Raw genomic sequence first — 54,873 nt, forward strand, 5'->3', positions numbered from 1 at the left:
CCGACGACGTCCCGGGCCGCGAGACCGGCGATCTTCTCCACGACACCGTCGGCGATGGTGGTGCGCCCACGGGACGCGGGGTCGCCACCGCCCCTCTTGACGGGCGCCCTGGCCCCCTCTGCGTGCTGCTGGCTCTCGCTCATCGCCGTGTGTCCCTTTCCGCGGGGAGAAGCGGGCCGCCCGCTCCGATCCCCACAGTAGGCCGGGTCCCCCGGGTCCGCTCCGGGGATGCGGCAGCGGAGTGCCCCCACGGCGCCGCCGGGGCACACCGGCCTGCCGTACGCCCCGGTCTGCGGCAGGCTGGGGACGTCGTCCGGGACGGGCCGGGAACGGAACGGGGTCTCCTGCCCAGAAAGGGGTGCGCGGTGACCGCGAACCAGTTGGCGCAGTCGGTGCGGCAGCAGCTCGGGATCGGGCGGGTGCTGCCGCTGGGCGGACCCGCGGACGGGTCCTGGATCACCGAGCGGGCGGCCGCCGGCGCGCTGCGCGCGGGCGCCGCGTTCCCGGCCGGGGTGCGCCCGGGCACGCTGCGGCTGTCGGTCGCCGACCCCGAGCACGCGCCCGAACCCGCGGTGCCGGCGCCGATGAGCGCGCTGCCGCCGGGGCCGCTGCGGATCGAGGCGGACTTCGCCGCGGTCGCCGACCGGCCGCTGCCCGCCGTCGCCGACCAGGTCCGCACGGCGCTGCTGGAGGCGGCCTTCCAGGACCTGGGGCTGGTGGTGGGCGTGGTGGATCTGCGGGTGAGCGGGCTGCTGGAGGCGGGCGAGGAGGCGGCGCCCCCGTCACGCGCGCCCCGCACGGAGCCCCCGGTGGCCTCCCCCGTCGGCGAGCGGACCGGCGCGACCCAGGAGGGAGCGGCGGGGATCGCCGCCGTCGCGCTGGGCGTCGCGGGCGTGGCCCGGCTGGCGCCGGCGCTGGGCGGGCCGTCGCGGCCGGTGCGGCTGACCGACGGCCATGCGCTGGTCCAGCTGGCGGTCGCGGCCGGTCATCGCGCGCTGGATGTCGCGCATGCCGTACGGGAGGCGGTGGCGGCCGCGCCGGCCGCACCGTCGACGGTCGCCGTGCTGGTCACGGCAGTGGAGCGGGACTGACCCGGTCACGGCCGTGGAGCGGGGCTGAAGGGGTGTACTGGCGAAACGGGGCCGGCGTGCGCGGCCGGGCGGGGGCCGTCGGTCCGCCCGGCCGGCCGCGGTGCCGGCACTCGCGCGGTGCTACTCCCCCACGCCCGCGAGATCCCGCAGCCGACGCGCCTGGGCGGCCCGCTCGGCGATGCGCTGCTCCTCGTACGTACGGCCGGCGGCGCCGGCCAGCAGGGCCTTGGTCTCGATGACGGCGTCCCGGGGCGGGGCGGTGAGCGCGGCCGCCAGGTCGGCCACCGCGGCGTCGAGCTCGTCCCCGGCCACGACTAGGTTGGCGAGGCCGATCCGCTCGGCCTCCTCGGCGTGCACAAAGCGCCCCGTCGCGCAGATCTCCAGCGCCCGGGCGTAGCCCACCAGCCCGACCAGCGGGTGCGTGCCGGTCAGGTCCGGTACGATCCCCAGGCTGGTCTCGCGCATGGCGAACTGCACGTCCTGCGCGACCACGCGCAGATCGCAGGCGAGGGCGAGCTGGAAGCCCGCCCCGATGGCGTGCCCCTGCACGGCGGCGATGGACACCAGGTCGTTCCGCCGCCACCAGGTGAACGCTTCCTGGTACTCGGCGATCGTGGCGTCCAGTGCGCTGTCCGTGCCGCGCGCCAGATCGATGAACGACGGCTCGCCGTCGAAGCCTTCGGGCGTGAACGCCTGCCGGTCGAGGCCGGCGGAGAAGGACCTGCCCTCACCGCGCAGCACCGCGACCCGGACGTTTCCCGGCAGCAGCGAACCCGCCTCGGCCAGCGCCCGCCACATGGCGGGCGACTGCGCATTGCGCTTGGCCGCGTTGGCGAGGGTCACCGTGGCGATAGCACCGTCCACGTCGAGCCGCACGCCGTCCTTGTCGAGCAGAGTCATGAGCGCCTCCGAGTCAGCCAGCCGCACCTGCGTGCGTAAGTGACTGAACGGTAACCTCCCGGTCGACGGCTCGGTCGACCGGGGGGACACCGCGGTACCCAAAGGCGCGGCCGTCAGGCCGAGGCGGCCTTCTTGCCCCTTGTGGCTCCACCGCGACCGCGCAGGATCACACCGGATTCGCTGAGCATCCGATGCACGAATCCATAGGAGCGGCCGGTTTCCTCGGCCAGCGCCCGGATGCTCGCACCGGAGTCGTACTTCTTCTTCAGGTCTGCCGCGAGCTTCTCGCGCGCGGCGCCGGTCACCCGGCTGCCCTTCTTCAGAGTCTCGGCCACCCGTGCCTCCTCGTGGGAAGTGCGCTCTGGACTCTCATGATCACCCCTCCCCGGCTTCCTGGCCACCCATTCCACAAGGTTCGGTGCGACATCCTTTGCCGGCGGACACCCGGCCCACGGGGTCGGAACCTCATATTCCGGTCTTTCCGAGAGTCACTCGGGCGCCGCGCACCGTGAGACATCGCAGGTCAGACGGTATGTGGCCGAAAAAGCGCCGGCCGGGCCCCATGGACCCGGCCGGATGCCGCAGGCTCGCCGATGTACGAGCCGTTCTCACTCAGATGATGGATCACACGTCGGCCGAATGATCCATACGGGCTTGATCCCACCGCCCCGACCGCTCCGCGCGACTCCTACGCAGTGCCGCCGCGCCGGTCACGCCAGGGCGACCAGGTCCGCGTAGTCCTGGCCCCAGAGGTCCTCGACGCCGTCGGGCAGCAGGATGATGCGCTCCGGCTGCAGCGCGTCCACCGCTCCCTCGTCGTGCGTCACCAGGACCACCGCACCGGTGAAGGTGTGCAGCGCGCCGAGGATCTCCTCGCGGCTGGCCGGGTCGAGGTTGTTGGTGGGCTCGTCGAGCAGCAGGACATTGGCGGAGGAGACGACCAGGGTCGCCAGGGCGAGCCGGGTCTTCTCGCCGCCGGAGAGCACCCCGGCGGGTTTGTCGACGTCGTCGCCGGAGAACAGGAACGAGCCGAGCGTCTTGCGGATGGCGACCAGGTCCATGTCCGGGGCGGCCGAGCGCATGTTCTCCAGGACCGTGCGGTCCGGGTCCAGGGTCTCGTGCTCCTGGGCGTAGTAGCCGAGCTTGAGGCCGTGGCCGGGGCGGACCTCGCCGGTGTCCGGCTGCTCGACGCCGGCCAGCAGCCGCAGCAGGGTGGTCTTGCCCGCGCCGTTCAGGCCCAGGATGACGACCCGGGAGCCCTTGTCGATGGCCAGGTCGACGTCGGTGAAGATCTCCAGGGAGCCGTAGGACTTCGACAGGCCCTCGGCGGTCAGCGGGGTCTTGCCGCACGGCGCCGGGTCAGGGAAGCGCAGCTTGGCCACCTTGTCGGCGGCGCGCACCGCCTCCAGGCCGGCGAGCAGCTTGTCGGCACGCTTGGCCATGTTCTGCGCGGCGACGGTCTTGGTGGCCTTGGCCCGCATCTTGTCGGCCTGGGAGTTGAGCGCCGCGGCCTTCTTCTCGGCGTTCGCCCGCTCGCGCTTGCGGCGCTTCTCGTCGGCCTCGCGCTGCTGCTGGTAGAGCTTCCAGCCCATGTTGTAGACGTCGATCTGCGACCGGTTGGCGTCGAGGTAGAAGACCTTGTTGACGACCGTCTCGACCAGGTCGACGTCGTGCGAGATGACGATGAAGCCGCCGCGGTAGGTCTTGAGGTAGTCGCGCAGCCAGACGATGGAGTCGGCGTCGAGGTGGTTGGTCGGCTCGTCGAGCAGCAGGGTGTCGGAGTCCGAGAAGAGGATCCGGGCCAGCTCGACGCGGCGGCGCTGGCCTCCGGAGAGGGTGTGCAGCGGCTGGCCGAGGATGCGGTCGGGCAGGCCCAGGCTGGCGGCGATGGTCGCGGCCTCGGCCTCGGCGGCGTACCCGCCCTTGGTCAGGAACTCGGTCTCCAGGCGCTCGTACTTCTTCATCGCCTTTTCGCGGGTGGCGCCCTTGCCGTTCGCCATCCGGTCCTCGTTCTCGCGCATCTTGCGCAGCACGGTGTCCAGATCGCGGGCGGACAGGATGCGGTCGCGGGCGAGCACGTCCATGTCGCCGGTGCGCGGGTCCTGCGGCAGGTAGCCGACCTGGCCGCCGCGGGTGACCGTGCCGGCGGCGGGGATGCCCTCGCCGGCCAGCACCTTGGTGAGGGTGGTCTTGCCGGCGCCGTTGCGGCCGACGAGGCCGATGCGGTCGCCCTTGGCGATGCGGAAGGAGGCGGACTCGATGAGGACGCGGGCGCCGGCGCGCAGCTCAAGGCCGGAGGCGGTGATCACGGGAAAAACTCCAGGGCAGGAAGACGGCGGATTGGACGGGACGGTCCGAGAGCGGTCTGCGCCGTCTAATGAACCCAAAGGAGAACTGCCATAGGGGGCAGTCTAACGGGCCGGTGCAAGTAGTTTTTCCGAGCGGTCACCGGGGGCGCCGCCCGGCGGGGTGCGCCCCGCGGTGACCTGCCCGGAGGCGTCCACGGCGACCGGTCGGCCCTCCTCGGCCACGGGAGCGGGCGGATCCCGGCGGGCCTCGCCGCCAGCGGGCAGGGCGTCCGGCGCGACGGTACGGCGGTCGTCGTGCGGGCCGGGACCGCGGGCGACGGTGGCCGACGGCAGGGCGAAGAGGGCGGCGACGAGGGGGAGGGCCACGGGGCACAGGCCGCGCCCGATGCGCCGGCCGGGCGCGGTGGGAGGTGTGGACACCCGGGTCCCCCTCGTCGGAGATCGACGGATATCTGCCGGTCGAGCGACGAGCGTAGCGACGGACGCAGGGGCCCGGGGAGCGCTCCGGGACGACACGGCGGGCGGCCGGCGGCGCGTCCCCCGTTCGGCCGGGGAGCCGGGCGACGGCCGGGCGGCGCGGCCCCGGCGATGTGGACCGGGCGTTGTCAGACCCCGGTGCGAGACTGTGAGTCGGGTCACTCGGACCTGCTCGATCCGCAACCACCCGACGCTCAGGAAGGGTTCGGTGATCACCATGGCAGGCGCGACGACGGGCGCACCCGCGATGTGTCCGACGGTGCTCTACAGGGACGCCCAGGCCGCCATCAAGCAGCTGACGGAGGCGTTCGGCTTCACCGTCGGCGCCAAGTACGAGGGCGAGGACGGCATGGTGCTGCACGCCGAACTCTCCTATGGCAACGGCGTGGTGATGCTCGGTTCGAAGGGCCGCGGCGGCCTCTTCGACGAGGCGATGGGCGACGCCGGGCCGGCCGGTGTCTATGTCGTGGTCGAGGACACCGACGCGCACTTCAAGCGGGCCGAGCGGGCCGGTGCGGAGATCCTGATGCCGCCCACCGACCAGGACTACGGATCCCGGGACTACATGGCCCGGGACGCCGAGGGCAATATCTGGAGCTTCGGCACCTACGCTCCGGGCGGCGCCGGGGCCTGAGCCGCGGCCCGGCCCCGCCGCCGCGGCCGGTCACGCACCGCCGGTGTGGACCTGGAACGCCGCCCGGCGGACGGCCTTGGCCAGTGCCGGATCGGGGTGCGCCGCGGCCAGCGCGACCAGCACCTGGACGGTGCGGGGGTGCCCGACGGCGCGTACCTCCTCCAGGAGGCGCGGCACGGAGCCCTGGACCGCCGAGTCGAGGTGGCGCACCAGCAGTTGGGTCTCGCCGTGGTCGGCGACCGCGGCCGCGGTGTCCACCCACAGCCAGGTCGACTCCTCGCGGGTGAGCACATCGGGCGCGGTCTCCGGGTCGCCGCCCTCGTGCTCGACCAGCCACAGCAGGGCGTAGGGGCGCAGGCCGGGCTCGTCGACGACGGCGCGTACGGCGGGCTCGGCCGGTGCGCCGACCGCGCGCAGCGCCTCGAAGGCCAGGCCGCGCAGCAGCGCGTCCTCACCGCGGGCGACGGCCAGCAGCTCCTCGACGGCCGAGCCGACGGAGCGGGCGGCGAGCCAGGCGCGGTATTCGGCGCGGGCCGGTCCCGGGGTCAGCCGGGCGCAGCCGCGCAGCATCGCCTCCGCGGACTGCTCGATATTTCCGGCCGGGCTCTGCGCGGCGACGCAGATCTGCTCCAGCTTGACCCATACCGACCAGTTGCCGAGCGGCGTCAGCTGCGCCTCGGACGCGTCGTGCGCTCCCTGGTAGGCGTCGCCGTATCCGCCTTCGAAGGATGCGCTCTCGCGGGAGCGGGCCCGCGCGCCGTGCGGCGCCACCAGCGCGCCGACGGTCAGCAGTGCGTCCAGCGCCCAGCCCAGCAGTTCGGCCAGCGACGCCCCCGCGGCGTCGTCGGCCGGGCCCGCCGCCCCGGCGGCGCCGGTGCCCTCGCAGGTGGCGGGGTCCTGCCCGTAGGGGACCTCGCAGCGCTCCGTGCGCAGTTCGCTGACGCGCTGGTCGAGCATGTCGAGCAGCACCGGCAGCCGGACGGGCCCGGCCGACAGATGCAGCAGGGACAGCAGCTGCGGCAGCGCCTCGACGACTTCGGCGACGATGGCGGGACCGGCGCCGGCCGGAGTGGGGCGGGCCAGCGACCAGGCGTCGAAGAGCGCGACCCAGCCGCGCAGCACGGCCGTGTCGTCGCGGTCCCAGGCGCGCAGCCGCCAGCCGGGCCGGGCGAGGCCGTCGTGGAGTTCGACGAGTCCGGCGAGCCGGGCCCGGTCCCAGTCGACGCGGACCTGCTGCGGCGTCAGGCCGAGAGCTTCGGCTGCGCGTTCCACGGCGGCCGCCGGCAGCGCCCCGTCCGGGCCGGCCCGCAGGCTGCCGTCGGCACCGCCGGCGCTGTCGGCCCAGCGGGCGAGCCGGGCCGCGCCGGCCAGCACGGCGCGGGCCTGCCGGGCCAGCTCCGCGGGCGGCGGGGTGCCCTCGGGCGGGCGGGGCGCCGGGCGCTTGGCCCGGGTTGTCACCGCCCGGCGGGCGGCCGCAACCGGTTGACGGGGGACGAGTCGGAGCCGGGAGTCGCGCGGGGTACGGGACGTCACAGGAGCAGTCTTGCCGCTGACGGCCCGAAAGCCCAATCGGAACCCGACTTGCGATCTAGCGGGCCGGCGCCGTCGCGCCGACCCATCCTGGATGTGGGGAGTTGTCCCCCCGTATGCCCGGCCGTCACCGAGGCGCGACGCCCGGGACGGGCCGGGCGGCCCCCCGTCAGGGGCGGGCGGCGTCACATCAGGGGCGTGAGGAAGCGGCGCAGCGCCTCCTCGTAGCCGGCGGGGTCGGCGTTCCACATCGCGGCGTGCGGGGCGTGCGGCACGGCCTGAAGGGTGATCAGCTCCGGGCGGCGGGCGGCGAAGGCGCGGGAGGCCGCCCAGGGGGCGATCAGGTCGTCGGGGCCGTGGAAGAGCAGCGTGGGAACGTTCAGCTCGGCCGGGTCGGCGGCGTCCGCCGGCCGGTCCACGGGCATCCCGGTGGCGCCCTCGGCGGCCCGTACGACCAGCGGCAGCAGGGCCCGCGGGGCTCCCCGGGCGGCGGCCAGCGCGCGGACCGTGGCGTGCCGGTCGAGGACCGGTGAGTCCAGGATCAGTCCGCTGATCCGGTCGCGCAGCGCGGAGTGGGCGGCGGCGCGCAGCGCCATGGTCGCGCCGACCGACCAGCCGTAGAGCACGATGTCCCGGGCGCCGTAGCGGACGGCATAGCGGATCGCGGCGTCCAGATCGCGCCATTCGGTGTGGCCGAGGTGGTTGATGCCGTCGGCGGTGCGCGGGGCGCCGGGGTCGTTGCGGTAGGCCAGGTCCAGTACGGGCAGCCGGTGGCGGTGCAGGAACGGCATCACGACCATGGGGTGCTCGCGGGTGGTGCCCAGCCCGTGCGCGGTGATGACCCAGGTGTCGCGTACGGCGGGGACGAACCAGGCCGGGAGGGGGCCCAGTTCGCCGGGGATGTCGACGTCGGCGCAGTCGAGGCCGAGGGCGTCGCGGGGGTTGCCGATGTGCACCTGCGGGGTGAGCCGCATCCGCTTGCCCGGCTTGAGGGTGCCGTGGGTGACCCGCTCCAGGCGGCGTACGACGGCGTCGACGGGGTGCGGGGCGCCGTGGACGACGGAGCCGACCACGGCGTGGCAGCCCGCGCCGGTGAGGCCGTAGGTGCCGGGCCGCAGGGTGACCAGACTGCGGGTGAGGGCGATGCGCTCGTCGGTGGTGGAGTGCACGGTGAGGCGGGAGTCGCCGGGGAGGGGATGGTCGGGCGAGGGTTTCAGGGCGATGTCGCCGGCGTACCGGCCGACCGCCACGGCGGCCGCCCCGGCACCGATCACGGTGGCGGCGGCCACGGCCGCCGCGGTACCCAGACGCACCTCACCAGTGTGCGCAGCGGTCCCGGGTGCGGCCACTCGGCGGGGCGGCGCGGGGCGGTCCCGGCGGGCGCGGTGGGGCCGACCGTGCGCGGCGGCTCTATGGCCTGTGCGAGGGGTCCTGGTCCCGGCGCTGGCCGTAGCCGCGCAGCCGCTCGCCGGCCTGCGCCAGCTCGCCGGGCGACAGCAGGCTGGGGGTGTGCCCCGGGACGGACTGGGCGGTGAGCCAGACCCGGCACATCCACTCCAGTTGGGCGGTGCGGTCCAGCGCCTGGTCGAGGCTGTCGCCGTAGGTGAGGGTGCCGTGGTTCTGCAACAGCGCGGCGGTGCGGTCGCGGAGCGCCGCGAGCAGGTGGGCGGCGAGCTCGTCGCTGCCGTAGAGGGCGTAGGGGGCGACGCGCACGGGACCGCCGAGCTCCGCGGCCATGTAGTGGATCGGCGGGAGCGCGGTGACGAGGGTGGAGACGGCGGTGGCGTGCGGGGCGTGGGTGTGGACGACGGCGGTGGCCGTGGTGCCGCGGTAGACGGCCAGGTGCATGGGGAGTTCGCTGGTCGGCCGGAGCGCGCCGATGATCTGGCGCCCTTCGAGGTCGACGGCGGTGATGTCGCCGGGCCCGAGCCGGTCGTAGGGGACGCCGCTGGGGGTGACCAGGACCAGGTCCTTCAGCCGGCGGGAGACGTTGCCCGAGGTGCCGACGACCAGCCCGTCGGCGACGGTTCTGCGGGCGGTGGCGACCAGTTCGCTCCAGGCGGCGGCGAGCTGGTCGGGGTGGTCCTTCATGGGTCCTCCGGCGCGGTGCGGCGAATGCGGATGCGGTCCGCGTCACCGTACGAGCGGGCCGGGGAAGGGTACGCCGGGGGCCCGCCGGTCCGCTATCCGCCATTTAGGGAAAACTGTGATGCTCGGGGTGATTGGCCGGATTTAAACCGCCTTGCACCGATCATCCGTTAGCGTCGAAACGGATTGCCCTGCACCCGGCTCCTCGGCGGAGCCCGCCGCGCACCTCTGCGACCCGCGGCGACCACCGGTTCGACCAGGGCCCGTGCGATGGGCCCCGCCAGCACACCCCAAGAAGCTTGCCGACGGGTGATGCGGAAGTGACCTCAGATACACCTCCGCGTGAACACTGCGGGTGCGTCATCACAGCGCCCGTCCCAGTTCACCTTCCGTTCACCCACTCTCCGTACGGTCCCGAGCGACACTGACCTTCGAACTGATTGCCTGGGTGAATGGAACACATCACGCTTCTCATCGGGATCGTGATCGTCACGGCCTTGGTGTTCGACTTTACGAACGGCTTCCACGACACGGCCAACGCAATGGCCACCACCATTTCCACCGGCGCCTTGCGACCCAAGACCGCGGTGGCGATGTCAGCGGCGCTGAACCTCGTCGGAGCGTTTCTGTCGGTGGAGGTCGCCAAGACCATCTCCGGCGGCATCATCGACGAGAGTGCGGGCATCAGACCTGAAGTGATCTTCGCCGGCCTGGTCGGCGCCATCATCTGGAACCTGCTGACCTGGCTCGCGGGTCTCCCCTCCAGCTCCTCCCACGCGCTCTTCGGCGGTCTGATCGGCGCGACGCTGGTCTCCGTCGGTACGAACGGTGTGCACGGCGAGGCCGTGGTCATGAAGGTCCTGATCCCGGCGGTGGCCGCCCCGATCGTCGCCGGCCTGGCCTCCATGGCCGCGACCCGGCTCACCTACCGGCTGGCCAAGGGCCGCGCCGAGGCCGACACCGCCAAGGGCTACCGCGCCGGCCAGATCGCCTCGGCCGCCCTGGTCTCGCTCGCCCACGGCACCAACGACGCCCAGAAGACCATGGGCGTGATCACCCTCGCGCTGATCACCGGCGGAGTGGTCGCCCCGCACGCCGACCCGCCGATGTGGGTCATCGCCTCGGCCGGTCTGGCCATCGCGCTCGGCACGTACCTGGGCGGCTGGCGGATCATCCGCACGATGGGCAAGGGCATCACCGACATCCAGCCGCCGCAGGGCTTCGCCGCCCAGACCGGCGCCGCGGCCACCATCCTGGCCTCCTCCCACCTCGGCTTCGCGCTCTCCACCACCCAGGTCTGCTCCGGTTCCGTGATGGGTTCGGGTCTGGGCCGCAAGGGCGGCGTGGTGCGCTGGTCCACGGCCGGCCGGATGGTCGCCGCCTGGGGCCTGACGCTGCCGGCCGCCGGTGCGGTCGCGGCGGGTGCCGCGTTCCTGGCCGAGCAGGGCGACTGGGGCGTGGCCGCGGTGGCGATCCTCGCGCTCGGCATCTGCGGCGCGATCTGGGCGGCCTCCCGGCGCAAGCCGATCGACCACACCAACGTCAACGAAGGTCCGGCCGCGGAGCCGGTGGGCGTGGTGACCGCCGCGCTGCGCACCGTCTCCCCGCCCCCGGCCGGCCAGCCGGCCCCGCAGGCCGACGCCTCCCAGGAGTCCGACGCGCCGGCAGCCGACGCCATCCCTTCTCCCGCCCCGCGTGCCAAGGCCGCGCCGGTCACCCGCTAGCGGCTCTCACCACCTAAGGAACACTGCATGAGCATCGACTGGGCAGCTCTCGGCCAGGTCTTCGGCGTCAGCCTCGTGGTGACGGTCGGGATCGTGGGCCTGTTCACCGTCGGCATCGTCGGCACCTCCGGCAAGTCGGGCCGGGAGGGCGAGGCCGCGGTGGCCACCGCTCCCGGTGTGGGCGCGCGGGCCGGTGCGGTGGCCGCCTTCGCCCTGTGCGCGGCGGCCGTGGCGTACGGCATCTATCTGATCGTCGCCGGCTGACGCGTCCGCCGGCATCGGCGGACGAACGGCGGCACGGACGACCACGAGGCGTCCGGTGGGACGCGGCAGCAGCCGCCTTCCGCCGGGCGCCTCGTGCTGTGCCGGGCCGGGGCCCCGGGCGCAGGGGTCACCCCCGTCCGCTGAGCGCCTCGTCGGCCTCGCGGGCCAGCGCGTCGGCGATCGCGGTACCGCCGCGGCTGTCGAGGTACTCGGACACCCGGATCTGCACCACCTTGCTGAAGGTCTGGTAGTGGGCGCTGCGCGGACGGGGCTGGGCCGCCCGCAGTGCCGCGTACAGCGTCCGGGTGTACGGCGGCTCCTGACCGGGCCACGGGGACCGCCGCCCCGTGCCGTGCTCGCCGCGCTCGGGCGGCAGCGGGCAGGCGGGCGCCTTGGCCGCCTCCCGGTACGCCGAGTCGCGGGTCGCGGCGAACCCCCGCTCCAGCAGACAGCGTTCACTGCCCGGGCTGGTCAGCGCCTCGATCAGGGCCCGTGCCCCGGCCGGCCGCCGGCTGCCCGCGGAGATCGCCAGATTCTGCCCGCCCAGGACGGACATCCGCTTGCCGTCGGTGGGGCGGGCCGGCAGCTCGGCCACCGCGAACTGCTTGCCGGGGGTGAGCTTCTCGGCGACCGAGGCGTACTCCACCGGCCAGTTGCGCATGAACAGGGCGCGGCCGTCGGCGAACCAGCGGCGGCTCTCCGTCTCGTCCATCGCCGTGGCCTCGTGCGGCATGATCGAGTCGAGCCGGTCCTTGACGTCGGCGACGCCCTGCTGGAGCGCGCCGACCTGCTCGCCCTTGGTGAAGCTCGGGGCGTCCGGGTCGCCGCCGTTGGCCCAGGCGGACTCCAGGGTGTTGACGGTCAGCCCCTCGTAGGGCCGCAGCTGGGCGACCATGCCGTACATCCTGCGGGCCTTGGTGCCCTTGCCCTCGCGGGCTAGCCGGCGGTTGTAGGCGTCGGCCACCTGGCCGGCCACGTTCTTCAGCTCGCCCCAGTTGGAGGGCGGTTGGTCATAGCCGTATTCATGGAGGAGGTCCTTGCGGTAGTACAGCAGCCCGGCGTCGCTGTTGAAGGGGACGCCCCAGATCCTGCCGTCGTGGTCGACGGTCTTGACCACGCTGTCGAGGAAGTCGCCGTCCAGGGCCGTGCCCCAGGGGCGGATGACGCCCGCCTCGGCGAACTCCGCGGTCCAGGCCACGTCGAGGTTGAGCACGTCGTAGTCGCTGTTGCCGGACTGCCCGGCGGCCAGCAGCTGGCTGCGCTGGCCGTCGGCGGTGTCGGGGAGCTTGACGATCCGCACCGAGCGGCCGGTGCGCCGCTCGAATGCCTCGATGAGGTCCTGGCGGACGCCCGTACTGCTGAGGTCGCTGCCGGTGGCGAAGACGATCGGCCCCTTCTCGGGGCCGGGCTCGGGGCCCGACGTGCAGCCGCCGAGCGCCGCCGTCAGCGTCAGGCACAGCCAGGCGGCCGGCAGCGCGGCGCGCGGCGTCCTCACCGGCCCTCCCTGCCCGCGGTGCCGATCGAGGCGACCAGTCCGGCCAGCAGGTCGGGGGCCTGCGGACCGCCGGGCACGCACTGCCCCTTCGAGGCGCCGGCCAGTCCCTGGAGGACGAAGGTGTCGCAGCCGGACCGGCCCATCACCAGCGTCAGGACCGGCACCGCGGGCTTCTTCTTCAGCAGCGCGGTCAGGGCGCGCTCCACGCCCGCCGCGCGCCCGGGCCCGCCGTCGTCCTCGTCCATGATCAGCACGATGGCCTGATTGCTGACGGCCGACTCCTTCATCTCCCGCAGGGCGGCGGTCAGCGCCTCCTCCATCGCGGCGCCGTGGTCGACCAGTTCGTCCGCTCCCCCCTTGGCGATCCGGTCCAGTGCGGCCTTTCCGGGCGCCGGGTCGGCGGTGCCGAGCGGGACGGCCCGGCGCACCGCCGCCGGATCGCCCGGGTGCCCGCGGTCCGGGTAGGTCCACAGGCCGTAGGTGTGGCGGGCGCCGACCATCTCCAGCACCCGCCCGGCCGCGCCGAGGGCGACGGGGAGCTTGCCGCCGTCGGCCATCGAGGTGGAGGCGTCCATCAGGATCAGCAGCCGGCTGGATTTCTGCGCCCTGTAGTAGCCGTCCAGCACCCGGGCGACCTGGTCGGCGCCGGCCGTGAAGGGGATGACGGGGGCGGCGAGGTCGGTGTTGGCGCGGCTGCTGCGCAGCGGGGAGTCCGCGGCGGGCGCGGGCACCGTGCCGTCCTTGCCGGGCACCGCGCGGTAGCCGTGCGCGGTGAGGACACGGCGGCCGCCGTCCGGGGCGCGCAGCCAGTCGGCGAAGCGGTCGGCGGCGTCCTGCCGGGGGGCGGCGTCCTTGGCGCCGTGCCAGTCGACCCGGATCAGCGGGTGGTCCAGGGCCGGGACGTTCCTGGGGTAGTAGGCGGCGAAGCGCTCGCCGGGCGGCGGCGGGGAGCCCAGGGCGGGGCAGCTGCCGATGGCGTGGCCGAGGTTGAAGTCGGCGAGGGACTTCTCGGAGACCAGCGGCGCCGAGCGGGCGGCGCGGCCGCTGCCGGGGGTGCCGCCGACGGCGTCGGGGCGCAGCGAGCACAGCAGCTCGGTGCTGCCCGCGTACTGGCTGCCCGGGGCGGAGAGCCGCTGCTCGGCGCTCTCGGCGAGGGCGGGGTCGGGGGCGCCGGACGCGCCGATGTGCGAGCCGTCGTTGGCGAGGTAGAGGCCGATGGTGTGCAGCAGTCCGGTGCCCGAGAGCACCGGACTGGGGCGCAGCAGGCGGAGGTCGCGGTGTGCGCTGTCGGTGCCGGTGAGGAGTTCCTGCCAGGAGGCGCCGACCTGTTCGACGTCGGCGAGCCGTTCGCCGGCCGGGATGCCGACGACCAGCGGGCTGTAGGCCACCGGGCCGGTGTTGTGCAGGGTCGCGGGGGATCCGGTGGGCGGCATACCGCGACGGGCCTCCTCGTAGTCGGCGGTGGATTCGGGGACCCACAGGTCGGGTTGGGGTCCCGGCCGGTGGAGAGGGTCGGTGCCCTTGGCGTCCTGGAGGTCCCGGCCGGTGCCCCGGGCCTGTCCCTGCCAGCGGTCGGCGGCGGCGAAGCCCTGGTCGACCTGGTCCTTGGCGGCGGAGTAGACGGTGATCTGGGCACGCCGGCAGCCCGCGGGCAGATCGTCCTCGCCGTGCAGCGGGCGGGTGTTGAGCTCGGACGTCTCGTAGCCGAAGGCGGCCTGGCGCAGGGTGGGTTCGGCCTCCGGGGCGGTGAGCAGCCGCAGTTCGAGGGCGGGCGGGCAGTCCGGCAGCGGGCGCAGCGCGTGCAGGGTGATCAGCGTGGCGGCGGTGAGCGCGAGGACGGTGCACAGCGCGATCAGGAGCCGCATCCGGGCCCGGATGTGCTGGTTGAACCAGCGGCGTAAACGGACCCGCGGCGGCGTGGGCAGCGGGGCCTCGGGGGTGGCGAAGGACAGGATGACGTCGTCGAGGGTGTTCTGCTTCGCGGAGCGCGGCTCCCAGACGTCCCCCATCGGGGTCCGCTCGTCGGCGAGCCGGGTGCGCAGCTGGCGTACGAGGTCCTCGAAGGCGACGAAGCGCCGGCCGGGGATACCGCGTTCGAGGACCTCCACCATGGCGCGGGTGAAGAGGCTGCCGCCGGCCGGCTCCTCGCCGCTGAAGATCCGGCGGTTGGGCTGGGCGGCCATCAGCAGCGACATGGGTTTGCGCAGGGAGTGGAAGGCGCCGTCGGCGTTGCCGGCGTAGCAGCACTCCAGGACGATCACGATGCGCTCGGCCCGCGCGTTGTCGAGGCAGGAGAGCACCATGTCCTGCCAGGAGACGGTGGTGTGGCTCTGCCGGGGCACCGAGGAGCCGACCATCAGCTGGAGATCGCCGCCGTCGCTGCGGACCCGGCCGTGGCCGGAGAAGTGCACCAGCAGCAGACCGCGGGCCTCGTCGGCGGCGGCCTTGAGGGCCTGCCCCAGCTCCCAGGGCTCCGTGGGGCGGCAGAGCGTGACCTCGTCGGCGGTGAACAGGTCGGTGGCGGTCAGCGCCCGCCGCAGCTCGGGGGCGTTGTCCTCCACCGCCGGCAGGCCGGTCAGCGTGGTGTAGTCGTGGACACAGACCAGCAGCGCCCGGTTGATCTTGCCCCGCGCGTCGTATTCGGACATCCGGTCAGCCCTCGCCGGTGCTGCCGCCCTCGCGTGCCGGTCCGCCCGGATCGGGGCGGTCGGTGTCGCCGATCGCCTGCAGCTCACCGCCCGTGCCGGCGTCGACGGCGGGCGCCTCGCCCTCGGCCCGCTCCTCCCCGCGGCGCCGCAGCCACTCCCGCAGGGCTATGCCCAGCCCCTTGGTGACCTCGGCGGCGACCGCGCCGACGATCACCAGGATCAGGTCGTCCACGCCCACGGCCATGTCGCCGGGGCCGGCCGCCTCCTGGGCGGGGCGCGGCCGCTGCTCCCAGCTGTGGTCCCGGCGGCTCAGCCAGGGTTCGCGCTCCAGCCACACCTGGAGGTCGTCGATGTCCTGCTGCGGATTGTTCGTCCCCGTGATCCTGATGCGGATCTCGTGATGACCGGCGCTCTCCGGCATCCCCCAGCCCCCTTCCGGCGGCCCCTTCGCCCCCGTGCCACAGATAGTGACGTGGGATCAGGGGCGCAGGCAACCGTCTGTGACGCGGCCGCCACCCTGTGGCGTGTGCCACAGCGCCGTCCACGGGGCAGCGTCGCAGGTCAAGGGTGAGTTGACGGGCGTTCGCGGGGCGTGGTGGACTGCCGGAGCCAATCGGCGACAGATGAGGAAGTCCGGTGAGAATCCGGCGCGGTCCCGCCACTGTCACCGGGGAGCGTTCCTCCAGCGAAGGCCACGGTCCGCCTCGCGTACGTCTGACGGCGTACCAGGACTGGAAGGCCGGGGGCCACGCCGATCCGGGAGCCAGGAGACTCTTGTCGCCGTCACGTCGAGCCAGGGCGCGGACCCTGAGTGAGGACATACCGCCATGCCCGGCCGCCCTTCGAAAGCCCCACTGCACGCCCCCGCAGGGCCCCTTCCGGCGGTCTGACCCGATGCGCGGCGAACACGCGGGATACGCGTGCGGCGCGGCCCTGGGCTTTCTCGCCGACCTGATCGCGGCGGATCCGCGGCGCGGCCATCCGGTGGCCGCGTTCGGCCGGGCCGCGGGCGCCGTGGAGCGCCGGCTGTGGCGCGACCACCGCGGGTACGGCACGGCGCATGCCGTGCTGTGCGCGGGCGGTGCGGCCGCCGGGGCCGCCCTGCTCCAGCGCGCCGCGGGACCCTCGCGCGCCGCCCGGGTCGCGCTGACCGCGGCGACGGTCTGGGCCGTGCTGGGCGGCACCTCGCTGGGCCGGGAGGCACGCGCCATAGGCGGGGCGCTCGCGGTGGGCGATCTGGACGTGGCGCGGGAGCGGTTGCCGCATCTGTGCGGGCGCGATCCGCAGGCGCTGGACGGGCCGCAGCTGGCCCGCGCGGTGGTGGAGTCGGTCGCCGAGAACACCTCGGACGCGGTGGTGGGCGCCCTGGTGTGGGGTGCGCTCGGCGGGGTGCCCGGTCTGGTGGCGTTCCGGGCCGTGAACACCCTGGACGCGATGGTGGGTCACAAGTCGCCGCGCCACCGCCGCTTCGGCTGGGCCTCGGCCCGGCTCGACGACCTCGCCGGCTGGCCCGGCTCCCGGCTGACCGCCACCCTGGCCGTGCTCGCCGGCCCCGACCGGCGCGGCGCGCTGCGGGCCTGGCGGGCGGACGGCGGCGCGCACCCGAGCCCCAACGCGGGCCCGGTGGAGGCGTCGTTCGCGGGTGCGCTGGGCGTCCGGCTGGGCGGCACGCTGGCGTACGGCGGGCGGGTCGAGCACCGCCCGGTCCTCAACGGCGGGGCGCGGCCGGTCGCGGCGGGCGACATCGAGCGGGCGGTACGGCTGTCGCGGAAGGTGAGCGCGCTGGCGCTGGCGGCGACGGTGGCGGGACGGCTGGTAGCGGGCGCGGTGTCCCACGGGGGCGCGGCGCGCCGCGGGAGCGGGAGGAAGAGCCGGTGAACGGGCGGAGCAAGGCGTCCGGCGGGACCGTCGGCGGGGGCCTGTTGGTGGCCGGTACGACGTCGGACGCCGGCAAGAGCGTGGTGACGGCGGGGATCTGCCGCTGGCTGGTGCGCAAGGGCGTGCGGGTGGCGCCCTTCAAGGCGCAGAACATGTCGCTGAACTCGTTCGTCACGCGCGAGGGCGCGGAGATCGGCCGGGCCCAGGCGATGCAGGCCGCCGCGGCGCGGGTGGAGCCGACCGCGCTGATGAACCCCGTGCTGCTCAAGCCGGGCGGCGACCGCAGCAGCCAGGTGGTGCTGCTGGGCAGGCCGGTCGGTGAGCTCAGTGCCCGCGGCTACCACGCGGGCCGGCAGGAGCAGTTGCTGGGCACGGTGACCGACTGCCTGGCGGAGCTGCGGCGTACCCATGACGCGGTGATCTGCGAGGGCGCCGGCAGCCCCGCGGAGATCAATCTGCGGCGCACCGACATCGTCAACATGGGCATCGCCCGAGCCGCCCGGATACCGGTCGTCGTGGTCGGCGACATCGACCGCGGCGGGGTGTTCGCGTCCTTCTTCGGCACCACCGCGCTGCTGTCGAAGGAGGACCAGGCGCTGGTGGCGGGGTACCTCGTCAACAAGTTCCGGGGCGATGTGACGCTGTTGGAGCCCGGCCTGGAGATGATGCGGCGCCTGAGCGGGCGGCCGACGCTGGGCGTGCTGCCGTTCGCGCACGGGCTGGGCATCGACGAGGAGGACGGCCTGCGGGTCTCGCTGCGCGGTGCGGTGCGCGAGAGCACGGTGGCGCCGCCGCACGGCGCCGACGTGCTGCGGGTCGCGGTCGCCGCCGTACCGCTGATGTCGAACTTCACGGACGTGGACGCGCTGGCCGCCGAACCGGGCGTGGTGGTGCGGTTCGTGGACCGGGCCGAGGAGCTGGCCGACGCGGACCTGGTGGTGCTGCCGGGGACCCGGGGCACCGTCCGGGCGCTCGCGTGGCTGCGCGAGCGCGGTCTCGCGGACGCGATCGCCCGGCGGGCCGCCGAGGGCCGCCCGGTGCTGGGCATCTGCGGCGGCTTCCAGATGCTGGGCGAGCGCATCGAGGACGAGGTCGAGTCGAAGGCGGGCACGGTCGAGGGGCTGGGGCTGCTGCCCGTACGGGTGCGGTTCGCGGCGGAGAAGACCCTCGCGCGGCCGGCCGGGGCGGCGCTGGGCGAGCCGGTGGAGGGGTACGAGATCCACCACGGCGTCGCCGAAGTGACCGGCGGCGACGAGGCGTTCCTGGACGGCTGCCGGGTCGGCTCCGTATGGGGCACGCACTGGCACGGCTCCCTGGAGAGCGACGGCTTCCGCCGGGCGTTCCTGCGGCGGGTGGCGGCGGACGCGGGGCGGGCCTTCGTCCCGGCCCCCGACACCAGCTTCGCCGCGCTGCGCGAGGAGCAGCTGGACCGGCTGGGCGATCTGATCGAGGAGCACGCGGACACCGACGCGCTGCTGCGGCTGATCGAGGAAGGGGTGCCGGAGGGGCTGCCGTTCGTGCCTCCGGGGGCGCCATGAGGGGTACGCATGGGACGGATCGGGCCGGCGACGTGGAGGATGACAAGGCATGACAACGGTGCACAACACGACCCCGCAGTACCCCTTCACCGCGGTCGTCGGGATGGCCGACCTGCGGCTCGCGCTGCTGCTGAACGCGGTGAGCCCCGCGGTCGGCGGTGTGCTGGTACGCGGCGAGAAGGGCACCGCGAAGTCCACCGCGGTGCGTGCGCTGTCGGCCCTGATGCCGGCCGTCGACGTGGTCGGCGGCTGCCGCTTCGCCTGCGCGCCCGCCGCCCCCGACCCCGGCTGCCCTGACGGGCCGCACGAGCCGGGCGCCGTCGAGCACCGCCCGACGCGCATGGTCGAGCTGCCGGTCGGCGCCTCCGAGGACCGGCTGGTCGGCGCGCTGGACATCGAACGGGCCCTGTCGGAGGGCGTGAAGGCATTCGAGCCGGGACTGCTGGCGGACGCGCACCGCGGCATCCTCTACGTCGACGAGGTCAACCTCCTCCACGACCACCTGGTGGACCTGCTGCTGGACGCCGCCGCCATGGGCGCCTCCTACGTCGAGCGCGAGGGCGTCTCCGTACGGCACGCGGCGCGCTTCCTGCTCGTGGGCACCATGAACCCCGAAGAGGGCGAGCTGCGGCCGCAGTTGCTGGACCGGTTCGGGCTCACGGTCGAGGTCGCGGCCTCGCGCGAGCCGGAGCAGCGGGTGGAGGTGGTCCGCCGGCGGCTGGCGTACGACGCCGACCCGGCAGGCTTCGCGGCGCGCTGGGCGGCCGAGGAGGAGGCGCTGCGCGGGCGCATCGCCGCCGCCCGGGAGCTGCTGCCGAGCGTGGTGCTGGGCGACGCGGCGCTCCGCCAGATCGCGGCGACCTGTGCCGCCTTCGAGGTGGACGGGATGCGCGCGGACATCGTGATGGCCCGCACCGCCACGGCGCTGGCCGCGTGGGCGGGGCGCGGGGACGTCGAGGAGGAGGACGTCCGGCAGGCGGCGCTGCTGGCGCTGCCGCACCGCAGGCGCCGCAATCCCTTCGACGCCCCCGGCCTGGACGAGGACAAGCTCGACCGGACGCTGGAGGAGTTCGGCGGGGCGGACGAGGGCGCGGACGGCGAGGACGATCCGGAGCCGGACGGTCCGGACGGCGGCCCCGACGGGGGCGGTCCGGGCGGGGCGCCTCCGCCGCAGGAGGGCGGGCCGCAGGAGCCGCCGCCGGGGGCCGAACTGCCGCACCAGCAGGAGCGTCAGGCCCCGCAGGCGCCCGAGGCCCCCCAGGCGCCCGAGAAGTCCGAGCCGGAGCCCGAGCCCCGGCCGCAGGCGGGCGCGGCCGGTGAGAAGTCGGCCGTCGGGGCCGCCGAGCCGTTCCGGACCCGCCGGCTGGACGTACCGGGCCTGGGCGAGGGCGCCGACGGCCGCCGCTCGCGGGCCCGTACGGCACATGGCCGGACGACCGGGTCCCGCCGCCCCCAGGGCGCGCTGGGCAAGCTGCACCTGGCCGCGACCGTGCAGGCCGCGGCCCCGCACCAGCACGCGCGCGGGCGGCGGGGCAGCGGTCTGGTCGTGCGCAGGGACGATCTGCGCGAGGCGGTGCGCGAGGGCCGCGAGGGCAATCTCGTGCTGTTCGTCGTGGACGCGTCCGGCTCGATGGCGGCCCGCAAGCGGATGAGCGCGGTCAAGGGCGCGGTGCTCTCGCTGCTGCTCGACGCCTACCAGCGGCGCGACAAGATCGGCATGATCACCTTCCGGGGCGCCGGCGCCGACCTGGCGCTGCCCCCGACGTCGTCGGTCGAGGCGGGTGCCGCGCGCCTGGAGCAGCTGCCGACGGGCGGCCGCACGCCGCTGTCGGAGGGGCTGCTGCGGGCCCACGAGGTGCTGCGGGTGGAGCGGATGCGGGACGCCTCGCGCCGCCCGCTGCTGGTGGTCGTCACCGACGGGCGGGCGACCGGCGGCCCCGAGCCGGTCGCCCGGGCCGCCCGCGCCGCCCGGCTGCTGGCCGCCGAGGGCACCGCCTCGGTGGTCGTGGACTGCGAGGCGGGCCCGGTGCGGCTGGGGCTCGCGGGCGAACTGGCCCGGGAGCTGCAGGGCACGGCCGTCACCCTCGACGAGCTGCGCGCGGACAGCGTCTCCGCGCTCGTCCGGACCGTGCAGGGCAACCGGACCGATCACGCCAACAGGAAGGCCGCGTAATGCCGCAGGGACAGCCGTCCGTCGTACCGAACGACGGGCTCACCACCCGCCAGCGCCGCAACCGCCCGCTGGTCTTCGTCCACACCGGCCAGGGCAAGGGCAAGTCCACCGCCGCGTTCGGGCTGGCGCTGCGCGCCTGGAACCAGGGCTGGCCGGTCGGGGTGTTCCAGTTCGTGAAGTCGGCGAAGTGGAAGGTCGGCGAGGAGCGGGCGCTGAAGGTGCTCGGCGCATCCGGCGAGGGCGGCACCGTCGCCTGGCACAAGATGGGCGAGGGCTGGTCGTGGGTGCAGCGCGATATCGCCTCCAGTGAGGACGCGGCGCGCGAGGGCTGGGAGCAGGTCAAGCGGGACCTCGCCGCGGAGACCTACAAGCTGCTGGTGCTCGACGAGTTCGCCTATCCGCTGAAGTGGGGCTGGATCGACACCGAGGAGGTGGTGTCGGTGCTGCGCGACCGTCCCGGTACGCAGCATGTCGTCATCACCGGGCGCGGCGCCCCCGAGGCGCTGCTGGACTTCGCCGACCTGGTGACGGACATGACGAAGGTCAAGCACCCCATGGACGCGGGGCAGAAGGGCCAGCGGGGCATCGAATGGTGAGCCGGGTATGAGCAACGGGTCGATTCCGCGGCTGGTGATCGCCGCGCCGTCGTCGGGCGCGGGCAAGACGACGGTGGCCACCGGCCTGATGGCGGCGTTCGCCGAGGCCGGGCTCACGGTGTCGCCGCACAAGGTGGGTCCCGACTACATCGACCCCGGCTACCACTCCCTGGCGACCGGCCGCCCCGGCCGCAACCTGGACGCCTACCTGTGCGGTCCCGACCGGATCGCGCCGCTGTTCCTGCACGGCGCGGCGGGCGCCGATCTCGCGCTCGTCGAGGGCGTGATGGGGCTGTTCGACGGGGCGTCGGGGAGGGGCGAGCTGTCGTCGACGGCGCAGGTGGCGAAGGTGCTGCGGGCGCCGGTGGTGCTGGTGGTGGACGCGTCCTCGCAGTCGAGGTCGGTGGCCGCCCTGGTGCACGGCTTCGCGTCCTGGGACCCGGAGGTGCGGCTGGCCGGGGTGATCCTCAACAAGGTCGGCTCGGACCGCCATGAGGAGCTGCTGCGGGAGGCCATGGACTCCTCCGGGGTGCCGGTGCTGGGTGCGCTGCGCCGCGACGGGCGGGCCGGTACGCCGTCGCGGCATCTGGGGCTGGTGCCGGTCGCCGAACGGCGGGCCGAGGCGCTCGCGTCGGTGCGCGAACTGGCCGCACGGGTGCGCGCGGGCTGCGACCTCCAGGCGCTGCTGGCGCTGGCCCGTACGGTGCCGGAGCTGCCGGACGCGCCGTGGGATCCGGCGGCGGAGGTGGCGGCCGCGGGCACGGAGCCGGTGGCGGCGGCCGGCGCCGCCAAGCCGCTGATCGCCGTGGCCGGCGGCGCCGCGTTCACCTTCTCGTACGCCGAGCACGCCGAGCTGCTGGCCGCCGCGGGCGCCGAGGTGGCCCCCTTCGACCCGCTGCGGGACGAACAACTGCCGCCCGGGACCGACGGGTTGGTGATCGGGGGCGGCTTCCCCGAGGTGTATGCGCCGGATCTGTCGGCGAACGCCCCGCTGCGCGCCGCGGTGGCCGAACTGGCCGCCTCCGGGGCGCCGGTGTCCGCCGAGTGCGCCGGGCTGCTGTACCTCTCCCGCGCGATCGACGGGAAGCCGATGTGCGGGGTGCTGCCCGCCGAGGCCCGGATGACCGAGCGGCTGACCCTCGGCTACCGGGAGGCGGTGGCGCTGCGGGACAACGCGCTGGCCGCGGCCGGGACGCGGGTGCGCGGCCATGAGTTCCACCGCACGGTCCTGGAGCCGGGCGCGGGCGCGGAGCCGGCGTGGGGGATGACCCACCCCGAGCGGCGCGTGGAGGGCTTTGTGACCGGCGGGGTGCATGCGTCGTACCTGCATGTGCACTGGGCGGCGGAGCCGTCGCTGGCCGCCCGGCTGACACGGAGCGCGGCCCGGGGCGCGAGCGCACAGGGCGCCGTCCGGTGACGGGCGCCGCCGACGCGGCCGGGGCGCCCGCCGTCCTCGACCATCTCGTCTACGCCACGCCCGACCTGGAGGCCACGGTCGCCGAGGTCCGCGAGCTGACCGGGGTACGGCCGGTGCGCGGCGGCAGCCACCCGGGGCGGGGCACCCGCAACGAGCTGCTGGGCCTGGGCGGCGGGGCGTACTTCGAGATCGTCGGGCCCGACCCGGAGCAGCCCGCGCCGGACGGACCGCGGTGGTTCGGCGTCGATGCGCTGACCGGTCCGCGACTGGTCACCTGGGCCGTCCGCGTCACCGGGATCGCCGCCCGGGTCGCCGCGGCGCGGGCACGCGGGTACGACCCGGGCGATCCGGTGGCGATGGCCCGGCGGACCCCGGACGGCGGCCGGATCGCCTGGCAGCTGACGTCTCCTGGGGAGGGCCCCACGCCCTTCCTGCTCGACTGGGGCGTCACCCCGCACCCCTCCCGCACCCTGCCGGTGGTGCCGCTGGTCTCGCTCGGGGCCGCGCACCCCGATCCCGCCGCGGCCCGGGAGGAGCTGGCGGCGCTCGGCGTCCGGTGGCCGGGCGAGCCGATCGCCGCCGGGCCCGCCGGGCAGCTCACCGCCGTCCTGGAGGGGCGGCACGGCCGGGTGGCCTTCGGGCGGGGAGCCGTCGCGCTGTGAAGCGCGGTGCGGCCGACGGCGCCGGGGCCGGTGCGCCCCTGATCGCCGGTGTGGGCGCGAGCCGCGGCGTCCCGGTCGGCGAGGTCCTGGACCTGATCCTGGCCACGCGGGCGGCGGCGGGGCAGGCGGACCGGCCGGTCGCGGCGCTGGCGACGGTGGCCGCCAAGGCCGCCGAGCCGGGGCTGACCGGGGCGGCGCGCCGGCTCGGGGTCCCGCTGCTGTCGTTCCCGGCGGCGGCGCTGGCGGCCGTACGGGTACCGGATCCGTCCGCGGCCGCGGCCGCCGCCGTCGGCACGCCGAGCGTGGCCGAGGCGGCCGCGCTGCTGGCCGCGGGCCCGGACGCCGAACTGGTCGCCGGCAAGCGGAAGTCGGCGCCGCCCGGACGGCCGGCCCGTGCCACCTGCGCGCTCGCGGCGCCGGCAGTAACAGAGAACGGTGTGCTTACCGCTGGTAGGGAGGGAGCGGCATCCGCCCCGATCACGGGTGCCGATATCGTCATGACCTCCCTCGACCCGCCCCGCCGTGGCCCGGGCCGGCGGACGGGGGGTGATCGGCGACGAAGCACCCGACGGCGAAACCACCGGCACCAAGGAGAACCAGTGACCACCCCTCCCGCACTGCTCATCGCCGGTCACGGCGCCCGTGACGAGGACGGGGCCGAGGCCCTGAGCGGCCTGGTGCGCCTGCTCGGCGCGCGCCACCCCGATGTGCCCGTCGCCGGCGGGTTCTTCGGTCTGCCGGGCGCGCCGATGCCGCTGGACGACGCCGTCGACGCGCTGGCCGAGCGGGGCGCGACCCGCGTCGCCGCCGTACCGCTGCTGCTGACGCCGACCGGGCCGGGCGGTCCGACGCTGCCCGAGGCACTGGCGCGGGCGGCCGCGCGCCACCCGGGACTGGGCTTCGCCAGCAGCGCCGAGCCGGGCCCGCACCCCCGGCTGCTGGAGGTGCTGGAGCAGCGGCTGGACGACGCGCTGGGCAGCGGCGCCCGCCGGCCCCAGGACCGGGCCCGTACGACGGTGCTGCTGGTGGGGCGCGGGTCGAGCGACCCCTACGTCAACGCCGAGGTCGCCCGCGCCGCGCGGCTGCTGTGGGAGGGGCGCGGCTTCGCGGGCGTGGAGACCGCGTTCGTCACCCAGGCGGCGCCCGATGTGCCGGCGGGCCTGGACCGGTGCCGGGCGCTGGCCGCGGCCGCACCCGGAGCGGACGGCGCGACCCGGATCGTGGTCCTGCCGTACTTCTTCTTCGCCGGCGGCCTGTTCGAGCGGCTGTGCATGCAGACCGAGGGCTGGGCCGCGGCGTACCCCGACACCGAGGTGTACGGCGCGCAGGCGATCGGCGCCGGCGACGAGGTGGCCGAGGTGGTCATGGAGCGCTACCGCGAGACGGTCGCGGGCGGCGCGGCCTGGCCGGGCACCGCGGTGCCGGCGCGCGCCGGGGACCGGTGAGCATGCCCGCGTCCACCGAGTCGCTACGGCTGCGGGAGCCCGGCCCGGCCGCCGAGCCCGATCTGCGGCATCACGGCGACGCCGAGGTGCGCGGCGCGGACGCCGGACTGACGGATCTGGCGGTCAACGTCCGCACCGGCACTCCCCCGGCCTGGCTCAAGGACCGCATCGCCGCGTCCCTGGACGGCCTCGCCGCGTACCCGGACGGCCGGGCGGCGCGGCACGCGGTCGCCGCACGGCACGGGCTGCCCGCCGAGCGGGTGCTGCTGACCTCGGGCGCCGCGGAGGCGTTCGTGCTGATCGCGCGGGCTCTGCCGGCCCGTCGGCCGGTGGTGGTGCATCCGCAGTTCACCGAGCCGGAGGCGGCGCTGCGGGACGCCGGGCACGACGTCGGGCGGGTGCTGCTCGACGAGCGGGACGGCTTCCGGCTGGATCCGGACGCGGTGCCGCGGGACGCGGATCTGGTGGTCGTCGGCAACCCCACCAATCCGACGTCCGTGCTGCACCCCGCGGAGGTGCTGGCGCGGCTGGCACGGCCGGGCCGGACGCTGGTGGTGGACGAGGCGTTCATGGACGCGGTGCCCGGCGAGCGGGAGGCACTGGCCGCGCGCACGGATCTGCCGGGGCTGGTGGTGCTGCGCAGCCTCACCAAGACCTGGGGGCTGGCGGGGCTGCGGATCGGCTATGTGCTGGCCGCCGAGGACACCGTCGCCGCCCTGGAGCGGGCGCAGCCGCTGTGGCCGGTCTCCAGTCCGGCGCTGGCCGCCGCCGAGGCGTGCTGCGCGCCCGGGGCCCTGGCGGAGGCCGCCGCGGCGGCCGAGGAGATCGCCGCGGACCGGGCCCATCTGCTGGCCCGGCTGGGCGAGTTCGGGCAGATCCGGGTGGCCGGACCGGCGGCGGGCCCGTTCGTGCTGATCCGGCTGCCGGGAGCGGCGGAGGCACGGACCGGGCTGCGGGAGCGCGGCTTCGCGGTGCGGCGCGGCGACACCTTCCCCGGGCTGGGCCCGGACTGGCTGCGGCTGGCGGTACGGGACCGCGCGACGACGGACCGGTTCGCCGCGGCGCTGGCGGAGGTCCTGGGACAACGCGTCTAGGACGCCGGCGGTGCCGGCTCCCCCGCCGGACCGGGCGGCGCGGTGGCGGTGCGGGCCAGATGGCCGGCGGCCGACTCCGCCAGGGTGCGCACCGCCGGGTGCCAGGGGCGGGACTGCGGTCCGGTCAGCACCAGGCGGCGCGAGGTCTGCGGCTCCAGCGGGAGCAGCACCAGATCCGGGGGGACCAGCGAGCGGGAGACCTCGGACAGCACGGTCACGCCGATTCCGGCCTGCACCATGCTGATCAGGGTCGCCAGGTCCCGTACCCGGTGCGCGGGGGTGAAGCGCAGCCCGGCCAGGCTGTGGATCGTGCGGATGCGGGCCTCGCAGCCGTTGGGCGAGATCAGGAACCGGTCGTCCTCCAGGTCGCGGATGTCGACGGCCGGCTCGTCCGCGAGGGGGTGGTCGCGCGGCAGCAGGGCCCGATAGCCGTCCATGGCGAGCTGGATACCGGGGCCGGGCGGGGGGTCGATCAGGACGGCGGCATCGGCCGTGCCCTCCTCCAGCCAGGTCGCCACCTCGGCGCTGTCGCCCTCGAAGACCCGCACCGTGATCCGCGGCTGGTCCTCGCGCCAGTGCCGCAGCAGGCCGGGGACCAGGCCCTGGCAGACCGTCGGAGTGGACGCCAGCCGCACGGTGCCGGTCATGGTCTCGGTGGCGTCGGCCGCGATCTGCTCCACGGACCGGGCCGCCGACAGCGCGATACGGGCGTGCGGCAGGACCCGCTCACCGAGCGCCGTGGTCCGCACCGGGGTCGCGCGGACCAGCAGCGGGGCGGTCAACTCGCGTTCCAGGGAGGCGACGGCGTGCGACACCGCCGACTGGCTCAGGCCGAGTTCGACGGCGGCCGCGCTGAAGCCGCCCGCGTCGACGACGGCGAGGAAGGCCCTCAGCTGGGCGAGGTTGACGGTCATGCGGCAGCCTCATATCACTATGACATCCATGCGTTGGATCTATGGTGCCAGGTTGGCGAGGCTTGCTCCGTACCGCCCGATCGGGCGGACGCGGACCCAGCCGCTGCCAAGGAGAGCCATGCCGTACTTCCGTGTGACCGTCACCGACCCCGACCTCCCCACCGACGTCCAGCGCGCCCTCGCCGAGGGGCTGACCGGGCTGGCGGTCTCGGTCCTGGGCAAGTCGAGCGCCCGCACCATCGTCCACGTCAACCCCGTTCCGGCCCACGGCTACTTCGTCGACGGCAGGCCCCTGACCGGCGGGCGCGACGCGCACGTGGAGGCGAGCATCACCCTCGGCACGAACAGCGCCGCGGAGAAGGCCGCCTTCATCGCCGAGGCCGGTGCGCTGCTGTCGGACATCCTCGGCCCGCTCGCCCGCTCCGGGGTCGCCCTGCACGAACTGCACCCCGAGAGCTACGGCTACCAGGGGGTGACCCAGTTCGACCACTACCGCCGGGCCGGGGACGCACCGGCCGTCCCGACCTCCCCGGCCGCCCGCTGAGCCACCGGCGGCCGGGCCGCACGGCAAGGGGGGTGCGCCGTCCCGCGCCGCCTCCGGCACGTCAGCGGCGCACCCCGGGCCGCACCCCGCACACGGCGCCCCCACAGCACCGGCACGGGGTACGGGGCTGTCAGCCGCGACCGCCCTGCGGTGCGGCGGTGCGGCGGCGGCGAGCGTAGAACGTCGATCCGGCGCCCGCGACGATGAGCAGGGCCGCGCCCCCGGCGAGGTACGGGGTGGCCGAACTGCCGCCGGTCTCCGCGAGGTTGCGGGAGTCGGCCCCGGAGCCGGACCGGCTCACCTCGGTGCCGCCGCCGGCCGGCTTGCCGCCGCCGTCGGGCTTGCTGCCCCCGTCCGGCCGCGTCGGGCCGCCGCTGCCACCGGAGCCGCCCTGCTCGGGCGTCTTGCCGTGCGGGGCGGTGCAGGTGGCCCGGGCGAGGGTGACCTTGCCGCGCACGTCGGCGACGTTCAGCTTCAACGGATCGACCGAGACGTTCAGTTCGAGCGCGGTGGCCGCGGCGCTCCGGTCCGCGACGCTCTTCCGGGACAGGTCGAGGCGCACCTCGCCGACGCCCGGCACCTTGACCTCCGTCGTGCCGCCCGCCGTGAGCGTGACCTTCTTGCCCAGGACGCGGACGTCGCCCAGCACATGGGACTCGGCGCGGGGCCGCCGGCCCGCCTCGCACACCGCCTTGGCGGTGACCTGCTGGACCTCGATCAGGGACAGCAGCGGCAGACCGGGCAGCCGGACCTTGGCGTGCACCAGGTTGGCGTAGCCCTCGGACGTGCGGCGGTCGGCGGTGGCCCGTGCGGTGGCGACGTCGGCACGCAGCACGCTGAACGGCTTGCCCTGGTCGACGCCGTCGAGGTCGACGCTGAGCGCGGTCTTCTCCGCGGAGGCCGGTGCGTGCACCTCGTTCAGCACGACGTTCAGCGGGACGTCGGCCCCCTTGTGGAGCAGGCCGACGTTGAGCCCGGTGCGCAGCACGACCGCGTCGGACGTGCCGCGGGTCGAGCCGTGGTCTCCGGTGGCGTGCGCGGGCGCCGCGCCGAGCAGGACGGCGGGGCCGGCGGTCAGCGCCGTGGCGACGACGGTCGCGGCGAGGCGTCGGGGCATGCCGGAGAAGTAGCTGGGACTGGTGGACACGTGTGTGGAACCCCCACGAGAGAGATGGTGCCGCCGACCGCGCCAATGGGGGACATCACGCGGGCCGGCGACCTCGACCCGCACATCGTGTCCGCACCGAGGGTGAACGGGCAGCCACGCGAGGTTAGTTCACCCCAATGGGTGGTTTTCGCGCTTTGATTCGATTCCTGCGGCACGATGCATCACCCGTGTCACAGCCGCCCCACCGGCCGGGTGATCCGGGTTGACGGGCGCGGGACAGCCCTTAGCCGACGACCCGCCCCCGCAGCACCACCCTGCGGGGCGCCGCCAGCACCCGTACGTCCTCGCGCGGGTCGCTCTCGTAGACCACCAGGTCCGCCGAGGCACCCTCGGTGAGGCCGGGACGGCCGAGCCAGTCCCGCGCGCCCCAGGTGGTGGCGGACAGCGCGGCCACGGCGGGCAGACCGGCCCTGGTCAGCTCGACGACCTCGTCGGCGACCAGGCCGTGGGCGAGCGACCCCCCGGCGTCGGTGCCGGCGAACACGGGCACGCCGGCGTCGTAGGCGGCCCGCACGGTGTCGTAGCGGCGCGCGTGGAGGCGCCGCATATGGTCCGCCCAGCGCGGGAACTTCTCCGCGCCGCCGTCCGCGAGCCGCGGGAAGGTGGCGATGTTGACGAGGGTGGGGACGATGGCGACGCCCCGCTCGGCGAAGAGCGGGATGGTGTCCTCGGTGAGACCGGTGGCGTGCTCGATGCAGTCGATACCGGCCTCGACCAGCGGGGCGAGGGTGTCCTCGGCGAAGCAGTGGGCGGTCACCCGGGCGCCGAGCCGATGCGCCTCGGCGATGGCCGCCTCGACCGCGCCGCGGGGCCAGCACGCGGAGAGATCGCCGGTGGAGCGGTCGATCCAGTCCCCGACGAGCTTGACCCAGCCGTCGCCGCGGCGGGCCTCCTGGGCGACGTAGGCGACCAGGTCCTCGGGCTCGATCTCATGCGCGTAGTTGCGGATGTAGCGCCGGGTACGGGCGATATGGCGGCCGGCGCGGATGATCCGCGGCAGGTCGTCGCGCTCGTCGACCCAGCGGGTGTCGGAGGGCGAGCCGGCGTCGCGGATCAGCAGGGTGCCGGCGTCACGGTCGGTGAGCGCCTGCTTCTCGCTGGTGGGGGCGTCCACCGGACCGTGCGCGTCCAGGCCCACATGGCAGTGGGCGTCGACCAGGCCCGGCAGCGCCCAGCCCTCGACCGTGGTGGCATCGCGTGCCAGGGTCGGCCGGTCGAACGTGACCCGGCCGCCGACGACCCACAGCTCGTCGCGCACCTCGTCCGGCCCGACGAGGACCCTCCCCTTGAGGTGCAGCACCGCACCTTCACTCATGGACGTCATACAGGCACTTTAGGCGGCCCGACCGGGCGGTCGGGGCGGGGTGGTCGGGCATCGGCCGGGCGGATCGCCGTACGGGCGGGCGAGCTGCGGCCGAGCTGCGGTCCCTCGCCGGCCGTCGGATCATCGAGGGACGGCGGCAGGTCCGGCCGGAGCGGTCCGGCGCGGATTCCACCGTCGTTTCGCCGGATGTTTCACCAAAACCCGCCGCATGTTCTCGCGGACCTTGCCATAGGTCTTGCCATGGCCTTGCGGGGCGGGTTTCCTGACCTTCCAGTAGGGCCACTGGAGGCGAATTCCCAATTCCTTGCAAGCATAGCTTCCCGTATTCTTCTGCCCGCTTTTCCGCAGCTCAAACGCCAAGATTTCGCTAGCGCCAGATACCGTAATTCGGACGCGTCTCGCGGGCGTTACGGAGCTGTGACCGACTACACAGAGTGTCCGTTTCACCCCGAACCTCCTGGTCAAATCGGGACAATCTTTAAGCACATCGCGCGCCCGGGCGCCCCCGCGCGATAACACATCTGGAGCGCTCGCGTAACCCCTGCCCGCGATGCAATTTCCTTTTTCCCTGGGTAAATTTAATTTCTATGACCGCCGCACAAGCAGACCATGCAGGTGCCCGCAGTGATATCGGAGAATTTCCGGAGGGCTTCAAGCTCGACACCCCACGGGTGGAAGACGGGGCAGCAATCTGGCGCATCGCCCGCGACTCGCGGGTGCTGGACCTCAACTCGTCCTACAGCTACCTGCTGTGGTGTCGCGACTTCGCCGCCACCTCCGTCGTCGCCCGTGACGCGGACGGCGAGCCGGCCGCCTTCGTCACCGGTTACGTCCGCCCCGAGCGCCCGGAGACCCTCGTGGTGTGGCAGGTCGCCGTCGACGACGCGCACCGCGGCAAGGGCCTGGCGGCGGCGCTTCTGGACGGGCTGACCGCTCGCGCCATGGACGAGGTGGGCATGCGTTTCGTCGAGACCACCATCACCCCCGACAACACGGCCTCCAACCGGCTGTTCGCGTCCTTCGCCGAGCGGCACTGCGTGCCCGTCAGACGCGAGGTGCTCTTCGACGCGGGGCTGTTCCCCGAGCAGGGCCACGAGCCGGAGGTACTGCACCTCATAGGCCCGTTCACTCCACCGGCCCCCGGGCAGTAGCGCCCCCGGGCCGCGCGGACAGCGCGCCGCGGCGGCCCGCGGATCCGGCATCACCCTGTGAGAGCGCCGGCACCGCCCATCCCCCCACCCACAGACTTCCTCATCCTTCGCACTCGTCTCCCAGGAGCATGCTGTGACCATCACCCAGCCCGATCTGAGCGTCTTCGAGACCGTGGAGTCGGAGGTGCGCAGCTACTGCCGTGGCTGGCCCACCGTCTTCGACCGTGCCCAGGGCAGCCGTCTGACCGACGAGGACGGGCACACCTACCTCGACTTCTTCGCCGGCGCCGGTTCGCTGAACTACGGGCACAACAACCCCGTACTCAAACGCGCCCTGATCGACTACATCGAGCGCGACGGCATCACCCACGGCCTGGACATGTCCACCACGGCCAAGCGGGCGTTCCTGGAGTCGTTCCAGAACATCGTCCTGCGGCCGCGCGACCTGCCCTACAAGGTCATGTTCCCGGGCCCGACGGGCGCCAACTCCGTCGAGGCCGCGCTGAAGCTGGCCCGCAAGGTCAAGGGCCGCGAGTCGATCGTGTCCTTCACCAACGCCTTCCACGGCATGTCGCTGGGCGCGCTGGCGGTCACCGGCAACTCCATGAAGCGCGCCGGCGCCGGCATCCCGCTGGTGCACGGCACCCCGATGCCGTTCGACAACTACCTGGACGGCCAGACCCCGGACTTCCTGTGGTTCGAGCGGCTGCTGGAGGACCAGGGCTCCGGTCTGAACAAGCCCGCGGCCGTGATCGTGGAGACCGTGCAGGGCGAGGGCGGCATCAACGTCGCGCGCGCCGAGTGGCTGCGCGAGCTGGCCGCCCTGTGCGAGCGCCAGGACATGCTGCTGATCGTCGACGACATCCAGATGGGCTGCGGCCGTACGGGTGCCTTCTTCTCCTTCGAGGAGGCGGGCATCGTGCCGGACATCGTCACCGTCTCGAAGTCCATCAGCGGCTACGGCCTGCCGCTCGCGCTGACCCTGTTCAAGCCCGAGCTGGACATCTGGGAGCCGGGCGAGCACAACGGCACCTTCCGCGGCAACAACCCGGCCTTCGTCACCGCCGCCGCCGCGCTGGACACCTACTGGGCCGACGGCCAGATGGAGAAGCAGACTCTCGCCCGCGGTGAGATCGTCGAAGCGCACCTGAAGGCCATCGTTGAGGAGCACCCCCAGGCCATCGCCGAGTACCGCGGCCGCGGTCTGGTGTGGGGTCTGGAGTGCATCGACAAGAGCCTCGCGGGAAAGATCGCCAAGCGAGCCTTCGAGCTGGGTCTGCTGATCGAGACCTCCGGCCCGGAGAGCGAGGTCGTCAAGCTGCTGCCCGCACTGACGACCACCCCCGAGGAGCTGGACGAGGGCCTTCGCACCCTCGCCCGCGCGGTCCGCGACTGCGCCTGACTCCCTCGGGCAGTTCCACCACCGTTCCACAGAAAGGCACCGACTCACCGTGATCGTCCGATCCTTCCAGGACATCGAAGGCACCGACCGCCACGTCAAGGCCGCGTCCGGCACGTGGGAGAGCAAGCGCATCGTGCTCGCCAAGGAGCGGGTCGGCTTCTCGCTGCACGAAACGGTCCTGTACGCCGGTACGGAGACGTCGATGTGGTACGCGAACCACATCGAGGCCGTCGTCTGCGTCGAGGGCGAGGCCGAGCTGACCAACGACGAGACGGGCGAGAAGCACCTCATCACGCCCGGCGTGATGTACCTCCTCGACGGGCACGAGAAGCACACCATGCGGATCAAGAAGGACTTCCGCTGCCTGTGCGTCTTCAACCCGCCGGTCACCGGCCGTGAGGACCACGACGAGAACGGGGTCTACCCGCTTCTCACCGAGCCCGAGCCCGAGCCCGAGGCGGTCTGAGGAGTCACCCGACCTGCCCCGTCCGGCAGCGCCGAGGAAGGCACCCACACGCACGCAGAGCCAGATTCCGTACGAGAGGAGAGGAAGGCAACACCATGACCACCGCACCCGAGCGCACCGCCGACCTGTACCCGACCCGTGGGACCGCTGAGGTCATCACCCCTCGGAAGGACCCGGTGGTGTGGTCGCAGCCCGGAGCGGCCGGCCCCTTCGCGCCGTCCGAGCTGAGCGACTTCGAACGCGACGGCTTCTTCGCCATGGAGGAACTGCTGACGGCGGAGGAAGTCGCGGTGTACCGCGCCGAACTGGACCGGCTGGTGCTCGACCCCGAGATGCGCACCGACCCGCGCGCCATCGTCGAGCCCAAGTCGCACAGCGTCCGGTCCGTGTTCGAGGTGCACAAGATCAGCGAGGTGTTCGCCACGCTGGTCTCCGACCCGCGTGTGGTCGGCCGTGCCCGTCAGATCCTCGGCTCGGACGTCTACGTCCACCAGTCGCGGATCAATGTGAAGCCCGGCTTCGGTGCCTCCGGCTTCTACTGGCACTCGGACTTCGAGACCTGGCACGCCGAGGACGGTCTGCCGAACATGCGCACCGTGTCGGTCTCGATCGCGCTGACGGAGAACTACGACACCAACGGCGGCCTGATGATCCTGCCCGGCTCGCATCAGCACTTCCTGGGCTGTGCGGGCGAGACGCCGAAGGACAACTACAAGAAGTCGCTGCAGATGCAGGACGCCGGCACGCCGTCGGACGAGGCGCTGACGAAGATGGCGGACGCGCACGGCATCAAGCTGTTCACCGGCAAGGCCGGTTCGGCGACGTGGTTCGACTGCAACGCCATGCACGGCTCGGGCGACAACATCACGCCGTACCCGCGCAGCAACGTCTTCATCGTGTTCAACAGCGTGGAGAACGCGGCGGTGGAGCCGTTCGCGGCTCCGGTCCGGCGCCCGGAGTACATCGGGGCGCGGGACTTCACGCCGGTGAAGTAGTCACGGCCGGTGCAGCAGGGCGGTACGGCACAGGGCGGTACCGATGGCGCGGCCGCCGCACAGCAGGGTCTGTGCGGCGGCCGCGCCGTCGCTATGCCAGCAGCGACAGCAGCCGGTCGACGTCGTCGGTCGAGTTGTAGAGGTGGAAGGCGGCGCGGAGCAGTCCGCCGCGCACCGAGATCCGCACCCCCGCCTCGGCCAGGCGGCGCTCCGCGCCGGCAAGTCCGGGGGTGGAGACGATCGCCGAACCGGGCGCGGGACGGGGCGTCAGGCCGCGGGCGGCGAGCCCTTCGCGGTAGTACGCGGCGAGATGGGTGTTGTGGGCATGGACCGCGGGCACGCCCAGTTCCTCGACGAGCGCGAGGGAGTGCTCGGCGGCCACGTAGGAGAAGTGGGCGTGCGGTTCGTCGAAGCGCCGGGCGGTGGCGGCCGGCGTGATCAGGCCGTAGGTGGACTCGTCGAGGTCCTCCCCGGCCACCCAGCCGGCGTGCCGCGCGGCCGGCCAGCCGGAGTCCTCGGACGCGTCGCCGCCGAACGCCAGGAAGGTCGTACCGCGCGGGCACAGCAGCCATTTGAAGGCACCGCTGACGAGGTAGTCGAAGTCCCCGGCGCGCAGCGGCAGCCAGCCGGCGGCCTGGGTGGCGTCGAGGAAGGTGCGCGCCCCATGGGCCCGGGCCGCCTCCCGTACGGCCGCCAGGTCGGCGATCCGGCCGTCGAGGGACTGCACGGCGCTGAACGCGACGAGCGCGGTACCGGGGCGCACCGCGTCGGCGAGCGCCTCCAGCGGCACGGTGCGCAGCTTGACGTGGGGGTGGGTGCCGAGCGGATTGACCAGCGAGCTGAAGTCGCCCTCGGGGGCGAGGACTTCGGAGCCCGGTGGGAGGGAGGCGGCGATCAGGGCGGAGTGCACCGCGACCGAACTGCCGACGGCCACGCGCTCGGCGGGGACGTCCAGCAGCCGGGCGAAGGCGGCGCGGGCCGCGTCGGGGGCGGCGAAGTAGTCGCGCCCCATGGTGCCGTAGGAGGCGGACTCCTCCACCGCCGCGCGCAGGGCCGCCGCGCTGCGCCGTGGGAGGAGTCCGCTGGACGCGGAGTTCAGATAGGTCGTCTCGGGCGCGAATTCCGCCCCGCCGAGTGGCTCACGTCGCTGCATGATCCCACTGTGCGGGGCGCGGGCCCGCGCCGTCCACGGCCTTTCGGTGGCCGGCCCGTGCTCACTTCCCGGGAACGGCGCAGCCGTCGTCCCCGCAGACCTCCGCGTCGCCGGCCGGCAGGATCCGCACCGCCGACTCCTCGTGCGCCCGCTCCAGGGCCTGCCGGAAGACCTCGGCGGGCTGGCCGCCGGAGACGCCCAGGCGGCGGTCGATGACGAAGAACGGCACGCCCGTGGCGCCCAGCTCGGCGGCCTCGCGCTCGTCGGCGCGGACCTCCGCGGCGTACGCGGCCGGGTCGGCGAGCACCCGGTCGGCCTCCTGCTCGGGCAGCCCGGCGCCGACCGCGATCTCACGGAGGACGGCGGGGTCGCCGAGCGGGCGGGCCTCGGCGAAGTTGGCGCGGTAGAAGGCGTCGAGCAGCGCGTCCTGGACGCCGTGCGCCTTGCCGGCGTGCAGCAGCCGGTGCAGGTCGAAGGTGTTGCCGTGGATGCGGTCGGAGCGGTAGTCCAGCCCCTCCGCCGCGGCCGCCTCGGCGACCCGGGCCTCCATCGCCTCGGCCTGCGCGCGGCTCACGCCGTACTTCGCGGCGAGCATGTCGAGGACGGCGATGTCCGTGGGGGCCGGGGCCTTCGGGTCCAGCTCGAAGGAGCGGTGCACCACCTCGACGGTGTCGCGGTGCGCGAACGCGGCGAGCCCGGCCTCGAAGCGGGCCTTGCCGATGTAGCACCAAGGGCAGGCGATGTCGGACCAGATTTCGACGCGCATGAGCTGACTTTCCGTCTCGGGGGTGTCCTGCGCTCAACCACGCGGGGCGACGGGCTATTCCGCGGGTACCGTCCGGGCATGACCTCGCCACAGGATTTCCTCGGGTTCTGGGAGACGACCGGGTCGGCCAAGACCTTCACCCATCCGCTCGATCCGGAGCTGCTCACGGCGTACCTGCCGCGCGGCGCGCGGGTGCTGGACTACGGCTGCGGCTACGGGCGGCTGACCGCAGAGCTGGCCGGGCTCGGCTACCGCCGGGTGCGCGGGGTGGATGTCTCGGCGGCGCTGATCGCGCGGGGGCGGCGGGAGCATCCGGAGCTGGATCTGATGCGGTGGGCGGGGTTCCCGCTGCCGTTCGAGGACGGCTCGTTCGACGCGGCGCTGCTGTTCGCGGTGCTCACCTGCGTTCCCCGGGACGCGGACCAGTCGGCGATCGTCGGGGAGCTGGGGCGGCTGGTGCGGCCCGGTGGGGTGCTGTATCTGAGCGATGTGCCGGTGCAGGACGACACGCTCAACCAGGAGCGGTATGCGCGCTTCGCCGGGCGCTACGGCACGTACGGGGTGTTCGAGATGCCGGACGGCGGGGTGTTCCGGCATCATCCGCCGCAGTGGCTGCGCGCCCTGGTGCGGGCGGCGGGCTTCGGTGTGGTGGCGGAGCGGACCGGTTCGGTGGCGACGCTGGACGGGCGGACGGCCGAGCGGCTGCAGATCATCGCGCGGCGGGAGGGCTCCCCGGCGGCGGGGGCGCGCCGGGAGCCAGGTCCAGCCTCAGGGTGAGGTGGGTGGCGTCGGGGGCGGGGCGGCAGTCGGGACGCCAGCCGAGGCGGGCGTAGAAGCCGCGGGCGCGGTGGTTGTGCCAGCGGACGTCGAGGACGGCGCGGCCGAATCCGGCCCCGCGCCAGGCGTGCAGGCAGGCGGTGTGCAGGGCCCGGCCGACGCCGGTGCCCCAGTGCGCGGGGTCGACGTGGAGCTGGTCGAGCTTGACGGTGGCACGGGTGTCCTGGCCGGGCTTGGCGGTGGCCCGGGTGTGCTGGCCGCGGTAGGCGGCGGCGCCGAGGACCGTGCCGTGCCGTACGGCGCAGAGCACGGGGGTGTCGTCGCGGTGCAGGGCGCGGGACCACGCGCGGCGGCAGCGGGTGTGCTCGGCCGGGGCGTCGAAGGGGGTGCCGGGGTGGCGCGCGCGGTGGTGGGCGGCGCGGGCGCCGGTGTCCAGGGCGGCGATCGCCTCCAGGTCCGCGCGGGTGGCGGCGCGGACCTTCAGGGCGGCCTCGTCCGGGGCGGGGTACACGCTGTGCAGACCTACCCGCCCTAGGACCGGCCGTCCACCCGGCGCGGCAGGCCGAGCGGGTTGTCCTCGCGCAGCTCGGGCGGCAGCAGCGCGGGCGGGGTGTCCTGGTAGGCGACGGGGCGCAGCCAGCGTTCGACGGCGGTGCCGCCGACGGAGGTGGAGGTGGAGGTGGTGGCCGGATAGGGGCCGCCGTGGTGCTGGGCGGGGGCGACCGCGACGCCGGTCGGCCAGCCGTTGACGACGACGCGGCCGGCGAGCGGGGTGACCTCGGCCAGCAGCCGGGCGCCGCGCCCGGCGCCGTCGTTGCCGGCTCCTTCCGCCTCGCCGAGCTGCAGCGTCGCGGTGAGGTTGCCGGGGAGCCGGGCGAGAACGGCGCCGATCTCGGCCTCGTCGGCGTAGCGGGCGACCACGGTGATCGGGCCGAAGCACTCCTCCAGGAGGAGGTCGTGCGGCCCTTCGGTGGCGAGGCGGGCGGCGGGGACGGTGAGGAAGCCGGCGCTGACGGTGTGCTCGCCGCCCGCGCCGGGGGTCACCGGTGCCGCGACGTCCGGGAGCCCGGCGCGGGCGCCGACGCCGTCGAGGAACGCCCGGCGCATCCGGTGGTCGAGCAGCACTCCGGCCTCGGTGTCGCTGACCGCGGCGGTCAGCGACTTCAGCAGCCGGTCGCCGGGCTCGCCGTCGGGCGCCAGGACCAGGCCGGGCTTGACGCAGAACTGGCCGACGCCCAGCGTCATCGAGCCGGCCAGCCCCGCGCCGATCTGCTCGGCGCGCTCGTCCGCCGCGGCCTCGGTGATCACGACCGGGTTGAGGCTGCCCAGTTCGCCGTGGAAGGGGATCGGGCGCGGGCGGGCCGCGGCCGCGTCGTACAGGGCGCGGCCGCCGCGTACCGAGCCGGTGAAACCGGCCGCGGCGATCAGCGGGTGGCGGATCAGGTCGATACCGGCCTGGAATCCGTGCACCAGGTTCACCACACCGTCCGGCAGGCCGGTCTCGGACGCGGCCCGGCGCAGCAGCGCGGCGCACAGCTCGGAGGTGGCGGGGTGGTCGGGGTGCGCCTTGACCACGACCGGGCAGCCGGCCGCGAGGGCGCTGGCGGTGTCGCCGCCGGGCACGGAGAAGGCGAGCGGGAAGTTGCTGGCGGAGTAGACCGCGACCGGGCCCAGCGGGATCTTGTAGCGGCGCAGGTCGGGCCGCGGCGGGGTGAGGGCGGGGTCGGCGCGGTCGATCCGTACGTCGAGGAACGCGCCGTCCTCGACCACGTCGGCGAAGGCCCGCAACTGGTAGGTGGTGCGGCCGAGTTCGCCGGTGAGGCGGCCGGGGCCGAGCGCGGTCTCGGCGTCGGCGGCCTCGATGACCGCCTCGCCGGCCTCGTCGAGCAGCTCGGCGGCGCGGCGCAGCAGGGCGGCGCGCACGGCTCGCTCGGCGAGCGCGCCCCGGGCGGCGTGCGCCGCGCGGACCGCTGCGTCCACCTCGTCGGCTGTGGCCTCCACCGCAACCTGCTCCCGCCGCTTCCCGGTTCGGGGGTCGACACTCCAGACTGGTGCTGCTGATGCCGCTGCCACCGTGCATTCCTCCCGAGTGCTGCCGTGCCGCGTCGTCCTGGGCCGTTGTGCTGTTCCGGGCCGCTCCGTCCCGGGGTGCGCGGCGGGTGTCCCGGCCGCTCCCGGGCCATCGCGCCGTGCAGCGCACCGGACATCGTTCGATATGCTGAACTTCATCCCGGATATTGAACATCTGGGACTCTATGGCTGTCCGAACAGAGGGGTCAAGGGCGATGTCAGCTGCCGATACCGGTGGATCCCAGGTCAAGTCCGCGGTGCGGACGGTCGAGTTGCTTGAGTACTTCGCGGGCCGCCCCGGTATGCACTCGCTCGCCTCCGTCCAGGAAGCCGTGGGCTACCCCAAGTCCAGCCTCTACATGCTGCTGCGCACCCTCGTCGACCTGGGCTGGGTCGAGACGGACGCGACCGGCACCCGCTACGGCATCGGCGTGCGCGCGCTGCTGGTCGGCACGTCGTACATCGACGGCGACGAGGTGGTGGCGGCGGCCCGGCCGACACTGGACCGGCTCTCCGACGACACCACCGAGACCATCCACCTCGCCCGGCTGGACGGCACCAACGTCGTCTACCTCGCCACCCGCCAGTCGCAGCACTATCTGCGCCCCTTCACCCGGGTCGGCCGGCGGCTGCCCGCGCACTCCACCGCGCTGGGCAAGGCGCTGCTCGCGACGTACACCGACGACCAGGTACGGGCGCTGCTGCCGGCGACCCTCGCGCAGCTGACCGAACACACCATCACCGACCGCGAGGAGCTGATCGAGGAGCTGCACGCGGTGCGCGAGCAGGGCTACGCGGTCGACCGCGAGGAGAACACCCTGGGCCTGCGCTGCTTCGGCGTCGCGATCCCCTACCGCACCCCGGCCCGGGACGCGATCAGCTGCTCGGTGCCGGTGGCCCGGCTGACCCCGGACCACGAGCAGATGATCAAGGACATGCTCTTCGACGCCCGCGACCGGCTGACGCTCGCCACCCGACGGCTGTGACCTGAGGGAGCCGCACGGCGCTCACCCCACGGATGCCGTCCGGCGCTCGGCTCCGCCGCACTGCCGGGGGCTTCCTCCCCCGTACGGCGGAGGCGGTTCGTCTGCGCGGCCGAGGTGCGCGGGCGGCGGCGCCGCAAGAGTGGTCCCATGACCGTTCGGACCGTGCCCACGCCGCTGATGACGCTCGCCTACTCTGTGCAGATGATCACCGGGATATTGGTGGCCGGCGCGGGCGCCCACTTCTCCGCGGAGCGCCCGGCCGAGCGCCCGGCCGAGCGCGCGGCCGGGTCAGGGGCCGAGTCCGGGTCCAGGGCCGGGTCCGGAGCCGTGCGGTGCGGCTGAAGCGGCTGCGGCGACACGCCCTGCGCTGGGTCCATCTGGTGATCGGCGGCGCCATCCTCATGCCGTACTTCCTGGTGACATCGGTGCTGTTGTCGCTGGTCGTGGACGGCGCCGACCCCTACCGCGACGCCGTGACCCAGTTCCTGGCGTTCGGCGCCGCCCTGCCCCTGGCCTGGCTGGCCGGGCTGGTCTTCGCACCGGCGCGGTCCATGGCGGCGGGCGCCGTACGGACGTTCTGCGGTGTGCCCGGAGAGCTGCTGGCCGACGAGCCGGGGTACGCGTGGACCGCCCGGCGGCGCACCGCGCTGTGGTTCCTGGTGCACAACGCGGCCGGCGGGATCGTCAGCGGGATGTCGCTGGCCGCGCCGCCGGCCGCGATATCCCTGATGATCCTGCCGTTCTCGACGGATCTCCAGCGCGGCTTCCCGGCCTGGCAGGCGTCCTTCCCCGGCGTGCTCGGCCCGCTCGCCGGGTTGGCGCTGCTGGCTCTGGTGGTCGGCACGTCCTGGGGAGGCGGGCAGCTGATGGCCCGTCTGGCGCCGGTCCTGCTGGGGCCCACGCCCGCCGACCGGCTGGCCGCCGCCGAGCGCCGGGCCGCCGATCTGGCGACCCGCAACCGGCTGGCCCGCGAGCTGCACGACTCGGTGGGGCATGCGCTGAGCGCGGTCACCCTGCAGGCGAGCGCGGCCCGCCGGGTACTGGACACCGACCCGGAGTTCGCCCGGCAGGCGCTGGCCGCCATCGAGGACACCACCCGTGACGCGGTCGCCGAACTGGACACCGTACTGGGCCTGTTGCGCGAGGAGGACGGCAGCGATCCGGCGGCGCCCGCGCCCACCCTGGACGGGCTGGCGGCGCTGCTCGAACGGACCCGCGCGGCGGGCGTCCGGGTCGAGGCGACGGTGGAGGGGCGGTGCCAGGGCCTGCCGCCGATGGTCTCGCGGGAGGCGTACCGGATCGTGCAGGAGGGCCTGAGCAATGCGCTGCGGCACGCCGGTCCGGTACCTGTGGAGCTGTATGTGCACCGCACCGAGCGGGAGTTGACCCTGCGGATGGAGAACCCGGTGAGCGGGCCGGTGGCCGGCCCGGCGCCCGGCTCGGCGGTCCCGGCGCCCCGTACGGGCGGGGGCCGCGGGCTGCTGGGGATCGCCGAGCGGGCCCGGCTGCTGGGCGGCGAGGCGGCGGCCGGGCCGCAGGACGGCGTCTGGCGGCTGGCGGCCCGGCTCCCGCTGGCGGGGAGGGAGCGCGGTGCGCGCGGCGACGTACGGCCGTAGGGGCACCGAGAGGTACGCCGGGAGACCGGAGGACGGGAGACAGGGGGCGCGGACATGACCACGACGCGAGACGAGGAAGGCCGCACGAACGGCGAGGGCGAGGACGGCGGCAGCGGTTGCGACACCTGCGGCGACGGCCGCGGCAGCGGACGCGAACAGCCGCGTACGCTGCGCATCGTCCTCGCCGACGACGAGCGGATGGTGCGTACGGCGCTGCGCGCGATCCTGGGCGCCGAGGCCGACATGGAGGTCGTGGGCGAGGCGGCGACCGGCGCGGAGGCGGTGCCGCTGATCCGTGAACTGCGCCCGGACATCGTGCTGATGGACGTGCGGATGCCGGAGATCGACGGCATCCGCGCGACCGAGCAGGTGCTCGCCGGGATGGCCGAGCCGCCGCGCATCATCGTCGTGACGACCTTCGAGAACGACGCCTATGTGTACGACGCGCTGCGGGCCGGCGCCAGCGGGTTCCTGCTCAAGCGGTCCGGGGCGGAGGATCTGGTCCAGGCCGTACGGCTGGTGGCGCGCAGCGACTCGCTGCTGTTCCCGGCGGCGGTGCGCGGTCTGGCCGCCCGGCACGCCGGGGAGCGGGCCTCGCAGGACGCGGTACGGACGCTGCGGGCCCGGTTGTCCGAGCGGGAGCGGGCGGTGCTGCGGCAGATGACGGCCGGGCTGACGAACGCCGAGATCGCCGAGCGGCTGGGGGTGGGGCCGGCCACGGTGAAGACGCATGTGGCCGGGGTGCTGGCCAAGCTCGGGGTGCGGGACCGGACCCAGGCGGTGATCGCGGCGTACGAGTGCGGGTTCGTCCGGCCGGGGTGAGGGTGCGGCCGGGGGCTGGGGCGGGGCGGGGCCCGCACGGGGGTCCCCTAGGGGGTGCGTGGGCTCCAGGGGCAGAGGAAGGTGGCGGTGCGCATCAGGCGCCGGCTCCGGGCGCCCGGGCGGCCAGGGCCAGACCGCGGTCGATCAGCCCGGCCAGCTCCTCGATGTGCGCGGGGGCCGGTTCGCCGAGCGGGGGCCGGACCGTGCCGACGTCCAGGCCGCGCAGCCGTACGCCCGCCTTGACCAGCGATACGGCGTATCCGCGGCCCTGGTTGCGCAGTTCGACCAGTGGCCGGTAGAAGCCGTCGAGCAGCCGGTTGACGGTGTCGTCGTCGGCGGCGGCCAGCGCCCGATGGAAGGCGAGGGCGATCTCGGGGGCGAAGGCGAAGACGGCGGAGGAGTACCGGCGCACGCCCAGGCCCAGGTAGGCGGGGACGGTGAGTTCGGCGGTGGGCAGGCCGTTGAAGTAGAGGAAGTCCTCGTCGGGGGCGTCGGTGCGGACGGCGCTGATGATGCGCTGCATCAGATCGAGGTCGCCCAGGCCGTCCTTGAGGCCGATGATGCCCGGGGTCGCGGCCAGGGCGGCGACGGTGGCGGGCGTGAAGACGGCGTTGTCGCGCTGGTAGACGATGACCGGGAGCCGGGCGGCGGCGGCGAGTTCGGTGTAGTGCCGCAGCAGCCCGTCCTGGTCGGCGACGACGAGGTAGGGCGGCATGGCGAGCAGCCCGTCGGCGCCGGCTTCGCGGGCGAGGCGGGCGAAGTGGGCGGCGAGCGCGGTGCCGTAGCCCGTACCGGCGACGACGGGGACGCGTCCGGCGGCCTCCTGGACCGCGGCCGCGACGCAGTCGGCGAACTCCTCGGGGGTGAGCGCGTGGAACTCGCCGGTGCCGCAGCAGGCGAAGACGGCGGCCGCGCCCGCGTCGACGCCGGCCCGGACGTGCGCCCGGAAGACCGTCAGGTCCAGGGCGCCGTCGGGCGCGTACGCGGTCACGGGGAAGAACAGCGGTCCGTCGAGGCGGTCGGCGAGCCGGGGGCGCCTCCCAGCGGTGGCCGGCGGAGGGTGTGCGATCACGGACTCTCCCTCACATGCTCGTGCATGTTTCTGATCTGCGTCCATATCTCTGAACTTGGCCACGCTAGAGCAGCCGTCCGCCACGGGTCAAGAGTCCACAACTGCCGCCCCGCAAGCGGATTTACCCGGTCCGTCAACCGTCTTGACCGGCGGCGATCCCGCCCAGCAGGCTCTGTCCAGCCATCTGAATTCCGTTCGTGGACATAGCCTTGCCGCGCAGACCGCCTCGCCGCGCGGCGGTCCCGCGGCACGTACGACGCCGCGCCCCGGGCCGTCCCGCCACCCAGCCGGAGGAGTTCCCACCCATGACCGCACCCCGCACCGTCCTGCTCACCGGCGCCGCCGGAGGGCTCGGCACCCTGATGCGCGAACTGCTGCCGCCCTACGGCTACCGGCTGCGCCTCCTCGACCGGCGTGCCATCGACGACGCGACCGGCGACGAGGACGTCATCACCGCCGACCTGGCCGACAAGGAGGCGCTGCGCGAGGCCGTACGCGGCGTCGACGCCGTCGTCCACTTCGCGGGGATCTCCCTGGAGGCCCCGTTCGAGAAGATCCTGCGCGCCAACATCGAGGGCACCTACCACCTCTACGAGGCGGCGCGCGAGGCCGGCGTCAAAAGGATCGTCTTCGCCTCCTCCAACCACGCCGTCGGCTTCACCCCGCGCCCCGCCGACGGATCCGCCGCCATCCCCGTCGACACCCCGCGCCGCCCCGACACCTACTACGGCCTGTCCAAGGGGTTCGGCGAGGACCTCGCCTCGCTCTACTGGGACCTGCACGGCATCGAGACCGTCTCGATCCGCATCGGCTCCTGCCTCCCCGCACCGACCTCGGTGCGGATGCTGTCGATCTGGCTCAGCCCGGCCGACTGCGCCCGGCTGCTGCACGCCGCGCTCACCGCACCGGACGTCGGCCACCGCGTCGTCTACGGCTCCTCCGCCAACACCCGCCTGTGGTGGGACCTGTCGACCGCCCGCGCCCTGGGCTACGAGCCGCGGGACGACTCCGAGCCGTACGCCGCGCAACTCGTCGCCGCCCAGGGCGAACTGGATCCCGGCTCCCCCGAACACGCCCACCTCGGCGGCGTCTTCTGCACCGATCCGCCCCGGTGGCCGTACTGACCCGGGCCTCGATCCGGCCGCCGCGCCGCGGCCGGATCCGCACGTGGCCCGCGCCACGGCACGGAACCCCGCCCGCCCGGGTGGCGTCCTGGTGTACGTACCCACACTCCGCGCAGGAACGAGGAACGCATCATGGGCATCGTCAGCTGGCTCGTACTGGGGCTGATCGCGGGCGTCATCGCCAAGGTCCTGCTGCCGGGACGGGACCCGGGCGGACTGGTCGGCACGACCCTGATCGGCATCGTGGGCTCCTTCATCGGCGGCTGGCTGTCCACGAAGTTCCTGCACCGCCCGATTCCGAAGGACTTCGGCGAGCCGTCCATGTGGATCGCCTCGATCGCCGGGGCCCTGGTCCTGCTGATCGCCTACCGGCTGCTCTTCGGCAACTCCCGCGAGCGATGACGGCCGGCCCGGGCCGCCGTCCGGCCGCAGGTAATGGAACCGCAAAGGCGAGCCGATCGTTGGTGGTGGCATGACCGCTATGAATCCTGGCTCGAACCTCCCGCTCACCGCCGCGCGGGTCGCGGTGGACGTCACCGCCCCCGTGCGGCTGGATGTGTCGGGCCTGCTGCTCGCCGCCGACGGCAAGGTGCGCTCCGACGACGACTTCGTGTTCTACAACCAGCCCGCCGGACCGGGCGTGACCCACTCCGCGGCGGCCGGCGGCGGTGACACCATCACGGTGGACACCGCCGCCGTCCCCGACGGCATCGAGAAGATCGTGGTCACCGCGAGCCTGGACACCCCCGGCGCCACCTTCGCCGGCACGGAGCCGACCGGCACGGTGCGCAACGCCGACGACGGCAGCACCCTCGCCACCTTCACCCCGCCCCGGCTGGGCACCGAGACCGCGCTGGTGGTCGTCGAGATCTACCGCCGCAACGGCGCCTGGAAGGTGCGCGCGGTCGGCCAGGGCTATGCCGACGGGCTGGCCGGTATCGCCACCGACTTCGGCGTCAGCGTGGAGGAGCCGGCCGCGCCCGCCGCGGCCCCGCAGGCTCCCCCGGCCGCCCCGGCGGCCCCCGCCGCGCCGCCCGCTCCCCCGGCCCCCGCCGGTCAGTGGGGACCGCCGGCCGGCGCCCCGGCCCCGGTGGCCCCGCCGCCGGCGGCCGCCGCCCCCGCGCCCGGCTCCGGCAAGATCAACCTCGACAAGGGGCGGGTCAGCCTCCAGAAGAACCAGACCGTCTCGCTGGTCAAGGGAGGCCGGCCGCTGCTCACCTCGGTCCGGATGGGCCTCGGCTGGGAGCCCGCCTTCCGCGGCAAGAACATCGACCTGGACGCCTCCGTCATCGCCTACGGACCCGACCGCAAGAAGATCGACAACTGCTTCTTCGGCAAGCTGATGATCCTCGGCGGCGCCATCCAGCACTCCGGCGACAACCTCACCGGCGAGGGCGCCGGCGACGACGAGGCCATCACCGTCCACCTCGGCGGCGTCCCGCCGGAGGTGACCGGCCTGGTCTTCGTCGTGAACTCCTTCTCCGGCCAGAAGTTCTCCGACGTCGCCAAGGCATACTGCCGCCTGCTGGACGCGCAGAGCGGCGAGGAGCTGGTCCGCTTCGACCTCACCCACTCCGAGCCCCGCACGGGCGTGATGATGGCCAAGCTCATCCGCCAGTTCTCCGGCGAGTGGGAGATGACGGCGATGGGCGAGTTCGTCGACGCCCGGACGGTGCGCGGGATGGTCAAGCCGGCCGGGCAGGCGCTGTGAGCGCCGGTCCGGCGGGCCGGGCGGGAAGCCCCGCCACCCGGGCCAGCCGCTCGTAGGACTCCAGCAGCGCGGCGCGCTCGTAGGTGCTGGTCGTCACCAGCACCTCGTCCGCGGCGCTGCGGTCGAGCAGCGCGCCGAGGGCATCGGCGACCTGCTCCTGTGTGCCGTGGATCTGCCCGCGCAGGGCCTCCTCGTAGAAGCCGCGCTCGCGCTCCGGCAGGGCGGCCACGGCCGGGCCGTCCTCGGCGGGCCGCAGCGGCGGGAAGACGCCGTGGGTGCGGGAGTACGCCATCGAGCGGGCCTCCGGCAGCAGCAGCCGGCGCGCCCGCTCCGCGGTGCCGGCCACGGCCACCGTCTGGGAGAGCACCACATACGGCCGCTCCCAGAGGGCCGAGGGACGGAACTCCTGCCGGTAGGCGTCGATGGCGTCCAGCATCCGCTGCCGGCCCCGGAGGTCCCCGATGACCAGGCCCAGCCCGGCCGCCGCGGCCACCCGCGCACCGGCGCCGGTGGCCAGGACGAAGGCCGGGATCCGCAGGCCCTCGGCGGGGCGGGCGTGGACCTGCGGATGGGCGGTCTGGGTGCCGGTGAAGTAGCCCAGGAGCTCGGCGAGCCGGTCGGCGAAGTCGTCGGTGGCGTCCTTCCCGGCGCCCAGCGCGCGGCGGATGCCGTCGGTGAAGCCCACCGACCGGCCCAGGCCCAGGTCGATCCGGCCGGGGAAGAGCGACTCCAGCACCCCGAACTGCTCGGCGACCACCAGCGGCCGGTGGTTGGGCAGCATCACGCCGCCGGTGCCGACCCGGATGGTAGAGGTCGCCGAGGCCACCGCGGCGGCCAGGACCGTGGGCGCGGAGCCGGCGACCCCGGGCACGCTGTGGTGCTCGGAGACCCAGAAGCGGTGGTAGCCCAGCTCTTCGGCGCGCCGCGCCAGGTCCACCGTGTCGCGCAGCGCCGCCGCCTCCGGATGGCCTTCCCTGGTGCGGGAACGGTCCAGGATCGAGAATTGTGTCGTCCGTATCGTCGAGCTCACCACCTCTGCTTCAACGTCCGTACGCCCGCAAGATTCCCCGCCCCCACCGCGGAGCCCGCACGAGGAGCGTTCGATGGCGCAGCAGCCGCCGCCGGCCGGCGCAGCCGGACCCGCGGATCACCCGGACGGCCCCGAGCCGCCGGAACTTCCCGAGCGGGTCGCGCAGATCTACGGGGAGCTGGACCTGAGCACCGTCCCGGCCTTCGCCGGCGGCTTCATCAACTTCGGCTACTGGGCGGGGCTGGCGGACATCGACGGCCGGCCGCTGACCGAGGCCGACCGGGTGCGCAGCGAGGAGGACCTCTACCGCCTGGTGCTGGGCACCTTCGACCGGCCGGCGGGCCGCGCCGCCCTGGAGGTCGGCTGCGGGCGCGGGCTGGGCTGCGCGCTGGCGCTGCGGGAGTTCGCGCTGGGCTCGGTCATCGGCCTGGACGCCCACCCGGACCAGATCGCCCGCGCCCGGGAGGCCAACGCCTCGCTGCTGGGCGGGCCCGCGGGGCACGCCGGCCGGCTGGACTTCGTGCTGGGCGCCGCCGAGCGGATCCCGCTCCCCGACGACTGTGTCGACCTGCTGTACTCCGTCGAGGCCGCCCAGCACTTCCGTGAGCTGTCCGGGTTCGCCCGGGAGGCGGCGCGGGTGCTGCGCACCGGCGGCCGGCTGGCGCTGACGACGTTCTTCGCCCGGAGCCGGGAGGCCGCCCGGGTCCTGCCCGAGCTGCTGCCGCCGTACGCCGAGGGCCTGGACGTCCCGCACGTGGTCGACGAGGTCGCCTCGGCGCTGGCCGCGGCGGGTCTGCGGGACGTCCGGGTCCGGGCGATCGGCGACGGGGTCTGGGAGCCGTACGACCGCTATCTGGCCCAGCAGCTTCAGCCCCGGGACCGGTGGGCGCGCCGCTATCTCACGGCGTACGAGACCGGTCTGCTGGACTACTACGTGCTGACGGCCGGGGCGGGCTGAGCCCGGCTGCCCGGCCGTCGGGGCCCGGCTAGCGGCGGCGCTGGCGCTTCCAGGGCCCGGTGATGGCCAGCATGATGCCGGGGTCCTGGATGTTGGCGAACAGCGTCCGCCCGTCCGGGGAGAAGACGGGGCCGGTGAACTCGCTGAACTCCGGCTTCTCAGGGGTGCCGATGTTGAGGTCGTTGCGGGCGATCGGGTAGGTCCGGCCGTCGTCGGTGGCCCCGAAGAGGTGCTGTACGCCCTCGCCGTCCTCGGCGATGATCAGTCCGCCGTAGGGCGAGACGGTGATGTTGTCGGGGCCGTCGAACGCGCCGTCCTTGGAGGGGTCGGGGTTGACGCCCAGCAGCACCTTCAGGGTCAGGGTCCGCCGCCGCGGGTCGTAGAACCAGACCTGTCCGTCGTGCTGGAGGGGGCTCTCCGCACGGGCGTAGGAGGACACGACGTACGCGCCGCCGTCCGCCCACCACAGGCCCTCCAGCTTGCGGGCGCGGGTGACCTCGCCGTCCTTGAACTGCTTGCGCACCGAGACCGTCCGCGCGTCGCGGTCGGGGACCTCGACCCAGTCGACGCCGTAGACCGTGCCGGTCTTGGTGGCGCGCGAGAGGTCGTCGACGAACCGGCCGCCGGAGTCGAAGCACTTGAATGCCTCCAGCACACCGGCGTCGGCGGCCAGCGAGCGCAGCTGTCCGCGGCCGTGGCGGAAGCCGTGCGGCGGGGTCCAGCGGTAGAACAGGCCGTTGGGGCCGGCGGCGTCCTCGGTCAGGAAGAGGTGGCCGCGCTTGGGGTCGACGACGACGGCCTCGTGGGCGTAACGGCCCAGCGCCTTGAGGGGCTTGGGGTCGCGGCCGGCCCGGCGGTCGTAGGGGTCGACCTCGAAGACGTAGCCGTGGTCCTTGGTCATGCCGTGCTCGCCGGCCCGGTCCTCGGTCTCCTCGCCGGTGAGCCAGGTGCCCCAAGGGGTGGTGCCGCCCGCGCAGTTGGTGGACGTACCGGCGACGCCGACCCACTCGCCGACCGGGGTGCCGTCCTTGGCGACCTCGACGACCGTGCAGCCGCCGGACGCCGCCGGGTCGTAGACCAGTCCTTCGGCCAGCGGCACCGGGTGCGGCCAGTCGGCGCGCGGGCCCTTCAGCTCGTGGTTGTTGACCAGGAGGGTGGTGCCGCGGTGGCCCTCGAAGGTGCCGGTGCCGTCGTGGTTGGAGGGGGTGGTCTCACCGCTGTCGAGCTTGGTGACGCCGGAGCGGGTGATGATCCGGTACGAGAAGCCGGCGGGCAGCGCGAGGATGCCGTCGGGGTCCTCGACCAGCGGTCCGTAGCCGATCCGATGGCCTTGACCGTCCGAGGTGCCGTCCGGCGCGCCGTCGGGGGCCTCCTCACCGATGGCTCCCGGCGCGGTGGCCAGCACGCCGACGCTGCCGGCCAGCGCGACCCCGGCGCCGGTGAGGGCGGAACGTTTGGCGAAGTCTCTGCGCGTGAGCGGCATTGTCATCTCCCAGATGGCCGGTTCTGCTCCCCTTGTTCCTGCGCGCACACGCTTTCGTGCGCCGTCGAACTCCAGCTGAACACGGCGCGACATCCAGGGAGCGGTTGCGGCCCGTCGGAAAGCGGCCGGGGGCCCGCCCGGTGGATCACCACCCGGCGGGCCCCCGGCGCGAGCGCCGCCGGCCCGGCCCCGCGCGATCAGTCCGACCGGCGCGAACGTGCCTTGAACGCGGCCTTGCGGGCCTCCTTGGCGGCCTTCTTGTCGGGGTGCAGACGGCCCATGGCCTCCAGGACCTCGGCGGTGGCCGGGTGGTCGACCCGCCAGGCGCTGTCGAAGAACCCGCTGTGCTGGTCGGTCAGGCCCTGGACGAGGTCGCGCAGCTCGGCCTCGGCGCCCTCGTCGGCGCTGCCCAGCTGCGCCGCGAGGGTGTCCACCGTCAGCCAGAAGATCATCTCCTGGGACGGCTCGGGGATGCCGGGCAGCGCGCGCTCGGCGAGCCAGACCCGGGCCAGCCCGCCCAGCTGCCGGTCGTCGAGCACCTCGCGCAGCGCTTCCTCGGCGTCGGGCGAGACCAGGGAGAGGGTCTGCTGGGCGGCGAGCCGGCGGTGCGGGGCGTGCTCGTCGTCGCCGCGGGCGGCCGCGAGCAGATCGCGGGCGGCGTCCAGCGGGGTGCGGGCGGCGAGCCAGAGCTCGGACTCGGACTGGGCGAGCGCCTCGGGGTAGTCGGGCAGCGCGTCGAGGAGGACCTCGGCGCCCTTGTCGGTGAGGTCGCCGACCGCCGGGGCGTCGGCGCCGGCGTCCAGCAGCCGGGCGCGTACGGCGTAGACGCCGAGCGGGGTGAGGCGGACCAGGCCGTAGCGGGAGACGTCCTCGTCGGTGAGCGGCTCGGCGATGGGGGTCCCCCCTGGACCGGAGCTTGTCGGAGGTCCTTGGGGGATGACGGTCTCGCCGGCTTCGTCCAGCTCCTCGATGAGCGCCTCGTCGACGGGCCGGTAGGCGACCAGCCCGATCGGCTCCAGCACCCGGAACTGGTCGTCCAGGCGCATCATCGCCTCGGAGACCTCTTCGAGGATGTCGTCGGTGGGCTCGTCCATATCGTCCGGGACGATGAGGGAGGCGGCCAGCGCGGGCAGCGGAACGTCCTGGTCGGCGCCCTCGGCGACGGCGGTCAGGAGGTAGAGGTTGCCGAGGATGCCGTTGAGCAGCTCGGCCTCCTCCTCCGGGTTCCAGTCGATCGAGTCCAGGTCCAGTTCGCCGCCCTCGGCGAACTGCTCGGCGATCTCGGCGAGGTCCGGGGCGGCGGCGTCGGCGAGCACGCTCTCCATGCCGCAGAGCCAGATGTCCAGGACGTCCTGCGGGCTGCCCGAGGTGAGCAGGTTCAGCTCCTCGCCCGGGGTGGCGATGCCGACCGCGGCGTCACCGGGCCCCTCGGCGCCGTCCTCGTCCGCCGCGGTCTCTTCGATCTCCTCGATCTCGACCAGCCCGGTGTCCACCGCGAGCTGCCATGCCTCGGCGGTGTAGGCGGGGCCGTCCTCGTCGCCGGCGAGACCGAGCAGTTCGGTGGCGGCGGCCAGCGACTCCTGGAGGATCTCGCCGCCCGCACCGACCGGGACACCGCGCTCGGCCCAGCGGGCGAGCCGGGCGGCCCGGGCCATCAGCGGGGCGCTCAGCGCGTCCCGGGCCAGCTCCGCTTCGGGGTGCAGCCGCACCGGCGGCAGGGTCGGGCGGTCTGCGGACATCTGGTGCTCAGCTCCTCGTACGGACTGCGGCTGGGGGTACCTCCCAGCGGTGGCTGGGGGAGTGCGCCGCCCCAGCGTAGACGGAATTCTCCGTATCTCGGACGGTTCACCCCCGCGCCGTCCGCCGGTAACCGCGAGTACCTTGACAACTCCCTTGCGCACACCGGAGATTGACGCGCGTAGCGCGCACCGTGCCGCGTCCGTGCGCACAGCGCCGCGGCACCCCCTGTTCACCCCCCACTTCCCCTCGGAGGCATGCATGCCGTCCCGTCGTCCGCTCCGCAGGCCGATCGCCCTCAGCGCGGTGGCCGCCGCCGCCCTCGCCGGCGGGCTGCTGACCGCCACGCAGTCGGCCTCCGCGGCCGGCACCCGGATCCACGACATCCAGGGCAGCACCCGAATATCCCCGCTGGCCGGCACGAAGGTCGGCGATGTGCCCGGCACGGTCACCGCGATCCGCTCGTTCGGCTCGGCGCGCGGCTTCTGGGTGCAGGACCCGCACCCGGACCGCGACCCGGCCACCAGCGAGGCGGTCTTCGTCTTCACGGGCAAGGAGACGCCGAAGGTGACCGTCGGCGAGGCGATCACCTTCTCCGGCACGGTCAGCGAGTACTACCCGGGCGGCAAGGACGCCGGGCTGCAGTCCGTCACCGAGATCACCGACGCGACCTGGCAGACCGTCTCCGCGAAGGCGCCGCTGCCGGCCGCCTTCACCCTCAACCCGGCCTCCGTGCCGAATCGTTACGCCCCCGACGCGGGCGGTAAGAGCATCGAGAGCCTCAAGCTCCGCCCCACCTCCTACGCGCTGGACCGCTACGAGTCGCTGGAGGGGATGCGCGTCGCGGTCAAGGGCGCCCCGGTCGTCGGTGCGACCAACACCCACCACGAGCTGTGGGTGACCGCCGAGCCGGGCCACAACCGCACGGCGCGCGGCGGCACCCTCTACCGCTCGTACGCCGACCCCAACGGCGGCCGGGTCAAGGTGGCGTCCCTGATCCCCTTCGACCAGCGGCCGTTCCCGGTGGCCGACGTCGGCGACGAGCTGACCGGCACCACGGCCGGACCGCTGGACTACGACAGCTTCGGCGGCTACACCCTCCAGGCCACCGAGCTGGGCGAGCTCGCCGACCACGGCCCGGCGCCGGAGACCACCCGCAAGCAGCGGCCCGACGAGCTGTCGGTGGCCACGTACAACGTCGAGAACCTCTCCCCCAAGACCCCCGAGGCCAAGTTCGACCGCCTCGCCAAGGCGCTGGTCGGCAACCTGTCCGCGCCCGATGTCGTCGCCCTCGAAGAGGTCCAGGACGACAACGGCCCCACCGACGACGGCGTGGTCACCGCCGGGGCCACCCTCAAGAAGCTGACCGACGCGGTCAAGGCGGCCGGCGGCCCGGCGTACGAGTGGCGGCAGATCGACCCGGTCAACGACCAGGACGGCGGCCAGCCCGGGGGCAACATCCGGGTCGCGTTCCTGTTCAACCCCGAGCGGGTGTCCTTCACCGACGTCAAGGGCGGCGACGCCACCACGCCGGTGAAGGTGGTCGACGACCACGGCAAGGCGGCGCTGTCCGCCTCCCCCGGCCGGATCGCGCCCGCCGACCCTGCGTGGAAGACCAGCCGCAAGCCGCTGGTCGGCCAGTTCTCGCTCAACAGCCGCCCGGGAAGCCGGGTGTTCGTGATCGCCAACCACTTCAACTCCAAGGGCGGCGACCAGAGCCTGGACAGCCGCTTCCAGCCGCCGGCCCGGTCCTCCGAGACCCAGCGCACGGCGCAGGCCGGGCTGGTGAACGCCTTCGTCAAGGACCTGCTGGCCAAGGACCCCCGGGCCGATGTGGTGGTCGCCGGCGACCTCAACGACTACCCGTTCTCGCCGGCCCTGAAGCAGCTCACCGACGGGGGCGTGCTCACCGACCTGGTCGGCAAGCTGCCCGTCGCGGAGCGCTACGGCTATGTCTACAACGGCAATTCGCAGGTGCTGGACCACATGCTCACCAGCCGGCATCTGACCAGGGCCGACTACGACATCGTGCACCTCAACTCCGAGTACGCCGACCAGGCCAGCGACCACGATCCGCAGGTGCTGCGCATCCGGCCGTGAGCCCCTGTCCCCGCCCGGATCCCGGGCCCCGGCATCACCCCGGGTGATACTCCCGTCACTCGACCGGCCCACGTCCGGGCGCCAACCGTCGCCGGGGGTGCGGTACTGGGCAGGTAAGCAACATTCGGCGAGACATAGGGAGTCACCATGCCGAAGGCGCAGAACCGTAAGTCGAGCAACAAGGACCGTGCCGCCGAGCGGCGCTCGGACCAGCGGAAGCCGAAGTCGTCGGAGGAGTCCGCGGCCGAGCGGACCCAGGACCTGAGGCGTTCGCGGAATGCCGACTGACGCGTGATGGGCCTGTGAAGCCCGGGCGGCCGTCGCACCGAGAGGTGCGGCGGCCGCTCCGCGCTATCCGGTCACACGCTCAACCACAGAGCGGCTCTCAGGAGTTCGGCCAGGGCGCCTGCCCCGGGTGCGGCGGAAGGTGGCCGGGAGCCGGGCCGAAACCGGCCTGCGACGCGGGCTGCTGCCCGTACGGCGCCCCGGCCGGGTCCGTCGCCGGCGGCTCCTCCTCGTCCGCCACCAGGTCCCGCACCAGCAGCGTCGCACCGGCCACCGCGCCGGGCATCAGCACCACGGCGATGAAGGGGATCAGGAACAGCAGCACGAGCGGGGTGCCGAAGCCGACCGCGAGCCCCTTGCGGCCGCGCATCATCCGCAGCCGCTCGCGCACCGGGATGTCCCGGCGCTGCATCGCCACCGAGGTCAGCTCGACGGCGAGGAAGAAGCCCGAGACGCAGAAACCGACGGCCGGGATCACGGTCTGCCCGATGAAGGGGACGAAGCCGAGGAGGAAGAGCAGGATGCCGAACCCGGCGGCCCGCAGCAGTACATGGACGCTGTCGCGCAGCGCGATCCAGATCTCCTGCCACAGCGGCCGGTCCGTTCCCGGCGGGCAGTGCCCCTCGCTCTCCTCCACCTTCTGCGACAGCGACTCGTAGAAGGGGTCGCCGATCAGCAGCGTGACGGCGGTGAAGGTCAGCACCGACAGCATCAGCCCACCGGCGAACAGCAGCGCCACGAAGACCCCGCGCAGCAGCCCCTGCCAGGGCGAACCCCAGTCGTCGGCGAACGGCGTGGCCCAGGCGGCGATATCGCCGGACCAGATGGCGAGCGCGGTGAGCACCCCCGCGTAGAGCACCAGCGCGATCAGCGCCGGGATCAGCCCGAACCCCCACCACCGGCCGTGCCGGGCCACCCAGCGCTGGCCCTTGCCCAGATACCGCATCCCCGTTACAAGATCACGCATGGCGCAAGCCTATCGGCGCCCGTGGCGGCCCCGTGCCACAGGACGGTAACAGCACAGGCCCGGCGGAGGTCCCTCCGCCGGGCCGCCCGGTGCCGCCGTCGCGCAGCCGTCAGTTGTGGCTGTGCAGGATCTCGTTGAGTCCGCCCCAGACCGCCTTGTTCGGCCGGGCCTCGACCGCGCCGGTGGTGGAGTTGCGGCGGAAGAGGATGTTGTCGCCGCCGGAGAGCTCCAGGGCCTTGACGATCTGGCCGTCGGGCATGGTGACCCGGGTACCCGCGGTCACGTACAG

Annotated in this window: 52 protein-coding genes, 1 pseudogene and 1 riboswitch (2 of these 54 only partly in view); of the genes and pseudogenes, 29 read left to right on the forward strand and 24 right to left on the reverse strand. The window is 74.1% G+C overall.

All coding sequences use genetic code 11. The features are described from left to right. On the reverse strand, window positions 1-143 hold the 5' portion of the coding sequence (locus ACZ4NB_RS11745; RefSeq protein WP_467660441.1) for an Asp23/Gls24 family envelope stress response protein. The gene continues 322 nt to the left of window position 1, outside the view; the window shows 143 of its 465 coding nt (coding positions 1-143); its start codon is at window positions 141-143; the stop codon falls past the left edge of the window. A 222-nt stretch (window positions 144-365) separates the two neighbouring features. On the opposite strand from ACZ4NB_RS11745, the gene ACZ4NB_RS11750 reads away from it, so the two are divergent. Further along, window positions 366-1,091 (forward strand): hypothetical protein, encoded by a 726-nt coding sequence (locus ACZ4NB_RS11750; protein ID WP_467660443.1) that lies wholly within the window; start codon window positions 366-368, stop codon window positions 1,089-1,091. A 120-nt stretch (window positions 1,092-1,211) separates the two neighbouring features. On the opposite strand, the gene ACZ4NB_RS11755 is transcribed toward ACZ4NB_RS11750, so the two are convergent. The 4 genes from ACZ4NB_RS11755 to ACZ4NB_RS11770 form a co-directional block, all read right to left on the reverse strand. Further along, on the reverse strand, window positions 1,212-1,991 hold the full coding sequence (locus ACZ4NB_RS11755) for an enoyl-CoA hydratase/isomerase family protein (protein ID WP_467660445.1): 780 nt from the start codon (window positions 1,989-1,991) through the stop codon (window positions 1,212-1,214). A gap of 113 nt (window positions 1,992-2,104) precedes the next feature. Then, complete coding sequence (locus tag ACZ4NB_RS11760; protein ID WP_030366669.1) at window positions 2,105-2,326, reverse strand: helix-turn-helix domain-containing protein; 222 nt, start codon at window positions 2,324-2,326, stop codon at window positions 2,105-2,107. 375 nt (window positions 2,327-2,701) lie between these two features. Further along, window positions 2,702-4,300 carry an ABC-F family ATP-binding cassette domain-containing protein gene (locus ACZ4NB_RS11765; RefSeq protein ID WP_467660447.1) on the reverse strand — a complete coding sequence of 533 codons (1,599 nt, stop codon included), beginning with the start codon at window positions 4,298-4,300 and terminating at the stop codon, window positions 2,702-2,704. 102 nt (window positions 4,301-4,402) lie between these two features. Beyond that, window positions 4,403-4,720, reverse strand: coding sequence for a hypothetical protein (locus ACZ4NB_RS11770; RefSeq protein ID WP_467660449.1), 318 nt, complete (start codon window positions 4,718-4,720; stop codon window positions 4,403-4,405). Window positions 4,721-4,994: 274 nt separating this feature from the next. Between ACZ4NB_RS11770 and ACZ4NB_RS11775 the strand changes: the two genes are divergently transcribed. After that, window positions 4,995-5,411 carry a VOC family protein gene (locus tag ACZ4NB_RS11775; RefSeq protein WP_467660838.1) on the forward strand — a complete coding sequence of 139 codons (417 nt, stop codon included), beginning with the start codon at window positions 4,995-4,997 and terminating at the stop codon, window positions 5,409-5,411. A gap of 30 nt (window positions 5,412-5,441) precedes the next feature. Here the strand turns inward: ACZ4NB_RS11775 and ACZ4NB_RS11780 are convergent, their stop codons facing one another. From ACZ4NB_RS11780 to ACZ4NB_RS11790, 3 genes are all read right to left on the reverse strand, one after another. Further along, window positions 5,442-6,944, reverse strand: a complete 1,503-nt coding sequence (locus tag ACZ4NB_RS11780; RefSeq protein WP_467660450.1) for a hypothetical protein — start codon at window positions 6,942-6,944, stop codon at window positions 5,442-5,444. A gap of 182 nt (window positions 6,945-7,126) precedes the next feature. Beyond that, the gene (locus ACZ4NB_RS11785; protein WP_467660452.1) at window positions 7,127-8,254 is read right to left on the reverse strand and encodes an alpha/beta hydrolase; all 1,128 of its coding nucleotides are present in this window, start codon (window positions 8,252-8,254) and stop codon (window positions 7,127-7,129) included. A gap of 97 nt (window positions 8,255-8,351) precedes the next feature. Then, window positions 8,352-9,032, reverse strand: coding sequence for a class II aldolase/adducin family protein (locus ACZ4NB_RS11790; RefSeq protein WP_467660454.1), 681 nt, complete (start codon window positions 9,030-9,032; stop codon window positions 8,352-8,354). A gap of 449 nt (window positions 9,033-9,481) precedes the next feature. Between ACZ4NB_RS11790 and ACZ4NB_RS11795 the strand changes: the two genes are divergently transcribed. Both ACZ4NB_RS11795 and ACZ4NB_RS11800 read left to right on the forward strand, forming a co-directional pair. Then, complete coding sequence (locus ACZ4NB_RS11795) at window positions 9,482-10,753, forward strand: inorganic phosphate transporter (protein ID WP_467660456.1); 1,272 nt, start codon at window positions 9,482-9,484, stop codon at window positions 10,751-10,753. Window positions 10,754-10,780: 27 nt separating this feature from the next. Beyond that, on the forward strand, window positions 10,781-11,017 hold the full coding sequence (locus tag ACZ4NB_RS11800) for a hypothetical protein (RefSeq protein ID WP_467660458.1): 237 nt from the start codon (window positions 10,781-10,783) through the stop codon (window positions 11,015-11,017). Between the two features lie 127 nt (window positions 11,018-11,144). On the opposite strand, the gene ACZ4NB_RS11805 is transcribed toward ACZ4NB_RS11800, so the two are convergent. The 3 genes from ACZ4NB_RS11805 to ACZ4NB_RS11815 are packed head-to-tail and all read right to left on the reverse strand — an operon-like array spanning window position 11,145 to window position 15,581. Next, on the reverse strand, window positions 11,145-12,512 hold the full coding sequence (locus ACZ4NB_RS11805) for an extracellular solute-binding protein (protein ID WP_467660459.1): 1,368 nt from the start codon (window positions 12,510-12,512) through the stop codon (window positions 11,145-11,147). After that, window positions 12,509-15,160, reverse strand: a complete 2,652-nt coding sequence (locus ACZ4NB_RS11810) for a caspase family protein (RefSeq protein ID WP_467660461.1) — start codon at window positions 15,158-15,160, stop codon at window positions 12,509-12,511. The genes ACZ4NB_RS11805 and ACZ4NB_RS11810 overlap by 4 nt, the downstream gene beginning before the upstream one ends. 4 nt (window positions 15,161-15,164) lie before the next feature. Next, window positions 15,165-15,581: a hypothetical protein gene (locus ACZ4NB_RS11815; protein WP_467660463.1), complete on the reverse strand. Its 417-nt coding sequence runs from the start codon at window positions 15,579-15,581 to the stop codon at window positions 15,165-15,167. Window positions 15,582-15,785: 204 nt separating this feature from the next. Next, window positions 15,786-15,934, forward strand: a riboswitch (cobalamin riboswitch). Window positions 15,935-16,054: 120 nt separating this feature from the next. Between ACZ4NB_RS11815 and ACZ4NB_RS11820 the strand changes: the two genes are divergently transcribed. The 9 genes and pseudogenes from ACZ4NB_RS11820 to cobC all read left to right on the forward strand — a co-directional run bounded on the left by ACZ4NB_RS11820 (window position 16,055) and on the right by cobC (window position 25,963). Then, complete coding sequence (locus ACZ4NB_RS11820; protein ID WP_467660465.1) at window positions 16,055-17,038, forward strand: cobalamin biosynthesis protein; 984 nt, start codon at window positions 16,055-16,057, stop codon at window positions 17,036-17,038. Beyond that, complete coding sequence (locus tag ACZ4NB_RS11825; protein WP_467660467.1) at window positions 17,035-18,576, forward strand: cobyric acid synthase; 1,542 nt, start codon at window positions 17,035-17,037, stop codon at window positions 18,574-18,576. The genes ACZ4NB_RS11820 and ACZ4NB_RS11825 overlap by 4 nt, the downstream gene beginning before the upstream one ends. Before the next feature lie 49 nt (window positions 18,577-18,625). Beyond that, window positions 18,626-20,749: a putative cobaltochelatase gene (locus ACZ4NB_RS11830; RefSeq protein ID WP_467660469.1), complete on the forward strand. Its 2,124-nt coding sequence runs from the start codon at window positions 18,626-18,628 to the stop codon at window positions 20,747-20,749. Further along, on the forward strand, window positions 20,749-21,345 hold the full coding sequence (gene cobO, locus ACZ4NB_RS11835; RefSeq protein ID WP_467660471.1) for a cob(I)yrinic acid a,c-diamide adenosyltransferase: 597 nt from the start codon (window positions 20,749-20,751) through the stop codon (window positions 21,343-21,345). The genes ACZ4NB_RS11830 and cobO overlap by 1 nt, the downstream gene beginning before the upstream one ends. Before the next feature lie 7 nt (window positions 21,346-21,352). Beyond that, window positions 21,353-22,762 carry a cobyrinate a,c-diamide synthase gene (locus tag ACZ4NB_RS11840; protein WP_467660473.1) on the forward strand — a complete coding sequence of 470 codons (1,410 nt, stop codon included), beginning with the start codon at window positions 21,353-21,355 and terminating at the stop codon, window positions 22,760-22,762. Next, a complete protein-coding gene (locus ACZ4NB_RS11845) occupies window positions 22,759-23,424 on the forward strand; it encodes a VOC family protein (RefSeq protein WP_467660475.1) in 666 nt (221 codons plus the stop codon). Before ACZ4NB_RS11840 ends, ACZ4NB_RS11845 begins: the two co-directional genes overlap by 4 nt. A 50-nt stretch (window positions 23,425-23,474) precedes the next feature. After that, window positions 23,475-23,825: pseudogene (locus tag ACZ4NB_RS11850) on the forward strand (cobalamin biosynthesis protein); the annotation flags it as partial. A gap of 198 nt (window positions 23,826-24,023) precedes the next feature. Continuing rightward, window positions 24,024-24,869: a sirohydrochlorin chelatase gene (locus ACZ4NB_RS11855; protein WP_467660840.1), complete on the forward strand. Its 846-nt coding sequence runs from the start codon at window positions 24,024-24,026 to the stop codon at window positions 24,867-24,869. A gap of 2 nt (window positions 24,870-24,871) precedes the next feature. After that, window positions 24,872-25,963 (forward strand): Rv2231c family pyridoxal phosphate-dependent protein CobC, encoded by a 1,092-nt coding sequence (cobC, locus tag ACZ4NB_RS11860; protein ID WP_467660477.1) that lies wholly within the window; start codon window positions 24,872-24,874, stop codon window positions 25,961-25,963. Here the strand turns inward: cobC and ACZ4NB_RS11865 are convergent. After that, window positions 25,960-26,877, reverse strand: coding sequence for a LysR family transcriptional regulator (locus tag ACZ4NB_RS11865; RefSeq protein ID WP_467660478.1), 918 nt, complete (start codon window positions 26,875-26,877; stop codon window positions 25,960-25,962). The two genes, cobC and ACZ4NB_RS11865, sit on opposite strands and share 4 nt — an antisense overlap. Window positions 26,878-26,995: 118 nt before the next feature. On the opposite strand from ACZ4NB_RS11865, the gene ACZ4NB_RS11870 reads away from it, so the two are divergent. Then, complete coding sequence (locus ACZ4NB_RS11870; RefSeq protein ID WP_467660479.1) at window positions 26,996-27,421, forward strand: tautomerase family protein; 426 nt, start codon at window positions 26,996-26,998, stop codon at window positions 27,419-27,421. A gap of 130 nt (window positions 27,422-27,551) precedes the next feature. On the opposite strand, the gene ACZ4NB_RS11875 is transcribed toward ACZ4NB_RS11870, so the two are convergent. Both ACZ4NB_RS11875 and ACZ4NB_RS11880 read right to left on the reverse strand, forming a co-directional pair. After that, the gene (locus tag ACZ4NB_RS11875; RefSeq protein WP_467660842.1) at window positions 27,552-28,538 is read right to left on the reverse strand and encodes an SCO1860 family LAETG-anchored protein; all 987 of its coding nucleotides are present in this window, start codon (window positions 28,536-28,538) and stop codon (window positions 27,552-27,554) included. A 274-nt stretch (window positions 28,539-28,812) separates the two neighbouring features. Beyond that, on the reverse strand, window positions 28,813-29,904 hold the full coding sequence (locus tag ACZ4NB_RS11880) for an amidohydrolase family protein (protein ID WP_467660844.1): 1,092 nt from the start codon (window positions 29,902-29,904) through the stop codon (window positions 28,813-28,815). Window positions 29,905-30,500: 596 nt separating this feature from the next. Between ACZ4NB_RS11880 and ectA the strand changes: the two genes are divergently transcribed. From ectA to thpD, 4 genes are all read left to right on the forward strand, one after another. Further along, window positions 30,501-31,064, forward strand: a complete 564-nt coding sequence (ectA, locus tag ACZ4NB_RS11885) for a diaminobutyrate acetyltransferase (RefSeq protein ID WP_467660481.1) — start codon at window positions 30,501-30,503, stop codon at window positions 31,062-31,064. Between the two features lie 133 nt (window positions 31,065-31,197). Beyond that, window positions 31,198-32,466 carry a diaminobutyrate--2-oxoglutarate transaminase gene (gene ectB, locus ACZ4NB_RS11890; RefSeq protein WP_467660483.1) on the forward strand — a complete coding sequence of 423 codons (1,269 nt, stop codon included), beginning with the start codon at window positions 31,198-31,200 and terminating at the stop codon, window positions 32,464-32,466. A gap of 49 nt (window positions 32,467-32,515) precedes the next feature. Continuing rightward, window positions 32,516-32,932, forward strand: a complete 417-nt coding sequence (locus ACZ4NB_RS11895; protein ID WP_467660485.1) for an ectoine synthase — start codon at window positions 32,516-32,518, stop codon at window positions 32,930-32,932. Window positions 32,933-33,027: 95 nt separating this feature from the next. Continuing rightward, window positions 33,028-33,927: an ectoine hydroxylase gene (thpD, locus tag ACZ4NB_RS11900; RefSeq protein ID WP_467660487.1), complete on the forward strand. Its 900-nt coding sequence runs from the start codon at window positions 33,028-33,030 to the stop codon at window positions 33,925-33,927. A 91-nt stretch (window positions 33,928-34,018) separates the two neighbouring features. On the opposite strand, the gene ACZ4NB_RS11905 is transcribed toward thpD, so the two are convergent. After that, a complete protein-coding gene (locus ACZ4NB_RS11905; RefSeq protein ID WP_467660489.1) occupies window positions 34,019-35,080 on the reverse strand; it encodes an aminotransferase class V-fold PLP-dependent enzyme in 1,062 nt (353 codons plus the stop codon). A gap of 61 nt (window positions 35,081-35,141) precedes the next feature. Then, on the reverse strand, window positions 35,142-35,846 hold the full coding sequence (locus ACZ4NB_RS11910) for a DsbA family oxidoreductase (protein WP_467660491.1): 705 nt from the start codon (window positions 35,844-35,846) through the stop codon (window positions 35,142-35,144). A 78-nt stretch (window positions 35,847-35,924) separates the two neighbouring features. Between ACZ4NB_RS11910 and ACZ4NB_RS11915 the strand changes: the two genes are divergently transcribed. Continuing rightward, window positions 35,925-36,623, forward strand: a complete 699-nt coding sequence (locus ACZ4NB_RS11915; RefSeq protein ID WP_467660493.1) for a class I SAM-dependent methyltransferase — start codon at window positions 35,925-35,927, stop codon at window positions 36,621-36,623. Here the strand turns inward: ACZ4NB_RS11915 and ACZ4NB_RS11920 are convergent. Both ACZ4NB_RS11920 and ACZ4NB_RS11925 read right to left on the reverse strand, forming a co-directional pair. Next, window positions 36,556-37,134 carry a GNAT family N-acetyltransferase gene (locus tag ACZ4NB_RS11920; protein WP_467660495.1) on the reverse strand — a complete coding sequence of 193 codons (579 nt, stop codon included), beginning with the start codon at window positions 37,132-37,134 and terminating at the stop codon, window positions 36,556-36,558. The genes ACZ4NB_RS11915 and ACZ4NB_RS11920 overlap by 68 nt on opposite strands. 20 nt (window positions 37,135-37,154) lie before the next feature. Beyond that, window positions 37,155-38,696, reverse strand: coding sequence for an aldehyde dehydrogenase (NADP(+)) (locus ACZ4NB_RS11925; RefSeq protein ID WP_467660497.1), 1,542 nt, complete (start codon window positions 38,694-38,696; stop codon window positions 37,155-37,157). A gap of 212 nt (window positions 38,697-38,908) precedes the next feature. Here ACZ4NB_RS11925 and ACZ4NB_RS11930 point away from each other — a divergent pair, with 212 nt between their 5' ends. The 4 genes from ACZ4NB_RS11930 (at window position 38,909) to ACZ4NB_RS11945 (ending at window position 42,117) form a co-directional block, all read left to right on the forward strand. Beyond that, window positions 38,909-39,679, forward strand: a complete 771-nt coding sequence (locus ACZ4NB_RS11930) for an IclR family transcriptional regulator (protein WP_467660498.1) — start codon at window positions 38,909-38,911, stop codon at window positions 39,677-39,679. A 147-nt stretch (window positions 39,680-39,826) separates the two neighbouring features. Then, window positions 39,827-40,021 carry a hypothetical protein gene (locus ACZ4NB_RS11935; protein ID WP_467660499.1) on the forward strand — a complete coding sequence of 65 codons (195 nt, stop codon included), beginning with the start codon at window positions 39,827-39,829 and terminating at the stop codon, window positions 40,019-40,021. Between the two features lie 59 nt (window positions 40,022-40,080). Further along, on the forward strand, window positions 40,081-41,295 hold the full coding sequence (locus ACZ4NB_RS11940; RefSeq protein WP_467660845.1) for a sensor histidine kinase: 1,215 nt from the start codon (window positions 40,081-40,083) through the stop codon (window positions 41,293-41,295). Between the two features lie 54 nt (window positions 41,296-41,349). Then, entirely contained in the window at window positions 41,350-42,117 is a 768-nt protein-coding gene (locus ACZ4NB_RS11945; protein WP_467660501.1) for a response regulator transcription factor, read from the forward strand. Window positions 42,118-42,211: 94 nt separating this feature from the next. On the opposite strand, the gene ACZ4NB_RS11950 is transcribed toward ACZ4NB_RS11945, so the two are convergent. Then, window positions 42,212-43,189, reverse strand: coding sequence for a 5-dehydro-4-deoxyglucarate dehydratase (locus ACZ4NB_RS11950; RefSeq protein ID WP_467660503.1), 978 nt, complete (start codon window positions 43,187-43,189; stop codon window positions 42,212-42,214). Between the two features lie 305 nt (window positions 43,190-43,494). Between ACZ4NB_RS11950 and ACZ4NB_RS11955 the strand changes: the two genes are divergently transcribed. The 3 genes from ACZ4NB_RS11955 to ACZ4NB_RS11965 all read left to right on the forward strand — a co-directional run bounded on the left by ACZ4NB_RS11955 (window position 43,495) and on the right by ACZ4NB_RS11965 (window position 46,024). Then, window positions 43,495-44,313 carry an NAD-dependent epimerase/dehydratase family protein gene (locus ACZ4NB_RS11955; RefSeq protein ID WP_467660504.1) on the forward strand — a complete coding sequence of 273 codons (819 nt, stop codon included), beginning with the start codon at window positions 43,495-43,497 and terminating at the stop codon, window positions 44,311-44,313. 132 nt (window positions 44,314-44,445) lie between these two features. Next, window positions 44,446-44,715: a GlsB/YeaQ/YmgE family stress response membrane protein gene (locus ACZ4NB_RS11960; RefSeq protein ID WP_384442342.1), complete on the forward strand. Its 270-nt coding sequence runs from the start codon at window positions 44,446-44,448 to the stop codon at window positions 44,713-44,715. A 79-nt stretch (window positions 44,716-44,794) separates the two neighbouring features. Further along, window positions 44,795-46,024: a TerD family protein gene (locus ACZ4NB_RS11965; protein ID WP_467660506.1), complete on the forward strand. Its 1,230-nt coding sequence runs from the start codon at window positions 44,795-44,797 to the stop codon at window positions 46,022-46,024. Here ACZ4NB_RS11965 and ACZ4NB_RS11970 read toward each other — a convergent pair. Continuing rightward, window positions 45,999-47,054 (reverse strand): MsnO8 family LLM class oxidoreductase, encoded by a 1,056-nt coding sequence (locus tag ACZ4NB_RS11970; RefSeq protein ID WP_467660508.1) that lies wholly within the window; start codon window positions 47,052-47,054, stop codon window positions 45,999-46,001. The genes ACZ4NB_RS11965 and ACZ4NB_RS11970 overlap by 26 nt on opposite strands. Before the next feature lie 73 nt (window positions 47,055-47,127). Here ACZ4NB_RS11970 and ACZ4NB_RS11975 point away from each other — a divergent pair, with 73 nt between their 5' ends. Further along, a complete protein-coding gene (locus ACZ4NB_RS11975) occupies window positions 47,128-48,012 on the forward strand; it encodes a class I SAM-dependent methyltransferase (protein WP_467660510.1) in 885 nt (294 codons plus the stop codon). Between the two features lie 28 nt (window positions 48,013-48,040). On the opposite strand, the gene ACZ4NB_RS11980 is transcribed toward ACZ4NB_RS11975, so the two are convergent. Then, entirely contained in the window at window positions 48,041-49,495 is a 1,455-nt protein-coding gene (locus ACZ4NB_RS11980) for an alkaline phosphatase PhoX (protein WP_467660512.1), read from the reverse strand. Window positions 49,496-49,692: 197 nt separating this feature from the next. Next, window positions 49,693-51,234 (reverse strand): hypothetical protein, encoded by a 1,542-nt coding sequence (locus ACZ4NB_RS11985; protein WP_467660513.1) that lies wholly within the window; start codon window positions 51,232-51,234, stop codon window positions 49,693-49,695. A gap of 259 nt (window positions 51,235-51,493) precedes the next feature. On the opposite strand from ACZ4NB_RS11985, the gene ACZ4NB_RS11990 reads away from it, so the two are divergent. After that, window positions 51,494-53,332: an endonuclease/exonuclease/phosphatase family protein gene (locus ACZ4NB_RS11990; protein WP_467660515.1), complete on the forward strand. Its 1,839-nt coding sequence runs from the start codon at window positions 51,494-51,496 to the stop codon at window positions 53,330-53,332. A gap of 147 nt (window positions 53,333-53,479) precedes the next feature. Then, window positions 53,480-53,620 (forward strand): hypothetical protein, encoded by a 141-nt coding sequence (locus tag ACZ4NB_RS11995; protein ID WP_384442357.1) that lies wholly within the window; start codon window positions 53,480-53,482, stop codon window positions 53,618-53,620. Window positions 53,621-53,717: 97 nt separating this feature from the next. Here ACZ4NB_RS11995 and ACZ4NB_RS12000 read toward each other — a convergent pair whose 3' ends face one another. Together ACZ4NB_RS12000 and dapD are read right to left on the reverse strand one after the other, a co-directional pair. Then, window positions 53,718-54,584: an EI24 domain-containing protein gene (locus ACZ4NB_RS12000; RefSeq protein WP_467660517.1), complete on the reverse strand. Its 867-nt coding sequence runs from the start codon at window positions 54,582-54,584 to the stop codon at window positions 53,718-53,720. Window positions 54,585-54,693: 109 nt separating this feature from the next. Next, window positions 54,694-54,873 carry the 3' end of a 2,3,4,5-tetrahydropyridine-2,6-dicarboxylate N-succinyltransferase gene (gene dapD, locus ACZ4NB_RS12005; RefSeq protein WP_467660519.1) on the reverse strand. 831 nt of this gene lie beyond the right edge of the window, so the window shows 180 of its 1,011 coding nt (coding positions 832-1,011); the start codon falls outside the window, past its right edge; its stop codon occupies window positions 54,694-54,696.

The organism is Streptomyces sp. NPDC026575, from assembly GCF_055567415.1.

Bases quoted from the DNA above. Each gene is read 5' to 3' on its own strand.
- cobO (WP_467660471.1), top strand. From the start codon at position 20,749: ATGCCGCAGGGACAGCCGTCCGTCGTACCGAACGACGGGCTCACCACC.
- ACZ4NB_RS11940 (WP_467660845.1), top strand. From the start codon at position 40,081: ATGCCGTACTTCCTGGTGACATCGGTGCTGTTGTCGCTGGTCGTGGAC.
- ACZ4NB_RS11865 (WP_467660478.1), bottom strand. From the start codon at position 26,877: ATGACCGTCAACCTCGCCCAGCTGAGGGCCTTCCTCGCCGTCGTCGAC.
- ACZ4NB_RS11820 (WP_467660465.1), top strand. From the start codon at position 16,055: ATGCGCGGCGAACACGCGGGATACGCGTGCGGCGCGGCCCTGGGCTTT.
- ACZ4NB_RS11795 (WP_467660456.1), top strand. From the start codon at position 9,482: ATGGAACACATCACGCTTCTCATCGGGATCGTGATCGTCACGGCCTTG.
- ACZ4NB_RS11840 (WP_467660473.1), top strand. From the start codon at position 21,353: ATGAGCAACGGGTCGATTCCGCGGCTGGTGATCGCCGCGCCGTCGTCG.
- ACZ4NB_RS11930 (WP_467660498.1), top strand. From the start codon at position 38,909: ATGTCAGCTGCCGATACCGGTGGATCCCAGGTCAAGTCCGCGGTGCGG.
- ACZ4NB_RS11790 (WP_467660454.1), bottom strand. From the start codon at position 9,032: ATGAAGGACCACCCCGACCAGCTCGCCGCCGCCTGGAGCGAACTGGTC.
- ACZ4NB_RS11915 (WP_467660493.1), top strand. From the start codon at position 35,925: ATGACCTCGCCACAGGATTTCCTCGGGTTCTGGGAGACGACCGGGTCG.
- ACZ4NB_RS11960 (WP_384442342.1), top strand. From the start codon at position 44,446: ATGGGCATCGTCAGCTGGCTCGTACTGGGGCTGATCGCGGGCGTCATC.
- ACZ4NB_RS11775 (WP_467660838.1), top strand. From the start codon at position 4,995: ATGGCAGGCGCGACGACGGGCGCACCCGCGATGTGTCCGACGGTGCTC.
- ACZ4NB_RS11875 (WP_467660842.1), bottom strand. From the start codon at position 28,538: ATGCCCCGACGCCTCGCCGCGACCGTCGTCGCCACGGCGCTGACCGCC.
- ectA (WP_467660481.1), top strand. From the start codon at position 30,501: ATGACCGCCGCACAAGCAGACCATGCAGGTGCCCGCAGTGATATCGGA.
- ACZ4NB_RS11755 (WP_467660445.1), bottom strand. From the start codon at position 1,991: ATGACTCTGCTCGACAAGGACGGCGTGCGGCTCGACGTGGACGGTGCT.
- ACZ4NB_RS11975 (WP_467660510.1), top strand. From the start codon at position 47,128: ATGGCGCAGCAGCCGCCGCCGGCCGGCGCAGCCGGACCCGCGGATCAC.
- ACZ4NB_RS11935 (WP_467660499.1), top strand. From the start codon at position 39,827: ATGACCGTTCGGACCGTGCCCACGCCGCTGATGACGCTCGCCTACTCT.
- ACZ4NB_RS11955 (WP_467660504.1), top strand. From the start codon at position 43,495: ATGACCGCACCCCGCACCGTCCTGCTCACCGGCGCCGCCGGAGGGCTC.
- ACZ4NB_RS12000 (WP_467660517.1), bottom strand. From the start codon at position 54,584: ATGCGTGATCTTGTAACGGGGATGCGGTATCTGGGCAAGGGCCAGCGC.
- ACZ4NB_RS11800 (WP_467660458.1), top strand. From the start codon at position 10,781: ATGAGCATCGACTGGGCAGCTCTCGGCCAGGTCTTCGGCGTCAGCCTC.
- ACZ4NB_RS11880 (WP_467660844.1), bottom strand. From the start codon at position 29,904: ATGAGTGAAGGTGCGGTGCTGCACCTCAAGGGGAGGGTCCTCGTCGGG.
- ACZ4NB_RS11965 (WP_467660506.1), top strand. From the start codon at position 44,795: ATGAATCCTGGCTCGAACCTCCCGCTCACCGCCGCGCGGGTCGCGGTG.
- cobC (WP_467660477.1), top strand. From the start codon at position 24,872: ATGCCCGCGTCCACCGAGTCGCTACGGCTGCGGGAGCCCGGCCCGGCC.
- ACZ4NB_RS11810 (WP_467660461.1), bottom strand. From the start codon at position 15,160: ATGTCCGAATACGACGCGCGGGGCAAGATCAACCGGGCGCTGCTGGTC.
- ACZ4NB_RS11910 (WP_467660491.1), bottom strand. From the start codon at position 35,846: ATGCGCGTCGAAATCTGGTCCGACATCGCCTGCCCTTGGTGCTACATC.
- ACZ4NB_RS11905 (WP_467660489.1), bottom strand. From the start codon at position 35,080: ATGCAGCGACGTGAGCCACTCGGCGGGGCGGAATTCGCGCCCGAGACG.
- ACZ4NB_RS11990 (WP_467660515.1), top strand. From the start codon at position 51,494: ATGCCGTCCCGTCGTCCGCTCCGCAGGCCGATCGCCCTCAGCGCGGTG.
- ACZ4NB_RS11945 (WP_467660501.1), top strand. From the start codon at position 41,350: ATGACCACGACGCGAGACGAGGAAGGCCGCACGAACGGCGAGGGCGAG.
- ACZ4NB_RS11995 (WP_384442357.1), top strand. From the start codon at position 53,480: ATGCCGAAGGCGCAGAACCGTAAGTCGAGCAACAAGGACCGTGCCGCC.
- ACZ4NB_RS11870 (WP_467660479.1), top strand. From the start codon at position 26,996: ATGCCGTACTTCCGTGTGACCGTCACCGACCCCGACCTCCCCACCGAC.
- ACZ4NB_RS11985 (WP_467660513.1), bottom strand. From the start codon at position 51,234: ATGTCCGCAGACCGCCCGACCCTGCCGCCGGTGCGGCTGCACCCCGAA.
- ACZ4NB_RS11830 (WP_467660469.1), top strand. From the start codon at position 18,626: ATGACAACGGTGCACAACACGACCCCGCAGTACCCCTTCACCGCGGTC.
- thpD (WP_467660487.1), top strand. From the start codon at position 33,028: ATGACCACCGCACCCGAGCGCACCGCCGACCTGTACCCGACCCGTGGG.
- ACZ4NB_RS11980 (WP_467660512.1), bottom strand. From the start codon at position 49,495: ATGCCGCTCACGCGCAGAGACTTCGCCAAACGTTCCGCCCTCACCGGC.
- ACZ4NB_RS11815 (WP_467660463.1), bottom strand. From the start codon at position 15,581: ATGCCGGAGAGCGCCGGTCATCACGAGATCCGCATCAGGATCACGGGG.